Origin of the sequence: Terriglobus sp. ADX1, from assembly GCF_036877645.1 — a bacterium.
Classification (GTDB): domain Bacteria; phylum Acidobacteriota; class Terriglobia; order Terriglobales; family Acidobacteriaceae; genus Terriglobus.
Window position 1 is genome coordinate 115,344 of sequence record NZ_JAEDXV010000008.1, and the last position, 42,676, is coordinate 158,019.

Annotated in this window: 30 protein-coding genes and 2 tRNA genes (1 of these 32 running past the window's edge); 17 read left to right on the top strand and 15 right to left on the bottom strand. The window is 56.2% G+C overall.

Annotated elements, in window-relative coordinates:
* Both def and aroC read right to left on the bottom strand, forming a co-directional pair.
* Window positions 1–124, bottom strand: the 5' end (the start) of a protein-coding gene (gene def, locus JAO32_RS07495; RefSeq protein WP_334239052.1) for a peptide deformylase. 386 nt of this gene lie to the left of the window's left edge; 124 of the gene's 510 nt are visible here — the first part of the coding sequence; it begins with the start codon at window positions 122–124; its stop codon lies off the left edge, out of view.
* Window positions 125–128: 4 nt separating this feature from the next.
* Window positions 129–1,313 (bottom strand): chorismate synthase, encoded by a 1,185-nt coding sequence (gene aroC, locus JAO32_RS07500; RefSeq protein ID WP_334239054.1) that lies wholly within the window; start codon window positions 1,311–1,313, stop codon window positions 129–131.
* A gap of 206 nt (window positions 1,314–1,519) precedes the next feature.
* On the opposite strand from aroC, the gene JAO32_RS07505 reads away from it, so the two are divergent.
* The 4 genes from JAO32_RS07505 (at window position 1,520) to JAO32_RS07520 (ending at window position 5,312) form a co-directional block, all read left to right on the top strand.
* Entirely contained in the window at window positions 1,520–2,797 is a 1,278-nt protein-coding gene (locus JAO32_RS07505; RefSeq protein ID WP_334239056.1) for a GGDEF domain-containing protein, read from the top strand.
* 69 nt (window positions 2,798–2,866) lie between these two features.
* Window positions 2,867–3,835: a class 1 fructose-bisphosphatase gene (gene fbp, locus JAO32_RS07510; RefSeq protein ID WP_334239058.1), complete on the top strand. Its 969-nt coding sequence runs from the start codon at window positions 2,867–2,869 to the stop codon at window positions 3,833–3,835.
* 1 nt (window position 3,836) lies between these two features.
* Entirely contained in the window at window positions 3,837–5,084 is a 1,248-nt protein-coding gene (locus JAO32_RS07515; protein WP_334239060.1) for an alanyl-tRNA editing protein, read from the top strand.
* A gap of 152 nt (window positions 5,085–5,236) precedes the next feature.
* Window positions 5,237–5,312: transfer RNA gene (locus JAO32_RS07520), tRNA-Ala, on the top strand.
* A gap of 212 nt (window positions 5,313–5,524) precedes the next feature.
* On the opposite strand, the gene JAO32_RS07525 is transcribed toward JAO32_RS07520, so the two are convergent.
* The 3 genes from JAO32_RS07525 to JAO32_RS07535 form a co-directional block, all read right to left on the bottom strand.
* Window positions 5,525–7,570, bottom strand: a complete 2,046-nt coding sequence (locus JAO32_RS07525; RefSeq protein ID WP_334239061.1) for a B12-binding domain-containing radical SAM protein — start codon at window positions 7,568–7,570, stop codon at window positions 5,525–5,527.
* 463 nt (window positions 7,571–8,033) lie between these two features.
* A complete protein-coding gene (locus tag JAO32_RS07530; protein ID WP_334239063.1) occupies window positions 8,034–10,895 on the bottom strand; it encodes a protein kinase domain-containing protein in 2,862 nt (953 codons plus the stop codon).
* Entirely contained in the window at window positions 10,885–11,487 is a 603-nt protein-coding gene (locus JAO32_RS07535; protein WP_334239065.1) for a sigma-70 family RNA polymerase sigma factor, read from the bottom strand. The genes JAO32_RS07530 and JAO32_RS07535 overlap by 11 nt, the downstream gene beginning before the upstream one ends.
* A 240-nt stretch (window positions 11,488–11,727) precedes the next feature.
* On the opposite strand from JAO32_RS07535, the gene JAO32_RS07540 reads away from it, so the two are divergent.
* The 6 genes from JAO32_RS07540 (at window position 11,728) to JAO32_RS07565 (ending at window position 17,080) form a co-directional block, all read left to right on the top strand.
* Window positions 11,728–11,892, top strand: coding sequence for a hypothetical protein (locus tag JAO32_RS07540; RefSeq protein WP_334239067.1), 165 nt, complete (start codon window positions 11,728–11,730; stop codon window positions 11,890–11,892).
* A 129-nt stretch (window positions 11,893–12,021) separates the two neighbouring features.
* Entirely contained in the window at window positions 12,022–13,497 is a 1,476-nt protein-coding gene (locus JAO32_RS07545) for a sigma-54 interaction domain-containing protein (RefSeq protein WP_334239069.1), read from the top strand.
* Window positions 13,498–13,817: 320 nt separating this feature from the next.
* Entirely contained in the window at window positions 13,818–14,402 is a 585-nt protein-coding gene (locus JAO32_RS07550) for an RNA polymerase sigma factor (protein ID WP_334239071.1), read from the top strand.
* Entirely contained in the window at window positions 14,399–15,133 is a 735-nt protein-coding gene (locus JAO32_RS07555; protein WP_334239073.1) for a hypothetical protein, read from the top strand. Before JAO32_RS07550 ends, JAO32_RS07555 begins: the two co-directional genes overlap by 4 nt.
* Window positions 15,130–15,996 carry a HEAT repeat domain-containing protein gene (locus tag JAO32_RS07560; RefSeq protein WP_334239075.1) on the top strand — a complete coding sequence of 289 codons (867 nt, stop codon included), beginning with the start codon at window positions 15,130–15,132 and terminating at the stop codon, window positions 15,994–15,996. The genes JAO32_RS07555 and JAO32_RS07560 overlap by 4 nt, the downstream gene beginning before the upstream one ends.
* A 73-nt stretch (window positions 15,997–16,069) precedes the next feature.
* Window positions 16,070–17,080: a HEAT repeat domain-containing protein gene (locus JAO32_RS07565; RefSeq protein WP_334239077.1), complete on the top strand. Its 1,011-nt coding sequence runs from the start codon at window positions 16,070–16,072 to the stop codon at window positions 17,078–17,080.
* A 163-nt stretch (window positions 17,081–17,243) separates the two neighbouring features.
* On the opposite strand, the gene JAO32_RS07570 is transcribed toward JAO32_RS07565, so the two are convergent.
* Entirely contained in the window at window positions 17,244–20,702 is a 3,459-nt protein-coding gene (locus JAO32_RS07570) for a TonB-dependent receptor (RefSeq protein ID WP_334239078.1), read from the bottom strand.
* Window positions 20,703–20,991: 289 nt separating this feature from the next.
* Here JAO32_RS07570 and JAO32_RS07575 point away from each other — a divergent pair, with 289 nt between their 5' ends.
* Window positions 20,992–22,290: a hypothetical protein gene (locus JAO32_RS07575; RefSeq protein ID WP_334239080.1), complete on the top strand. Its 1,299-nt coding sequence runs from the start codon at window positions 20,992–20,994 to the stop codon at window positions 22,288–22,290.
* A 90-nt stretch (window positions 22,291–22,380) separates the two neighbouring features.
* Here the strand turns inward: JAO32_RS07575 and JAO32_RS07580 are convergent, their stop codons facing one another.
* Window positions 22,381–24,258 (bottom strand): peptidylprolyl isomerase, encoded by a 1,878-nt coding sequence (locus JAO32_RS07580; protein ID WP_334239082.1) that lies wholly within the window; start codon window positions 24,256–24,258, stop codon window positions 22,381–22,383.
* A gap of 270 nt (window positions 24,259–24,528) precedes the next feature.
* Between JAO32_RS07580 and JAO32_RS07585 the strand changes: the two genes are divergently transcribed.
* The gene (locus JAO32_RS07585) at window positions 24,529–26,148 is read left to right on the top strand and encodes a S41 family peptidase (protein ID WP_334239084.1); all 1,620 of its coding nucleotides are present in this window, start codon (window positions 24,529–24,531) and stop codon (window positions 26,146–26,148) included.
* Between the two features lie 57 nt (window positions 26,149–26,205).
* Here JAO32_RS07585 and JAO32_RS07590 read toward each other — a convergent pair whose 3' ends face one another.
* Together JAO32_RS07590 and JAO32_RS07595 are read right to left on the bottom strand one after the other, a co-directional pair.
* Entirely contained in the window at window positions 26,206–27,351 is a 1,146-nt protein-coding gene (locus JAO32_RS07590) for a peptidylprolyl isomerase (protein ID WP_334239086.1), read from the bottom strand.
* Window positions 27,352–27,401: 50 nt separating this feature from the next.
* Window positions 27,402–27,476: transfer RNA gene (locus JAO32_RS07595), tRNA-Gly, on the bottom strand.
* Between the two features lie 93 nt (window positions 27,477–27,569).
* On the opposite strand from JAO32_RS07595, the gene JAO32_RS07600 reads away from it, so the two are divergent.
* Window positions 27,570–28,556, top strand: coding sequence for a 3'-5' exoribonuclease YhaM family protein (locus JAO32_RS07600; RefSeq protein ID WP_334239088.1), 987 nt, complete (start codon window positions 27,570–27,572; stop codon window positions 28,554–28,556).
* On the opposite strand, the gene JAO32_RS07605 is transcribed toward JAO32_RS07600, so the two are convergent.
* The 3 genes from JAO32_RS07605 to JAO32_RS07615 are packed head-to-tail and all read right to left on the bottom strand — an operon-like array spanning window position 28,553 to window position 34,327.
* Window positions 28,553–29,857, bottom strand: coding sequence for an MgtC/SapB family protein (locus JAO32_RS07605; protein WP_334239090.1), 1,305 nt, complete (start codon window positions 29,855–29,857; stop codon window positions 28,553–28,555). The genes JAO32_RS07600 and JAO32_RS07605 overlap by 4 nt on opposite strands.
* 13 nt (window positions 29,858–29,870) lie before the next feature.
* Window positions 29,871–32,480: a transglycosylase domain-containing protein gene (locus JAO32_RS07610; protein WP_334239092.1), complete on the bottom strand. Its 2,610-nt coding sequence runs from the start codon at window positions 32,478–32,480 to the stop codon at window positions 29,871–29,873.
* 47 nt (window positions 32,481–32,527) lie between these two features.
* A complete protein-coding gene (locus tag JAO32_RS07615) occupies window positions 32,528–34,327 on the bottom strand; it encodes a proline--tRNA ligase (protein WP_334239094.1) in 1,800 nt (599 codons plus the stop codon).
* Window positions 34,328–34,478: 151 nt separating this feature from the next.
* On the opposite strand from JAO32_RS07615, the gene JAO32_RS07620 reads away from it, so the two are divergent.
* The gene (locus JAO32_RS07620) at window positions 34,479–35,096 is read left to right on the top strand and encodes a TlpA family protein disulfide reductase (protein ID WP_334239096.1); all 618 of its coding nucleotides are present in this window, start codon (window positions 34,479–34,481) and stop codon (window positions 35,094–35,096) included.
* A 2-nt stretch (window positions 35,097–35,098) separates the two neighbouring features.
* Window positions 35,099–35,626, top strand: coding sequence for a protein-disulfide reductase DsbD N-terminal domain-containing protein (locus JAO32_RS07625; RefSeq protein WP_334239099.1), 528 nt, complete (start codon window positions 35,099–35,101; stop codon window positions 35,624–35,626).
* 1 nt (window position 35,627) lies between these two features.
* Here JAO32_RS07625 and JAO32_RS07630 read toward each other — a convergent pair whose 3' ends face one another.
* Window positions 35,628–36,515, bottom strand: coding sequence for an alpha/beta hydrolase family protein (locus JAO32_RS07630; RefSeq protein WP_334239101.1), 888 nt, complete (start codon window positions 36,513–36,515; stop codon window positions 35,628–35,630).
* Between the two features lie 131 nt (window positions 36,516–36,646).
* Between JAO32_RS07630 and JAO32_RS07635 the strand changes: the two genes are divergently transcribed.
* Complete coding sequence (locus tag JAO32_RS07635; RefSeq protein ID WP_334239103.1) at window positions 36,647–37,939, top strand: MFS transporter; 1,293 nt, start codon at window positions 36,647–36,649, stop codon at window positions 37,937–37,939.
* A gap of 26 nt (window positions 37,940–37,965) precedes the next feature.
* The gene (locus JAO32_RS07640) at window positions 37,966–39,198 is read left to right on the top strand and encodes an acyltransferase family protein (protein ID WP_334239105.1); all 1,233 of its coding nucleotides are present in this window, start codon (window positions 37,966–37,968) and stop codon (window positions 39,196–39,198) included.
* 67 nt (window positions 39,199–39,265) lie between these two features.
* Here JAO32_RS07640 and ftsH read toward each other — a convergent pair whose 3' ends face one another.
* On the bottom strand, window positions 39,266–41,185 hold the full coding sequence (gene ftsH / locus JAO32_RS07645) for an ATP-dependent zinc metalloprotease FtsH (RefSeq protein ID WP_334239107.1): 1,920 nt from the start codon (window positions 41,183–41,185) through the stop codon (window positions 39,266–39,268).
* Between the two features lie 222 nt (window positions 41,186–41,407).
* On the bottom strand, window positions 41,408–42,490 hold the full coding sequence (tilS, locus tag JAO32_RS07650; protein WP_334239109.1) for a tRNA lysidine(34) synthetase TilS: 1,083 nt from the start codon (window positions 42,488–42,490) through the stop codon (window positions 41,408–41,410).
* Between the last annotated feature and the right edge of the window lie 186 nt (window positions 42,491–42,676).

Below are 42,676 nucleotides of genomic sequence, written 5' to 3' on the forward strand. Positions count from 1 at the left end.
CGGCGGCATACATGCTCTCAAACATGTCATCCGCCAACTTCTTCAGGTCGGCATTGAACTCGGTAACAGGCTCTGCCTTCTTCTGCAGCACCGGTTCCGGATACTTCACGATGGGATAAATCATTGCCTTAGAACTTCCGGATCTGCTCAAGATAACCATTGAGGTTGCGCTGTGTTTCTACGAGGCTGTCGCCGCCGAACTTCTCCAGCACCAGACGTGCCAACGTGATGGCAACCATCGCCTCCGCCGCCACACCAGCAGCGGGAACCACGCAGACGTCGCTGCGTTCATATGCCGCCTTCACCGGTTCGCGGGTATCGAAGTTCACCGACGCCAACGGACGGCGCAGTGTGCTGATCGGCTTCAGATAGCCGCGCACAGTCACGTCCTGCCCGTTAGAGATGCCACCTTCAATACCGCCAGCGTTATTGCTCTCGCGGGTGAAGCGCGTATGCGCAGCTACAGCTTCCTCTTCGGTGGCGTAGTGAATGGCGTCGTGCACGGTGGATCCCATGGATTCCGCAGCAGTGACGCCGCGGCCAATCTCAACCGCCTTCACGGCCTGCAGACTCATCACAGCCTGCGCCAACAAACCGTCCAGACGACCTTCCCAGGTCACGTGGCTGCCAATGCCAGCAGGCATACCATGCGCCACCACCTCAAAGACCCCACCCACGGTATCGCCCGTGCGCAAAGCCTTATCCACCTCACCCTTCATCTGCTGTTCCACTTCAGGGTCGATGCAGTTCAGCAGGACTGTCTCGCGGGCAGTGCTGGCAACAATCTCATCCCACTGGTAAGGCCGCTGCAGTTCCACAGCGCCTACACGGACGACGTGCGAAAGCACTTCAATACAAAGCGAACGGAGAAACATCTTCGCAATAGCGCCAGCGGCAACACGTGCCGTGGATTCACGAGCAGAAGCACGCTCCAGAATGTAACGAGCATCGGCGAAATTGTACTTCAGCGCGCCTGCCAAGTCAGCGTGACCGGGACGTGGCGATGCAACAGCCTTATGCCGCGAGGGGTCGCCTTCTTCTACCGGGAGAATCTCCTCCCAGTTCTTCCAGTCGCGGTTGGCAATGGTCATCGCAATGGGCGAACCAATCGTCTTACCGTGACGAACACCAGAGAGGATATGCGCTGTATCCGTCTCAATGCGCATGCGACCACCGCGGCCGAAGCCCTGTTGGCGGCGCCACAGTTCACGTGCAAGGAATGCGCTGTCCACCGGAACCCCGGCGGGGAGGCCGCTGAGCATGGCCACAAGAGCCTCTCCGTGGCTTTCACCGGCTGTAGAGAATTGAAGCATCTTCCACCCTGATCAAAACTAGATTGTAACAAGTAGCAGGTAGGTGCTACGTGGTGGGTCGTGAAGTCGATCGCAGGAAACGACCACCTCAATTTGTGCAGAGACACTACACCGCCTCCCCCGAAAAGGTGAGGCTGGTTTGGCTCCGCTGGGGCATAGCTAACACTGCGGACGAGGACTAGGCTGTTTTTCGTAAGCCTATGGAAATGCAGAATCAAAGTGATATCACGCCACTGCTGAATGAGGAGATCCGTCGCTTCGAGACGGGCCGCGTGGCGTGGCTGCATTTCACTCCAGAGGTGGAGGAACGCTACCTTCGCGACACGGCCGCATCCCGGACAAGCACGCTACTAACCCACGGTCTGTTCGCGGGCATTGTGTATGACTTCTTCCTTCTCAGTGATTACTTCATGGCGCCAGACCATATACTCCGCGCCGTACTCGTACGCCTTTTGATCTTCACGCCCATCATGCTGCTGGCAGCAGCGATTGTTCGCTACCAGCAAAATGTAGCCTTGCGTGAGATGAGCGTTGCGTTCGCCTGCCTGACGGGGGCCCTGGGCATCCTTTACCTGCACAACGGCATAAACACCACTGTCTCCATTGAGTCTCAGTTGGGCCTGATTCTGATGCTGTTGGGCATGAATTGCCTGATCCGTCTTGAGCTTGTATATGCGACTGCGACGACGTTCCTGATTGCAGTGGCAGATGTGTTGTGGCTGAAGAACGACACTTTCCTTCCCGTAACACATAAGTTGGTGCTGGGCGGCATGATGATTTGGTCTGTGCTCCTGACCCTCGCTGCCAACTATGCCATCGCGCGTGATCGCCGTTTCTCATACCTGCTGCAACTACACGGAAGGCTGCAGCGAGGGATGCTGGCTGATGCGAACGCAGAACTTGTGGCGCTTTCATCTACAGATCGCCTGACCGGATTGCCCAACCGGCTGGCGTATGACTCGCGACTTACACACATATGGAAGATGACTCGGGAGAGCCGCACCCCGCTAAGCGTGGTGATGGTGGATGTCGACCATTTCAAGCTTGTGAACGATACATACGGCCATCCCTATGGTGATCGCGTTCTGCAACGTGTCGCGTCGCTGCTGCAGCAGGCACTCCGCGAGGAAGACGATTTTGTGGCACGCATTGGAGGCGAGGAATTTGTGGTGCTGCTGCCCCACACTGACTCCACTTTTGCAATCAAGGTAGCGGAACGTATCCGTACGCTGGTGCAGGTGGCTGGTTCACCCGCATTACAACGCGATACGACATTGCACCATGAGGTGTGGACCACAGTAAGTTGTGGCGTAGCCACCATGTGGCCTGCTCACCCCGGCAGCGATCCGGTCCAACTGATCGCGGACGCCGATGCGGCCATGTACCGAGCAAAACAGGAAGGCAGAAACCGTGTGTGCTGCGCACCTGTCCCACCGTCGTCTGCACGACTGACCATCTTCCCTGGCGGCGCACAACGCGCATAGCACTGCACCTTACTGCGTATAAACGGTTACATCACACGAAAATCTTTCGCGAGTGCTACGCTTAATGCCATGGCGATGACCCTTTTTCAACACGTGCGCCAGCGCCACACGCCTGAATTGGCGGCGCTGATTACCGCAATTGCTGATGGCGCGGCAACCATTGAACGCAGAATTCGCACCGCTGGCCTAGAGGACATTCTGGGCGCGGCCGGCAGCGAAAACGTGCAGGGCGAAGCACAGCAGAAGCTGGACGTTCTGGCTGACAATACGCTCATCGAAGTGATGAAGGCTCTTCCCTCTGTGGCCGCTGTGGTCAGCGAGGAAGACGAAGAACCGCTGATCTTTGAAGACCGCCCGAATGCAAAGTTCATCGCCATCTTTGACCCTCTCGATGGCTCGTCCAATATCGATGTCAACGTCAATGTGGGAACGATTGTTTCCATTCAGGCAATGAAGCCGGGTACCTCCGTCAAAGAAGCCATTCTGCAGCCCGGCACAGAGCAGATCGCCGCACTTTATGTGAACTATGGCCCTTCCACCATTCTGGTTTACACCGCTGGTGATGGCGTACATGCTTTCACGCTTGCAGAAGGCGAGTTCCTTCTCAGCAGCGAAGACATGAAGATGCCCGAGCAGGGACCGTACTACTCCATGAATGAAGGCAACATCGCCGAATCGCAAAAGGTGTACGGCAAGGCCATTTCGCGATTCCGCGACGGCACCCTCGTCGGTGGTAAGAAATACAGCTCGCGCTATGTGGGATCGTTCATTGCGGACTTTCACCGCACACTTCTGAAGGGCGGCGTATTCCTGTATCCGTCGACCCAGAAAGCTCCCAACGGCAAGCTGCGTCTGCTCTATGAGGCAAATCCTTTGAGCTTCATTGCAGAGCAAGCCGGAGGTGCTGCCAGCAATGGACGCTATCGCATTCTGGAGATCGTGCCGACGGAACCGCACATGCGCACGCCCCTGATCATTGGCAGCCAGTCGGAAGTGGCCGCGATCGGCGGACTGATTTCCATCTCACCAAGGGAGTAGTGTGACGGAAGTTCAGTCAGCCAATCGCATCTACTACGACGAGCCCGCAACGCTGGAGTTTACAGCCGAAGTCACAGCCATCCGCGAACTGGCAAAAGTGGATGGCCAGCAGGTATGGCAAATCGCGTTGGATCGCACCGCTTTTTATCCCACCAGTGGTGGTCAGCCTTACGACACAGGAGTGCTTGTAGCAACGGCGCGCTCCGGCGCTTCGCTGGAAGTGCCCATCACAAACGTCGAAGAAGATGAAGCCGGTGAGGTGTGGCATACCACCTCCAAACCGTTGCAGGAAGGTACAGCGGTCTCCGGTCGCATAGAAGCGGCGCGCAGACGCGATCACATGCAGCAACACAGCGGCCAGCATCTGCTTTCCGCTATTCTCGACCGTAACTTCGCTGCGCGTACTGTTTCCTTCCATCTCGGCGACGATGTTTCTACCATTGATCTGGAAGGTCCTGCGCTCACCGACGCGCAACTGCAATTTGCAGCACAAGAAGCGAATCGCATCATTGCTGCAGCGCTGCCACTCGGCATCCGCTATGCCACCAGCGAAGAAGCCGTTGCGATGAAGGAACAAGGGCTACTGCGCAAGCTGCCACCTCGCTCCGGCAATATCCGCATCATCGACATTCCAGGCATCGACACCAACGCATGTGGCGGAACACACGTAGCCACCACCGCCGAAATCGGTCCGCTTCTGCTGCGCGGAACAGAAAAGGTGCGTGGCAATCTGCGGCTCTCTTTCATTTGCGGAAGCCGTGCGCTCACAGCAATCAATGCGGACTTCCTTACGTTGCAGGAAGCCGCAGCCAGGCTCACGACAGCGCCGTCCGAGATCACCGCAAGCATCGAGCGCATCCGCACAGAGAATCGCGTTCTGCAAAAGGAACGCGCCAACCTGCTGGACGAAATCGCATCCTTGGAAGCAGCCAAGCTGGCCTCCGCTATGCATGGAAGTGTCATCCACTCGCTGCCCCCGGATCGCGACGCCGCGTATGCAAAATTGCTGGCATCCAAACTGATCCGCGAAACAACGACAGCAGTGGCATACATCGTCGCCACCGATAGAGAACGGTCCAACGTGGTCCTGGCCGCGAAACCTGGCATGCTCGACTGCGGAACCACACTGCGAACCGCGTTGAATACACTCGGGGCACGTGGCGGTGGCAGTGCTGAGATGGCACAGGGAGCAGTCCCACCAGAACAAGCGGAATTACTGCTGAACGCGCTGCGTCCTTTGATCCCCTAAACCCGTTTCACCGTTCCAACTCTCCCAGGAAGCGTCTTCCACGCTACTTTGAGCGCGGAGACGCTTCCTGATACACTCAGGTTGTTGCTCGCGCCGCGAAGCGCATCGCTGGAGCGGCAAATAGGCATGGCAGATGCCTGCCAACCCCTCAAGGGCCTGTAGCTCAGCTGGGAGAGCGCCTCGTTCGCAACGAGGAGGTCAGCGGTTCGATCCCGCTCAGGTCCACCAAACTTTCAGCAAATCTATGCACACCGGCGAGATTGGTATCTCTGTGTCGGCACTTGTGTTGTCTCCGCCAGTCTCCGTCTCGGGATTTCATTAAACGGAGTAAGAAGAACCGTGCCTTGCCTCACGATGAGCTGCCTATCGTTCTCTCTGCACCGATTTTTGGGAGGCTGCAAACTCATAGTCCTATCTCAGAATGCAACATGCAAACCGTATCAACCAGTGGCCGTGCTGGCCACGATCCACCGATCCTCCAGCAAAGAGCTCTTCAGCGCCAGCGTTGCGCCTTCAATGGCTTCTTCATCTGAAATTTCGAAGGCTCTTGCAACATAGCGTTGCAAATCGACATGACTGCCCGCTATTCCCACACGGAGAGCATCGGAAAGAAACGGAGATATCTGCACTAAGGTGGCTCGCCCCCCTGAGTTCGTGCGGGTCGCGTAATAAGAGCGATTGGACTCAAGATGCGATGAAGAGCCTTCCATGAGGCTCTGGATGAGCGCGGCAAGATCGAAACCCAAGTCAACCAACGTGACTCCCGGCGCGAGATAAGCAACTTCCGGATCTTCGCCAGCTGATGGTGAGGCGAACGGCGTGGCTGCATCTGGGCCAATCTCGGTGGCGCTTGAGAGGTTGAGCGCTTGCTGAACTTGTACGAGTGTCATGACCACATCATTGCGGTCTGCAATGGATGTGCGGACGAATTCAAGAAAGTCCGAACGGCAGATCTCGCTGGCGTAGTAGCGACGCAGGTCAGATTTCGTCATGGGACCACGATGTAATACGCTCCACGCTTGCCATGACTCACGGAACTTCAAGACATCTTCCACCTGTGCAATCGCACATAACAACCAACGAAAATGCTCCACGGCCATTCCCAGGAACTCACGCAATTCAAACAGTGTTTCCCTATCAAGAGAGGGAGTGGGAATCATATAAAAATTCGGGAAGATATGAGGATAATTTCGAATCAGTTCGAGGTCCTGTTCAGAACTTCCAAGCCCCTGATGAGACATATCTGAACAGTGATCTTCGAGTACGAGTTCCTCTGCATGGTTTGTGTAGAGGGGCGTGCCCGCTAATGGTGCGAGCAAGTTGATTTGTGGATGCGACAGGGAACAACGTGCGGACTGCATGTAGATCTTCAACGTGTCCTGAACATCGCTCCATTCTTCTTCTGGAAAACCAGTGATGAGCGACGCCGTTGTACGAATCCCCAGGTGCTCGCAGACCCTAAGCATCTCCTCTGCTCGGGCCGGGTCAAGATCTTTGTCGATGATGCGCTGCATGCGCACTGATCCTGATTCAATTCCGAAAAAGAGACCGCGACATCCGCTTGCACTCATTTGCTCCAGCAATTCCTTATCAATGCAGTCGGTGCGAGCACTACAATCCCATGTGAAATCTTCTCCTGAAGCCTGCATCGCTTCGCAGAATGCGACGACACGCTTTCGATCCACAGTGAACATGTCGTGGACGAGTTCGAAGTGACGAATGCCGTAGGTCGTAGCGATGGAACGCATCTCTGTCAGGACGCGGTCTGGGGATCGAAGCCGAAACCGTCTCCGAAAGAAATCATTCGTGGAACAAAATGTGCAGGAGAAAGGGCATCCCCGGCCGAGTTCAATCGACGCGGATTTCGCACCATGAAGATAACTGCTGAGGTGATAGGACGGAGATGGCAGAGAATCCAGGTCCTCAATGACAGGTGCGTTGGGAGTACGCCGCACTCCTTGTCGGTCGCGGAATGTCAGCCCAGGAACTTGTGAGAATTCATAGTCACCCTGTAATTCACGCAGCAGGATAGGAAGAGATTTTTCCGCCTCGCCACGAAGAATGAAATCGACGAACGGAAAGCTGGCGACGACCTTCTCATCCACAACAGATGCTTGCGGACCACCGAACAGGATGGTCGCGTAGGGCCGAATCTCTTTTACCGCGCGCGCGACTCTTAGACTCAGCGGAAACGTGCTGCAGATGGAACTAAAACCGTATACATCTGCGTTGGCGCGCACGACCGTAGACGCAAGATGATGAGCGAAGTCATCGATGCGATCAGCCCCAACGTCAGCGGCAAAGCGAAGGTACTCTGCGTTGACGTCAAAGACGTGGGGACAATCTCCCTCTGCTTCAAGAACCGCAGCGACACTTAGAATGCCAAGCTGCGGCTGCAGAGCAGCCTGTTGCACTGCCCTGCTCGCAATCTCTTCTCGTGTTCGAAACTCAGTGACCGTCGGTGCCGTGACGAGCGCGAAGTGCATCGGTGTGTCTCCACTTTCCGAATGGGAATCGCGCTAAAACGGAGGGTATCCCTCTTGCTCAATACGCAGCTCGAGTGCGTAAGTGGTACCGCCAGATCCTGAACTTTTCGGGTCAACTGCTGTCTGACCTGGGGAACATACCTGCTTAAACGGAAGTTCTTTCGTTCGCAGCAATTCCTGAAGCTTCGCAAGAAAGATCCGTCCCTCTTCTGTATAAGGAACTTTCACCTCGAGAGATTCCCGTTTCACTACTGTGGGCGACAGCCCAAGCGATCCGCCAGGTTGAGGCCTCGCGGTTTTCGCTGACTTCGAAGCATTCTTGGGTGAAGAAGTTGATGGAGCCTTTGTTACCTTGGAAGTTTTTTTCGGAGAGGGGGACGAACCAGGAACACGTGCCATGTTACCTCGTTATCTTCTCAATCTTGCCCGGCGTTGCTATTGGAAATAGCCCAAGCGAGATCGATTATGGGTGATTTGTTAGCTTTCCGAGTTGGATTGTAGAACTCTGTTCCCCAAGGTTCAAATAAATTGTGTCGCCTGCAACCGATAAATTGAAGATGCGAGGTAAGACGTTGTCGATGGATGCTCTTTGCTTATGAAAGTGCGCAACGTCGAAGCGAGTTCCAAACGTTTTGGTCTTTACGTCGAATGGCAAACCATAGATACAGGAAAAGCCGTCGGCGTTGGAAACATAAAAGATCGTCTTACCATCTCCGGACCAGCGAGGATGCCACGGTGTACCGGCACCGGTAGGGATCGGAATCCAGGTGCGATCAGCCTCTCCTGTTTGTGGATTAAGGCGGACCGCATACATCCGTTTGCGATCACTTCGCGACTCCATGAACAGAAGAAGGCCGTTCTCTGAAGACCAATTTATATCTCCAAGGGATCGATCAGCCCCTTGCAAGATGACCTTTACCGTACCGCTGGAAGCATCCATCATGTTGACAGTACCGTGTGCCTCATCACGAAAAAAGAACGTTCGATTGTGTTGAAACCATCCCATCGGCTCCATGCAATTCATGCAGGCTCTCTTCATGGTTTCACCAAGCTGTCCTGTATAGATTGCGCTCCTACCATCACTTTCGACTTGCTGATAGGCGATCCACTTCAGGGCGCCATCGATGATCGGGGACAGTACGGATGTTCCGGAATCAATCAATGTAGTCTCTTTGCCAGTAGTCGTATCTCGTAGAAGAATTTGTCGCTCTCTCTGTCGTCCTCTTTCGTAGACGATAGCTCTACCTCCTTCAGCAACGTAGGGAGAACCGTCCACGCCGGCATCCTGCGTTATTTTCTCCAGCTCATGCTTCTGTCCTTTCGCTGCGCGCGTGATGCGCCAGACATGCAGTGCACCTGATGTCCGCGTGAACGCAATATCTCCATGGGATGAAAGGGACGGATCCAAATCTGCCGCATTCTCATTGAGAAGCCATCGCATCTGGTCGGTTGCTTCGAGTGAATGCGTATCCAACCTGAGGGAGAGAAGGCCTGAGCGGCGTGAGTCAGCAACGGAGCTGAAGACGAGGCTGTCTGAAATCCAGTTGACGGAGTTCAACCTACTGGGAAGTAGTTTGACCGATCGTAATTTTGCAAAAGCATTCGTGGCGTGCGGCACACCATTGTCGATCTTCAAGGTCCACCAGTCGTAGCAGCCGTGCGGCTCCTGATCGTTTCCTGCACAGCCGCCGAATAAGACAGCGGTACCGTCAGAACTCCACACCGGGAAGCGCGCATCTAGAAATGTCGGCGCAAGCTGCTGCGGTGTACCCCCTGCGAGCGGCATTACGTAGAGCTTTCCGGAAAGATTGCTCTGATCCGGGTCTCCGGTCCAATACAACAACCGTTGACCATCCGGAGAGATGGCTGGATTTCTGCCCCGCGGTACGAGCAATTTGGTGCCCTCTGGATTCTGCACGCTTGCGATATAGATGCCTCCCCCGTTCCGTTCTGAACGATAGGCGACAATGCTGCCGTCGGACGAAAGGCTTGGATCTCCATCCCGTGAGGAGTCGCGCGTGATGCGCCTCAGCGCCCCCGACGGCAGTGGCTGAACGAAAATGTCGAGATTTCCGCTCTCCGCCTGATCAGATGAATAAGCAAGATACTTCCCATCCCGAGAGAGTGAGGGACTTTCGGATTCGTCGGTGTCGGGGGTGAGCTGTCTCACATCACAGATTTGGCAGGGCTCCGTCTTTGGCGTGTGTACCGCCCTCAGAAGGAACGCCCCTCCGGCGATCACCAGCACGGTCGCGGCAATTGCAAGTAAGCCGGAGTGCTTTCTCCAACTGGGTAACAGGAGTGCCTTCCGTACCGCAGCCATATCGGCGAACCGATCCGCCGGATTGTGCTGCATACAACGTCGAATCACTCCGTCCCAGCGGGCAGGATAGCCTCGCTTCGCAGCTTTACTCCTAGCCGCTACTCCGATCGTCGTCGGTTGCGGACGCGAACCGGTCATCATCTCGTACAGGACAACACCAAAGGCATATTGATCTGCCAGAGGGCTCACTTGTCCGTGCTCGTCTTGTTCCGGCGCCATGTAGCCGGGCGTGCCCATACCGCTCACCCCGTCCACCGCGGCTTCTCCCGGCCGAATACGTATTGAGAGTCCAAAGTCCGTGATTACCGCACGGGTAAGCCCGTTTCCTGCATCGGCCAGAATCACGTTGGCGCTTTTGAAATCTCTATGGGTGACTCCTTGTGCGTGCGCAGCTTCAATTCCCGAGAGAAGCTGGGATGCAACAAGCACACCCAACTCAGGAGCAAGCCGTCCGTCCTGACGGATTTGCTCAAGCAGCGTGGGTCCCCGTAGCAGTTCCATAGTCAGGAACCAGGTTGGCCCCTCGCCAGGTTCATCATGCAGAAAGAGCTCGTGAACACGACAGATGTTCGGGTGGGAAATTTCGCGTGTGTGCCGTACTTCCTGCTTGAATCGCTCGATAACCTCAGCATGGATCGCGATATGGGGCAGGATGGTTTTAACCGCAACCTCCTGATTCAACTCTTTGTCCCAAGCCTCATACACCTCCCCCATACCGCCGGAGTTGATGAATCGCCTGATCTCAAATCGTCGCGCCAGGATATCTCCCTCACAGAAGCGTGGAGGGCGATTCTCAGGTTGAAGGTAGTCATGGAGATCACCCGCGGCGTCCTCAAGAAAATCACCGGCGGAAGCATCCGATTCCAATAGACGCAGGACTTCAGCTATAAGGTCCGGGTCTCCTGAGCATGAGGTTTCAACGATGGAGCGCTGCTGTGCTTCAGGAGCGTCCACCGCGAGATCAAAAACCTGCTTAACGCGCTCCCACCGTTCAACATCCATAGGGCGCGCTGCGTCTTGGCACGAGTTCTGCGTGCAGCCACGCTCTTGCCATGGACCAATCGCGTTTCGCGGTCCGGACAGAAATATCAAGCGCCTCTGCAATCTCTTCAAAGGAGAGGCCGGCAAAAAAACGCATCTCTACGACCTGTGCCTGCCGCTTATCGAAGGTCGCAAGCGCCTCTAAGGCACTGTTCAGCGCCAAAATATCGATTGGCGGCGCTGACACCAGCGCTTGTGATGAGAGTGTGACCTGTTGATGGGCGCCTGGCCGTTTCGCCGCTTTGGCGGATCGTGCATGATCGACCAGCACACGACGCATGATATTCGATGCGAGGGCGAAGAAATGGGCCTTGTTCTGGCAATCGAGATTGTCCAGATTGAGTAGCTGTAAATAGGCTTCGTTGACCAGAACGGTGGGCTGGAGCGTGTGGTTTGGACGCTCAAACCGCATCTTGCGCTCTGCAAGCGCATGGAGCTCACGGTAAACAAGCGGCATCAGAGCGGAAGCAGCTTCTGAGTCGCCTGCCTGAGCGCGCCGCAGTAACTGCGTGACGCGTTGTGGCTCAGCATTCGGATTGAGTGAATCCAACATGGGAAGTCCTCGAAAAAGCCACTTCAGTGTCGAATGGCCCGAGTATACCCGGAATTACTCCGGGCTCTCCAGTGATATGCCAGATTGTCGAAAAAACATTGGCACGATCGCCACACTTTTCACGCATTAGGGAGTGAGGACGGAAAAAAGTCCCTCAAGTGCTTGGAGGCAGTCGTGATCTTGCAGCCTGTTACCCGTCACATTCACACAAAAACTGTCCTTCGAGTAGGTCTTTTCCTATTGAAGGTCTTGGTATTTCTGCCGTTCTCTCTGCTTGCCCAGCCGCGGTCAACCGTATTCACCACGATCCCCATGGTTTCTGCCACCGATTCTGCGATGCACATGTCCGGCCAATACTATGCCGAAGCTGTGGCTGTTGCCAATGATCGCCCTGATCACGAGTAACCGCTTCAACCTGTTTTACTGCGCTTTCTGTGTCATTGAATTCCCGATTCCCTTTTCCCTCCAGGAACGGGGTTCCGCTTTGCTCTAAATCGTTGATTTCCTGCATCAGGATTAAGCCAAGGATTCAGTATGCCGAAGACACGTACCGTCGCTGTTATTAGTACCTCTACTCCCTTTCTCCATGCTGTGGTGGCCGCACTAACCTTTGAAGGACATGAAGCCATTACCTTCGAAACCTTACCAGAAGGCCTGTCTTTTGCCGAAGGTAAGCCACTAGACGCAGTCGTCGTTGACGTTTCTTCACGACCACCACGCGACGAGGCCTCTCTCTCGAAACTAGTGCGGATTGTCGGACAAGACAGGATATGGATGGTTTTGCCCATGGGCGTGAGCCACTGGAAGGAAGATGCCGGGAGATTCGGCATCGACCATACTCTGAATGCTCCGGTTCAACCCTCTGAACTCGAGGAGATCCTGGCCCATCTTCAGGATTTGCCAGACGTATTCACTTCGTCTCAAGGAGAAACGCCGCACGGTACCAAGCCGCGATACTTCCATATCGAAGACATCCCAAACAATCGGTACTTCCTGACGGCCAGTCCGGAGATGTGGCGTATCTATGAAAACATCTGTCTTCTGGCTGCAGTGAATGTGCCCGTCCTCATTCTGGGTGAAAGCGGTGTCGGTAAGGATGTGATCGCGAACCTGCTGCATAAGCGGTCACGGCGAGCAGCCCATCCATTCTGCTCGGTCAACTGCGCGGCGTTGCCGCCGGACTTGCTTGAAAGCGAACTCTTTGGCTATGAAGCTGGCGCGTTTACGGGTGCAGTAAAGGCCAAGCCCGGAAAGTTCGAACAGGCAGACAAGGGGACGATCCTGCTGGACGAGATTGGTGAGATGAGCGCAGCGATGCAGGCAAAACTGTTGCATGTACTGCAGGACGGTCGGTATTCCCGTCTTGGCGCCAGAAGCATCTCCACAGCCGATGTCCGCGTGATTGCAGCGACAAACATCGATATCGAGAGCGCGATCGCAGACAGGCTTTTCCGTGAAGATTTGTACTACCGCATCAACGCTTTCACCATCAAGGTGCCACCGCTTCGGGAGCGCCGGGAAGAGATCCCGTACCTGGTGGAAGAGATGATCAAGCGGCAGTCGGCTGCACTGTATCAAGAACCCGTTTACGTCTCGCCTCGCATGATGTCTGTGTTGATGGAATATCAATGGCCGGGCAATCTGCGCGAACTTGGGAACGCCGTAACTCGCATGCAGGTCTTAAAGGGACATGAATCATCGCTCGCAGACATTGAAAGCAAGATACTCGGCAGAGCTTCCAAGGCCCCTGTATGTTCCGTCGAAACCCCAGTTCGAAGCAACGTAAATGAGATGCGATCCATTGTCCGGAATTTCAGGGATCAGACCGAAAGTCGCCTGATTCAAAAGGCTCTGGAGGAAGCACGATGGAATCGGCGTCAGGCGGCACTAGCATTGCGCATTAGTTACCGCACACTGCTCTACAAGATTGACCAATACCAACTGAAAGGCACACGCATTCCCCTGCGCATTAGCACGACGCAGGATCGAGAATCGACGGCACACGCGTAAGCTCTCCTTCATCTTTCGACACACACTTGATTCACCCTCGCGAGAACCTTACACAGAGCCTGACCCGATCGATGTGGGCCAGCCGAACCGGCTCTGCTTGAGCAAGGCAAGTCGGATTCGGTGGCCATGAATCGCCGTCCCCGTAAACCACACGGGGCAGGCGAAACAGGTACTGCTCCGATCCACCATCCCTCACTCCCCGATTTTTGGCATCATGAACCACAGCCAATTTGGCTGACGGCAGTGCATCTCCAGCACTCACACTCTTCACAGAAAAATTCTTCCTAACCGCTTTCAAAACTCGTTGTCTAATCGAGCGAATGGAACGGGACGAGTCAGCAGCCATCCAGCGTGTGCTTCGCGGTGATCGCGACAGTTATCGCCTGCTCATGGAGCGGCATTATCCCGTTGCGTACCGCATGGCCTTTCGCATTACTGGCAACGCCGAGGATGCAGAAGAAGCCACGCAGGACGCATTCCTTCGCGCCTACCGCAAGCTGGAGAGCTTTCGGCACGACAGCAACTTCTCAACCTGGGTGAATCGCATTGCAATGAATTCTGCACTCAATCTCGTGGAACGCCGGATGCGTGACATCAGCCATGGGGCGCAGAAGCTGGACGAGCCAGCAGCACCCGGAACGACGCCACTGCAGGTTGCCGACGGCCACGCGGGCCCGGAGAGGCAGCTTCTGGATGCGGAATCGGCTCGGTTGCGGCACAAGGCGATGGAAGAGCTCACACCGATGGAACGCACGGCTTTCACTCTGCGGCACATGGAAGACCTCTCCATTGCCGAGATTGCAGAAGCGTTGCGTGTTCCACCCAATTCCGCGAAGCAGGCAGTCTTCCGCGCCGTTAGCAAACTACGCGTTTCATTAGCTTCACTTGCAGGAGGAATGCGATGAGCAATCAACATTGGCATGACAACAATCTGCAAAGTGATGAACAGGAACTGATCGCCTTCCACCTGGGTGAGCCGTGCAACGAAAAGGTAATTCGCGCGCGCCTGCAGACGGACGATACATATGCTGCGCTTTCAGAGTCCATTCAGCGTACACTTCGCGTTTTTTCCGCAGAGCCTGTTCCCGCTCCAGATATGCAAGCTGCATGGCAGCATCTGCGAAACAGTCTCCCTGTCCTTGAACCTGCAAAGAAAACATCCTTCTGGCAAAGGTTCGCATTTGTTCCGGCAGGTGCTATCGCTGTGCTGCTGCTCGTTGCAATGTTTTTCGTGCCACGTCTTCTGCGCAAACATGCGGAGCCAGATGAAGCAGGAGTGATCCAGCTTCGACCACCTGTAGAGAACGTTGGAACGCAAAGCATCTCAGAGCATCTTGATCGCGCCGAGCGCTGGCTCACGGTCGTGAATCACGCCACTGCGCCGCTGGACGAACAGACACAGACAGAAGGCGCGCGATTGCTCACAACCAATGCAGTCTATCTGCGTGAGGCGCGCAACCGTGGTGATCTACCGGATGCGGTTGCACTGGAACGCCTGGGGCGCGTGCTGACATCAGCGCACAATCCCGAGGAAGGCGGAATGCAGCTCCGCGTGGAGATGAACACTGACGGACTTTTGTTCGACCTGCGCATTCTGCGCCAGAACCACAGCCATCTGACTGGAGAACCTCAATGAAACTCAACCTTCACACAGCATGCCTTCTGATCGCCTGCTGCACTTCCCCGCTGATGCATGCAGCCGTTATCGAAGCCCCTACTGCAGTCTCTGCTGAAGACGACTACACCCGCGGCACACAAGCGTTGGACCAACAGCGGTGGCAGGACGCGATTGCCAGCTTTGACCGCGTAGTAGAAACCAAGGGTAAAAAGGCGGATGCCGCGCTGTACTGGAAGGCATATGCGTTAAACAAACTTGGTCGCGATGAGTTAGCGAGTAATACCTGCTCACAGTTGCATACAAGCTTCGCCAACAGCACATGGAACAAGGACTGCGCTGCGTTGACGGCCTCAGGAGCGGCTTCCACCACCGAGGCTGTAGGTGACCGAGCTTCACGGCACAGCAGCGCGGGGTCTGACGCCGACCTAAAGGCTCTCGCTTTGAATTCATTGCTGAACCGCGATCCTGCACAGGCGCTACCACTCGTTCGCAACATCCTTACCGGCAACAACACGCCCGAATTGAAACAGCGAGCGCTTACGATGCTTGCGCAAAACCCTTCTCCTGAGGCCCAGGCTCTGGTGCGCGATGTAGCGACAGGAAAGGTCGCCCCGGAAGAGCAGAAACATGCCATCCGCATGATGGGTGTCTTTCAAGGCAAGCGAGCGAATGACACACTCGTGGAAATTTATCGCACTTCAAGCGACCGCACCATCAAGCGAACAGTCATCTCTTCCCTCTTCATCTCCGGTGACGCAACACAAATGGTAGAACTCGCACGCAACGAGAAAGACCTTAGCCTGAAGCACGACATCGTTTCCCAGCTTGCCCTGATGAAGGACAAAGCGGCAACCGATTACATGATGGAACTTCTGAAGTAAGCCACTCACAGCGATAACACTCCAGACATGCGCACAGCATGTCCCGGACATTCCATGCCTTGAAGGAGGCACCATGCGCAAAATGATCCTGTTATCTCTGCTCGCTCTTCCGCTCGCAGCACAGCAGCCGAAGGTTCAGAACGGGCAGTTCAGCGTTGCATCCACATCAAATTTGACGAGCGAAATCAATGCATTGAAGGCCGCGAATACGGTGTCGTGGCTCGCCTATACCATTCCCACTTCGCGCAGAATTCAGAACGGCTGGAACTCTGACAGCATCGCCTATCTTGAAGGTGATCACAATCACGACAGGGACGATCAGAATGATAGCCCCCACGAGTCGTATCGAGCCCTGCTCTTGCTTCGCATCGCAGATCATGCAGTGCAGACCGTTCGTGTGGAAGATCCAGAACGCAAACTTGACGCGGGTGGAACGAAGGTCGAGTTTCTGCCAACAGTTGATCCTACTCAAAGTATCGCGACACTTCAGTCACTAGCAGAGGGCGCCACATCAAACAAGCTGCGCGACAGTTCAATCTTTGCAATCAGCATTCACAGTTCGGCCGCAACGGTCCCGGCGCTGGTAGCGCTCGCTTCTGCAAACCACGATCTTGCAGTGCGTGAGAAGGCTGCCTTTTGGCTCAGCACGCAGCATGGCAAAGAGGCGTTAGCCCCGCTTGATAGTTGGCTGCGCGACGATAAGGATGACCGCTTTCGTGAGAAGCTGACCTTCGACCTGACCTTAACCCGTGAACCATCCGCCGCGGACATTCTGATCCGCACCGCGCATCAAGACGCATCGCCAAAAGTGCGCAAACAAGCCCAATTCTGGATGGCCAATGTTGCGGGCAAGCGCGTTGCTGGAAGCCTGAGCGATGCGGCGGAAAACGACCCCGATGAAGGCGTGCGTAAATCTGCGGTGTTTGCACTCTCACGGTTGCCGAATGATGAAGGTACTCCGCGTCTCATTGAACTGGCGCAGAACAATAAGGATGTTGTTGTTCGCAAACAGGCAGTCTTCTGGCTCGGGCAGTCAAACGATCCGCGTGCTCTGGAGTATCTAACGCAACTCGTCAAACGGTAAGCCACACAACACTCATAGAGAAAACGGACTGAGTGGATAAAACCACTCAGTCCGTTTTTCATAACCCGTCTATTCCCTTCTACACACCTCACACCAAAGGTTTCGCGAGTCCTCGGCCAACATAGAAGTTTCCATCTTGGAGTCGGCTACGTATAGGTTTGTGTTAGAAGACAAGCTTGGCGCCGAGCTGAATGACACGTGGCAGATTTGACTGATCTGACACGCCCGCAATGTGCCCGAAGTTGCTGCTTGTGGAATCTACTGTCGGGCCATTAAACCACTGCGGCGTATTCGTTAGATTCAGGAAGTCTGCGCGCAGTGTAAAGGTCAGACGATCATGGATGGGCGTTTCCTGCATCACGCTTGCATCCAGATTGCGGATGGGAGGATTACGCACGTAGCTGAGTCGTGTGCTCCATATCTGCAGCGTGTCCGAACCACGTGTGACCCACACTGGTGTTTCGCCTGTCTGGCAGTTCTGCGTATTTCCATTGCTGAGCTGCGTGCAGGTGTTAAACCAGCGGTTCAAGGTGGGGTGAGCAAGCTTGGCGCTGACGCCCGTCGGAACGACACCAGTCGGCGTGGTCAACGGCAAACCCGATTGCAGGCGGGCTATCGCACTGATGCGCCATCCGCTAATGATGCCGCGTACCAACGCCGGTGTGGATGCGCCAAATGCCTGGTTGCGACCGAACGGAAGGTTATACACACCATTGATCTGGATGCTGTTCGTCACATCCCATGCAGCTACCACTTTCTCTGGCTTCGCATCCTGAGCATTAGCAAACGATGTTTGTCCCAATGTCTTGGAATACGTGTAAGAGAGGCTGACACTTGCGCCCTTGCCCATACGCTTTTGCAGTAACGCCTGCATGCCGTTGTACATGGATGCACCCACTGAGCTGTACATATCGGAGATAGACAGGAACTGCGGATAAGGACGCAATAACTGGCGACGCTGCACTGTAGACGAATTCAACGTTGTGCCAGGCAGGAGACCGGCAAAAGGATTAGCAACACTTGCGGAAAGATACGTTGTTCCCTTAGCAAGATCGCTCGCGGAGATCTCGTTTATGGAACGAGTAACGCCAATGCTGCTTGTGTGGCTGCCCACATAGCCGACACTGAACAGGACACGAAGCGGAAGTTCACGTTGCAATTCCAACGAATATTGCTGCGTCCAAGGAACGCGACGCGTCGGTTCGGCAAAGGTCAATGCCTGACCGAGATTCGCGGACAATCCAAGTGCAGAACCAGTAGGCTGCTGAATCCCGCTGGGGAACGGGTTATCCAGCGTGTTCGACGGAATGCCGGTAACGACCGAAGTCACCATCGCTGTCTGCTGGCTGAAACCCGGAGGGTTGCCCGGATCATCAAAGGTCTGCGAATACACCAGGCCATAACCGCCGCGCATCACTGTCTTATCGTTCACGCGATACGCTGCGCCCACACGCGGTCCGAAGTTGTTCCAGTCCGTGTTGTAGATGCCTCGCGGCTGACCATTCACACCGGCATACAGCAGGCCACCTTTAAGCGTAAGGCCCGGAACACTGAGCGGGCTGGCTGCGTTGTAATCAAAGCCGCGTGCCAGCGCGTTGTAACGATCCGTGATGGGCGTCATCACGTCCCAGCGCAATCCAGCATTTACTGTCAGGCGATTGGAGAAGCGGATGTCATCCTGCAAAAATAGCGAGTTCAACAATTGCTGCCGAGCAGAGGAGCGGTTCACATCCACATAACCGGAAGCCGCGGAGCCAAGCAGGAATGATGCGATAGAACTGCCCGAGAAAGAGTTCGCGGCACTCGGATCACTGCCCGTAAAGATCGTGTTGAAGGTGAAGTTACCAGAGCTGAATCCCGGCGAGATGTTGTAAACGCGGTTGAGATAGACCTCGCCGCCCATGCGCAACGTGTGACGTCCCGCCTGCAGATAAAGAAGACCTGCAAACGTGTTGCCCTGCGAAATGGGGCTGATACCTTGCGGCTGTGCACCTGCGCCACCATATCCAGACATGTTGAACACAGGAACGTTGTCAGGGATGGCGCTGGCATACGCACTGCTAAAGCCCAGCTTCTGCATGCCATAATTCAGACCCTGATACGCGCCGTTGCGAAGCAGGAATCGTTCAAATGCCGCGCGAACATCCACTGTCATACGCGCATTGAACTCATGCGTGAACTGCACAATAGCGTTATGGTTCTCGCGGTTATAGCGCGAGTTCTTCGTCGTGTCGAAGGGGTTGATTGTGTCATTCGTGGAATAAATAAAGCCACGCGACTCGGTTAGCTTGTTGCGCGAGTAGCGCGTAAAGAAACGAGTGGACGGTGAAATCACATAGTCGCCACGAAGCAACCAGTTATCGAACAAGTCCGTAAACTTACGCGAGTTCGGCCCATTCACCAGGTTGTTCAGATTCGTGACGGCAGTACCTGCAACATTGCCTGCGGGCAAACCGGCGAGCACATTCATCGCCACCTGGCTCATCATGCTCTTCGGAATCACATTTCCAGGAAAGGCATCACGAACATACTTGTTCGTCGTGGGGTCCAAGCGTGTGGAATAAGGGTTGTAGATTGTGCGCAGCAGTTTCTTACCGCTGCCGTCGGTGCCGTAATAGCTGTGCGAAAAGTCGCCGGTGCGCTCAAGTGCCGTGGGTACAGAAGTCGTGAACGGGTCCGGGATGAACTGGCGTAATTCTTCATACGCAAAGAAGCCGAAGACACGATTACGGATGATGGGTCCACCAAACGATCCGCCAAAAGTATTGATGTGCGACGATCCGCGCGGCTGTTTGTTGTAGTTCGAATTGAAGGTGTTCGCATTCAACAGCGTGTTCTGAAGAAGTTCATACGCCGAGCCGTGAAACTGATTAGTGCCGGACTTGGTAACAACGTTCACCACACCGCCGCTCGTCCATCCATACTGCGCGTCGTACACAGAGGTCTGAACGCGAAACTCGTCAGTAGCAGAGACCGGTGGAACATACGCGACGCTGCTGGACTGATACAGCGCTGAAGCACCGTCCACCAGCACTTCATTTCCTCCAGGCTGTCCACCGTTGATGGACATGCCCGTGGAACCGCCCACGTCAAACGGACGAAGGCGCTGTGCGGCCGAGGTTACAGCAACACCTGGAGCCGACCACGCCTGCGCGAAGATGTTCTGCCCCTGCAGCGGCGTGTTCTGCACGCGATTGGTTTCGATCGTCATGCCACGGTCAGCGGATTCCGTATCGACCAGCGACTGGGTCGATGTGACCACAACTTCCTGCGCGACCGTTGCCGCCGCCAACGAGACATTCGTTTCGCTGTTCTGCGCCAGAGACACCACGACGTTCACCATCTTCGTCGTGTTGAAACCACCCTTGCTTACGGTGAGGTCGTAAGTTCCAGGATTGAGAAACGGAATCTTGTAAAAGCCCTCGGCATTTGTGGTGGCTTTCACCAAACCACCATCCTGATGCGAACGTACAGAGACTTCAGCATCTGTAATGGCATAGCCGGAACCGTCCAGCACTCTGCCTGAAATGGAACCGCGATATTCCTGACTTACAAGCGACGTGGAGAAGAGAGTACACGCAGATAGAACAATCGCACTGGTGCGAACGTGGCGAGGCAGCATCGTCATTCCTTAGGGTTCGGTGTTGACCGCCACCAAATTACGTAGACATACAGGCGCACTTCGGGAACGCCATGGTCCATCTACTCGTTCTATTGAGGCGATTGGAATGACAGTAGCTTTCCCCTTTCGGGCCATCCAGACAATTCACCGAAACACGTATCAACCCGCGCGTTATCAATCAGATCGCATCTGTTGCATGCGGAGGATAATCATCGTCTATTCATAATTCGCACCATATTCACGGTGGGTTTGTAGCATGGCAGCAAGCTGACAAGACCAAAGGGAGCCGATGCGCGCAGAGGAGCAAGTCTCATCGCAGGAGAAGCAAGAGGTTGTCGATCGCATTCTCTCCTCGCGACACTTCCAGCGTTCGGAGCGACTCTCCAGCTTCCTGCAACACATCTGCGAATTAGAACGAACAGGACGATGCGATGAGATCAACGAACGCAACATTGGCTCCTCCGTCTTCCAGCTTCCAGAGGACTTTGATCCCACCGTCGACGGCATTGTTCGCTCGCACGCCAGTCGGCTTCGTCGCAAGCTGGAACTGTATTACCTGCGTGAAGGCGCGCAGGAGACAGTCCGCATCTTCATTCCCCGCGGTGGTTATCTTCCTCGCTTTGTAAATGAACGCAAAGGAAACGATGCGGTCGCATCGGAACTCGGTTCCGAAACAAACATCGCCACCCAAGAGATTGATGAAGCAGCGTCAGAGTCGGAAGCCATTTCGGTTTCTCCATCACGAACACGATGGCGATGGGCGTTTGCCGTCGCCGCAATCATCGTTGCTTGTGCAGCAACCATCTTTACCGTGGCGTCGTGGAAGCGTGCTCACGCCGTTGCCAGTGTTTGGGAGACGATGTTCACGGGTGATCGCCAGACATTGATCGTTCCCGGCGACAGCAGTCTGGTGATGTGGCAACAGATGCAACGCCGCAATGTCAGCCTGCAGGAGTACATCACTGGGAGCTTCACACACGAGGCACGCGGCTCTGCCTCTGAACAAACGGCCGCCGACATGCTGGTTTCCAGGCGCTATACCTCTATTCTGGACCTCGATATCGTGCACGGCATTTCAGAAATCGCATGGGGAATGCATCAGTCTCCTTTGCTGCGGTTTGCGAGAGACATACGGCCAAACGATCTGAAGGATCGCAACATTGTTCTCATCGGCAGCGCGGAGACGAATCCGTGGAGCCACATGTTTGAAGGCTCGATGAACTTTGTGCTGGTGAAAGATCAGAATGACACCACCTACACCGTAAAGAACAAACATCCAATGCCCGGCGAACCTTCATCGTGGCGCTCTGATCCCACAGACCAGTTGCATACTGCTTTCTGCAAGGTCATCTTCACCACTGGCAGCGGATCAGCGGATAGTAATGTTCTGATCCTTGAAGGAACTTCCACGGCAGGAACCGAGTGTGCCTGGGAGTTTCTCTCTGATACGAAGCAGATGGCACACTTGCGCAGCCAATCCCACATAAAAGGTAATCGGATGCCTCATTTTGAGGTGCTGCTGCGCACCAGCAATCTGGCAGGCGACGCGACAGCAAACACCATCGTGGCATCGCGCATCCTGCCTTAAACCACCGAAGAGAGCAGAGTCGCAAGGCGAACTGCAAAGCAAAAGGGACAGACGATTTCGTCTGTCCCTTTCCTTCTTCTTTGAACGTAACTACTGTTGAGGCTTGTCTGCGGGAGCAGGCTGCGTTGTATCGCCAGCGGGCTTCGTCGAAGTCCCTGCAGCACTGCTGTCAGTCGCAGGCTTGCTCGGACCATTTACCTGATGCAGACGATCAGGAAGACCGTTGTCATCCAGCGGCGCTGGCTTCTCAACCGTTTTTTCCTGTAGGCGTTCCTTCGGCTCGCCCTTCTGGCGTTTCGGCTTTTTCTTCTTATCTGCAGTACTGCCGTTCAAGCCCAGCGCATTAGACTGCACAGACTTATCCTGCTTCTCTACAGATGTCGCAGCGACTGGCGTCGCCTTGACCTTTTCAAGAACCTTAGCCTTCTGGACGTTTGCCTTCTTCTGCTTTACTTCCACTTCGCGGCTGGCGTAGCGAGTCTTCTTCTGCTTGTCAGCCTTGGGAGCCATCGGATCCGTCTCGTCAGGAGCATTCGCCGCTACGGTGTTCGTGGATTCCTGCAGCGGGCTGATAGCTTGTCCCGGCGCAGCCGCGCTGGTAGCTGCGTTTGCAGCATCGCCATCGGCAGTACCTTCCGGCAACGCCGTGCGCGGAGCCTGTCCGTAGCGAATCTTTTCGCGCTTAATCTTCTTTGGCTTGCCGTTCTTATCCAGCTCCTGCGTAGCAGGTGTAGCGGTAGCAAGGACCTGAGCTCGCTTGCGCTCGTCCATGCGCTGCTTCTCAACCTGCTTCTTCTTCGGAGCAGGTGGCACATACGCGGAGAACACAGGCTTCGTCTGCTTTGCGCTGGCTCCGCTGTCCACAAATCCCTGACGCACATCCAGATAAGCTTCTTCACGCAGCTTGGTCAGATACGCACGCAGAGCAGGCTGAATGGCCTCCTGATACATGGCGTTCTGGACATCGCCTTCAATCTGATCCAGCGGCGGAGAACCTGCCTGCTGATGCTCCGTCACCTTCAGAATGACGTAACCCTGACGGGTGCGGATGGGTTCTGTAAAGCCGCCCACAGGTAGCGGAAACGTCTTTTCTTCCAGCACCTGCGCCAATGCGCCATGCTTGAACTGGCCTAGATCGCCCCCCTGCGCCGCCGTCGGGCCACCCGACGAAGACTTGGCCGTGGCAGCGAAATCCGCGCCGCCCTTGAGCTTGTCGTAAATGCCCTGCGCCGACTTCTGTGCTGCTTCAATCTGCGTATCGTCTGCGTTTGCTGCAGTGGGAACCAGGATTTCCGACAGCCGCACCTGCTCCGGCTGAACAAAATCGGCCTTGTGCTGCTCGTAATATTCGCGCAGAGCCGGACCAGAGATCTTGCCGCTCAGGCTGCGACCCACTTCGTCGCGGATCACTTCGCTGGTAATGATGTTGTTGCGGATGTTTGCCTTGAAGTCTTCAACCGACAGGCCCTGCTGGCGAATGGCAGCTTCCAGCGCTTCCATGGAGGGGAAGTTGTTCTGCTTACGGATATCGTCCATGCGGCGGACAACTTCGGCATCCGGATTCAGGCCGAGTTCCTTGCCCTTCGACAGCAGCAACTGCTGATCGATGAGGTCGCGCAGGAGGTTCTTCTGGCGTTCCGCAGGATCGCCCGCGTTGCCACGGCTGGATGCCAGTTCCTGTTGCAACTGCTGCTCGGCACGTTCCACATCAGACCGCGAAATGATCTGGTCATTGACGCGAACCACAATGTCTTCCACCACAGTTGCATTCGGCGTAATGGAGGGCGTAACCGGCAAGGAGAACTGCGGCGTGGGCTCGGCAATCTGCTGTGCCTGCGGCACGCCTGGCGACTGGTAACGCGGACGCGGCATGTTCTGCGGCGCAGTCTGCGCTACAGCCACGGCAGCGGTGGAGAGAAGAACTCCGGCATAGATGCCGGCGCGGAACAGCCTGTTCAATTCGGTCATGCGTACCTGCGGAGAGACTTGGAAACGGGCACACTGACCCGCACGGTGTTAGACGAGCGAAGGCAAACCATCGTCATCGTCCAAACCATCCTCTCATTCTACAAGTCTCGGGGCAGATAAAGGAGACGCTGGAGCGTTTCGCGAGATAGAAATCGGCGGACGATCGGCCCGCGCCGGGTGACGTACCGGTGCTATACTCCGTCATACTCTGGAGCGCTCTTTGCGGTCTGGAGGAGTGGTCGAAGCAGCAAGCTGAGGTACCGATACCGCATGTCCACACGCACCCGCCGCGCCGTAGTTTCTCTTTCGCTGTTCTTCGCCACGTGCGCGGTCGGCGGCTCGCTGGTGAATAACAGCGTGAACGCCCAGTCCACCACGGACGAGAGTGCCGTACGCGACAGCCTGCATCAGTTCACTGACGTGTACTCCCTGGTGGAGCAAAATTACGCGGACAAGCTGGACCAGGACCACGTCGACAAGATCATCTATGACGGCGCGATCCCGAGCATGCTCCACGTGCTGGACCCGCACTCCAACTTCTACGATCCAAAGGCTTACGCGCAAATGCGCGAGGATCAGCACGGCCGTTACTACGGCGTGGGCATGCACATCCAGCCCCAGCTTAATAAGGATGGCGTGCAGCGCGTGGTCGTGATTGACACCTTTGACGGTTCCCCCGCCTTCAAGTCCGGCATTCGCCCCGGCGACGCCATTCTGACCATCGACGGCAAGAATGCCGACGGCATGGATTCCCTTGCGGTGAGCAACCTGCTAAAGGGTGCCAAGGGAACGCACGTCACCGTCCAGATGCTGCGCGAAGGTCAGGACAAGCCGATCAGCTTTGACCTGGTGCGTGACGAAATTCCGCGTCCCTCGGTCGATCTGGCCGACTTCATCCGCCCCGGAATTGGCTATATTCATGTCACGCAATTCATGGAAACCACGTCACATGAAGTAGGTGACGCTCTTGCCAAGTTCGGTCCCGACCTTCAGGGTCTGATCATTGACCTGCGTGGCAATCCCGGCGGTCTGTTGAATGAAGCCGTGGCCATGAGCGACAAGTTCCTGAACAAAGGCGACATCGTCGTCAGCCAGAAGGGACGCAGCTTCCAGGACGTCGTCTACCGCGCCAACCACGGCGAACAGGGCAAGCGTTATCCCATCATCGTTCTGGTGAACCGCAACACGGCATCCGCTGCGGAGATCGTCTCCGGTGCCCTACAGGATCATGATCGCGCTCTGATCGTGGGTGAAACCACCTTCGGTAAGGGCCTGGTACAGACAGTGTTCCAGATTGCTGAAAACACCGGCCTGGCCCTGACGACCTATCACTACTACACGCCAAGCGGCCGCCTCATCCAGCGTGATTACAACGGCGTTTCGCTCTATGACTACTACTACGTCCGCAACGACGCCAAGCCAGCCGACAAGTCGAACCTTGAAGTGAAGCAAACGGATAGCGGCCGTACCGTCTACGGTGGTGGCGGCATCACACCGGACGAGAAGATCGAATCACCTCGTGCAAACTCCTTCCAGGGCACGATGTTGTCGCACGGCGTCTTCTTCGAATACATGAAGCGCTACCTGGCACATCACACCGTATCGAAGGACTTCGTAGTGGATGACGCGGTTCTCGCCGACTTCAAGAGCTACCTGAAGTCCGAGAAGATTGACTACACCGACGCCGACTTCAACACGAATCAGGCGTGGCTGAAGACCAACATTCGCAGCCAGCTTTTCATCTCGCAGTTTGGTGCGAATGCCGGGTTCAAAGTCGCTCGCGATGAGGATCCTGCTATCGCCAAGGCGCTCACCTTCATGCCGGAAGCTCTGGCACTGGAAGAGCGCAGCGACAAGTCGCGTGAAACAAAGACAGCAAGCATTCAGTAGTTTTTCTTTAACGATCAAGAGAAAGGCCGCCAACTCTGGCGGCCTTTCTTATTTCGTCTACTTATGAATCGTCACGCTGCGGATGATCACTGGCGTCAGAGGGCGATTGTGCTCATCGCGCGGCACACGGGCAATTGCCTCAATGCGCTTCACCGACGCCTCATCACATTGCCCAATGATGGTGAATCCGCTATCCAGACGATGCATGAGATGTTCTGAGAAAAAGAGCTCGCTGTTGTTGGTGTCTTTGCCATTGTTGCCGAAAGCCAAGCGGCCCGGACGATCATAGGTGAGCCCCGGCGTGTCCTCATTCTTAAAGCGAAATCCGATGTCAGTGGCGCCACTGGGATCGTTGGTAATGTCGCCTGTCTGGATCACGAAATCCGGCAGAACACGGTCAAAGATCATGCCATCGTAAAAGCGCACACCATGTTCAACTGCATGTGTCTTGGGATTCGTCCAATCCTTCGTTCCCTCTACCAAACCAACAAACGTCTGCACAGCAATAGGCGATTCCTTTTCAAACAGACGGCAGGTCAGGTTTCCCATGGAGGTATGAAAGACTGCCATGCGTCCTGTGGGTTCTGGCCCTTGCAACTTCGCTTCCACAACCTGCGGCAAAGGCGGCAAACTCAACGGCGGTGGAGCAGTGGAAGCATCGTCCACAATCGATACTCGCAGCAACTTCACCTCTGCGGAAGGATGGTTATCAGCGGACGTCAGCCGATGCGAGATATCCTCCACTACCTTGGTGGATGCCGCATCACACAGGCCGAAGATGGAACGATTCGGCGAATCGGATTCCGCATTGGCATGATCCAGAATCGTGAATCGGGGAGTCATCTTTCCCTTCTCACCAATCATCGCCAGTAGTCCCGGTGCGTCAAAATTCCGATCGCTCGGATCTTCGAGCGGAGTATCTCCAAGCGCCTTCACCGTAACACCCGTTCGCAATCCACCAGATATGGCGCCGGAACTGCCACGCAGCACTGTGTCGTCATAAAACGGCTTCCCAACGCTACCATCCCATGCAATGGTGCCCTTCGCCAATCCGACAAACATGGCGGTAGTTGCAGGCTTACCATCTGCGAACAGATGGCAAGTCACGCGTCCCATTGAGGTATCCATCACAGCCATTTGCGCAGATGCACACGGCGATACAGCAATAGCCGCAGCAGCAAGCAGAGAAAGAGGAATACGCATGAAGAAGGTATATCGCAAGCAGTCCGAAGCGGCCCGAACAAAAAGAAAACTGGAGCGGGAGACCGGGATCGAACCGGCGACATTCAGCTTGGGAAGCTGACGTTCTGCCACTGAACTACTCCCGCTCAGTGTGCCGATTATAGCTTCACCACCCACGCTCTCTGCAAGAACCATTCCTGGCAATGCTGGCATTGTCGTCGCACTATTATGCTGGATGCATGAAGGACTTCTATATTGCCGATGCGGCGACGTATGAAAACGCCGTTGTCACCTCTTACTTTTTGCTGTCGCAGATGTCGGCGCGAGACAAAAAGGGTGGTGGGCAATATCTTGCTCTGACACTAAGCGATCGAACCGGAAGCTTTGACGCACGCATGTGGGACGAAATCGCAGAAGCGCTCGCGACCTGCACCGCAGGCTGCTATGTGAAGGCGATGGGCCGAATTGAACGCTACAACGGCCGATTCCAGATCAACCTTCAGAAGATGCGCCCAGCCACAGAAGAAGAGATTGACGTCACCGACTTCCAGCCCGCAACGCAGTATGACGTGGACGCTTTGTGGACTGAGTTAAACGGCTATGTGGCGGGCTTTCGCAATCCGTGGCTGCAGCAACTGGTGCGCAGCTTTCTGGATGATCCTGAACTTGGACCAGCCTTTCGCTCTGCACCGGCAGCAAAAGTACTGCACCACGCATGGATTGGCGGATTGCTGGAGCATGTGGTTTTTCTGTTACGTCTCTGCGCACGCGTTGCACCGCAATATGCAGATGAAGTCGACCCCGATCTGCTGATGACGGGCGCTATTTTGCATGACTTTGGCAAGGTGCGTGAACTCGCATGGAAGTCCAGCTTCTCGTACACCACGGAAGGCCAACTGCTGGGTCACATCACCATCGCCATCCGTATGTTGCAGGAAAAGATCGCTGCCATCCCTGGCTTCCCGGATCGCCTGCGCATTTTGGTGGAACACATGATCCTGTCGCATCACGGCAAGTTTGAGTTCGGTTCGCCGAAGCTTCCCATGACACCGGAAGCGCTTGTCTTCAGCGCTATCGATGATCTGGAAGCGAAGATGCAGAACATGCGTGCGGAATTTGCGAAGGCAGTAGAAAGCGGAAAGCAACCCGATGAAGTCACAGACTTCTCGCGTTCCATGGAACGTCCTCTGCTGAATTCAAAGGCCTATCTGGCTGGTCAGTCCTAAAACTTTCCCATCTGCAGCACACCCGCATGTTGCAGGTGAACTTGCAGCAGCAGCAATGCGATGCCAACTCCGATCTCGATCGCTGTCCAAATCGCAACGCTGCGCACAATGGGGCGTGCCTGGGTTTGGCGGTAAAGCAACGGTAGATTCGCTGCTGCACTCACCATAGAGGTAACAATCGCAGCCATCGCGCCCTGCGTGGCACTTGCGTCTCCATGCGCTACAAGATTCGCAGCAGCGGCAGTACTGCTGGCGCTGGAAACAGCGCCGCCGATAAAGCTGACCACCAGCAAACCTTCGCTGCCAAGCCAGCGCGTAGCTAGTGTTCCAAAGATCTGAATCAGTAGGAACAGGGCGCCAAAGCGGCTTACCTTTGAAACCGAAATCGGCGAATCCAGATTCAGTGAAACGCCCGTCTGATCATCCGCGGCGCGCCGTTGCAGCCAGATATAGGCACCTGCCACTGCGAGCATTCCAGCCATCGGCAAGAAAGCCTGCTGAGCCGCAGCATTACCGCCAAAGATCGCCAGCAGTGCCAGGTTGCGCACAAGCATGGCCACCGTGGTGTACGTTACGGCAACTCCCGTCTCGCGCAGCATGCCAGCAGCAGGCAGCGTCGTAGCAAGTTCCACAACAGCAGCCGTGGAGTTCACCAGTCCGCCCAGCACAGCAGATAGGGTCACACCCTTCGATCCATACAGGCGTAGCAAAATGTAATTCAGGAAGCCAATGCTGGCGACCACAAGAACCGTCAGCCACGCCTGCCTCGGCTGCAACAGATGCCACGGATCCACAAAGTGATTCGGCAGCAAAGGCCAGATGATGAAACCAAACAATCCAAGAAGCAGCGCACTACGCATCTCCTCGGTCGTAACGCCGCCGGTCAATGCACGAAACTGTGGCTTCAGCGAGAGCAGCCATGTCGTCAGAATGGCTCCGGCAATCGCGGTAAAAACGTGTCCCTGCCCTGAGAGCACTCCCAGAACAAACGTGACCATCAAAGCTGCGGAGGTTGTGCCCTCAACAGACTTCGACTCCATGATGTCGCGCACGTTCAGCATGATGGCCAGCATAATGACACCCACCATGCCCATCACCTGCATCGCGGGTGAAAGGAACGAAGTCAGCACGCCCAGCATGGCGCTGAGGCTGAAAGTGCGAACACCAAACTCCTTGTTTGACCACTGACGTTCGAATCCAATCAGCAGACCAATCGCCAGCGCCACGCCCAGCTTCAGCGCGGTGAGATCGGGAGGAAACTGCGTGCCATCAGGATGAAGTAACTCAGCGTAATGCTGCATTCCGTTCGTGGTCTCAGTGTGGAGTATTGGGCGCTGGCGGTGTCGCAGGCGGCTGCTGCTGCGTATTGTCGTCGTTGTGTTTGCCGAGACCAAACATCTTCTGGAAGAAGTTGCGGTGCTGCTGCGGCTGTCCATCCGGTCCCACAGCAGGCTGCGAACCATTGGCGGGTTGCGAGCCGTTATTGATTCCGCCACCATTCACGCTGGTTCCAGCCGTATCGCTGTTTGTGCCAAACAGGCTATTCATCAAGCCAGAACCGTCCCCCATGTGACTGCAACTGTTGTGCGGTTGCGAGCCATCCAGGAATGCCATCGTCGCGGTCTTACCGGAGCAGCTTCCATCCGCAATCAGATTGGTGCTGAGATCGATGGGATAATTCGTCACGCCTGCGGGTGGTGCAGCGAAGGCCTTCATATCGCTATACTGGGGCAGCTTGATCGCGCGCTTCATAAAGTCTGCCCAAATAGGCGCAGCCGTATCCGCGCCCTGGACCTTCTTGGTCAGGTTGTCGGAGATGTCGGTGTAGTCGTCGTTACCAATCCACACAATGCAGAGCAGGTTTGAAGAATAACCAGCAAACCACACGTCGTGCGATGTACCCGTCTTGCCGGCAGCCGGCGCGGTGAAGCCCATCCCACGGACACCCGCTGCAGTACCGCGCGTCATTACGCCTTCCATGAGTGATTGCGTAAGGTAGGCAGCTTTAGGATCCATCACCTGCCGCGCTTCAGGTGTGAAGTCTGCGACGATATCACCCTTGTCATTGCGCACACTTGCCAGCAGCCATGGATTCAGATGTACGCCTCCATTGGCAAACACGGTATACACACCCGCCATATCCATCGGCGTCGCGCTATAAGTTCCAATCGCCACTGAAGGCGTAGGTTTCGCAGAAGCGATGCCAGCAGAGCGAGCCATTGCTGCCACATTCTCATAGCCCACACGCTGCGCCAGGGAGATAGTTGCTATGTTGAGCGAATGCTCCAGCGCAGTGGCGGCTGTCACCATACCGGGATACTCACCGCGCTCAAAGTTGCCCGGTGTATAGGAACGACCACCCGTGCCAAAGTCTTGCGGATCGTCGTTCAGCGGTGTGAGTGCAGTGAAGGTTCCGCTATCACCCAACTGCATCCCATTCACGCTCTGCGAAAACGCAGTTGCGTAGACCAGAGGTTTAAAGATCGATCCGGTGGGTCGGCTCGACAGTGCGTGGTTCAACTGCGAAAAGCCGTAGTTGCGTCCGCCAACCAACGCCAGCACCTGCCCTGTGTGCGGATCCAGTGCGATGAGGGACACCTGCGGATACTTGATCGGCGTATCGCCCTTGTGGCGCTTGCGAATGATCTCATCAATGCGCGGCATCATCTCTGCTACAGACTCCGCTGCAGCCTTCTGCAAGTCCGGATCAAGGGATGTATAGATGCGAAGCGTGCCGCTGGTGGCCTGATCGCCAAGACGCTGTTGCAACTGGTCATGCACCAGATCGACAAAATATGGCGCTTCGCTCGCATCCACATTCTGCGTTGCAAGGCGAATCGGCTCCGCTTCTGCGCGTTCTTCTTCCTGAGGCGTCAAGGCACCTGTTTCAATCATCGAGCGCAACACGATGTTGCGGCGCTCCAGAGCACGCTCCGGGTGACGAAACGGATTGAAGTAGTTGGGCCGCTGAATAATACCCGCCAGCAGCGCACACTCCGCCACATCTAACTGGCGAAGATCCTTGCCAAAGTACGCCTGCGATGCCTCACCAAAACCATTGATGGCAAACGAACCACGCTGCCCCAGGTTGATCTGGTTGGCATACATCTCAAAGATCTGCTGCTTGTTGAAGCGCGATTCCAACTGCAGGGTGATCATGATTTCGATCAGCTTGCGCTTGAGGTGCTTTTCCGGTGAAAGGAAAAAGCCACGCGCCAACTGCTGCGTTAATGTAGAGCCACCGCAGGAAAAGTGCTGGGTTAGAGCATCCTGCACACCGCATTTCACCAACCGGCCAAAGTTCAGTCCGTTGTGTTCGAAGAACCTGCGGTCTTCAATGGCAGTAACAGCCTGCACCAACTGCTTCGGAATCTGGTCGTATGTCACCAGTCTGCGCTTGATGCGGTTCTTGTCTTCGCTTAGACCTGTGATGAGTTGCGGCTCCAACTCATACGCACGCAGCGCAACACCATTCTCAGCGGTAATGCTCTGCACCGTGCCACCGCTGGTGTTGATCGTTGCGCCGTCCGTGTTGTGGAACGATGCCGGTCCCGGCTTGATGGAGATGCTGTCGCCCGAAACCCTGAAGGTACCAAGCTGTGTATTGGTGTTGTAACCAGCACGATGCAGGTCCTGCGCAATGGATGCCGCAGTCATTCCCTGCCCCGGACGGATCTCGCGCGGCGCAGCATAAATCTGCGCTGTGGAGGCGAAGAGCGGCCCATTGTTGAGCCGGTCATCCACCACTTTCTGATAGTGGTTGTAGTAATAACCGAAGATGATGGCGCCAAGCAGAAGACACGCCAGCGCCACGATCAGAAGCGCCATGACAGCGCGCTTCCATAACGGACGATCCGTGCCGTGATGCACCGGAATGCCCTCGTGATCGTAACGCTTGCTACCGAGCTTAAGCTTGACTGCCAATCGTCCTCCCCTGCTTCTTCCTTGCTCTTGGACGTATTTCGTCCCGCTTAGGCTTGCTGCTTGCGCGCTGCTTTCAATGCCGTAACGACCTCGGCAACAGCGACATCTTCTGTCCGTCCCTGAAGGCGATCCACCAACTCCACAAAGCCCTCAGCAAGACGCTTGCCGATGGTCACGCGATACGGCACACCGATCAGATCTGCATCCTTGAACTTCACGCCAGCAGAACCGTCACGGTCATCCAGCAGAACATCAAAACCAGCAGCTTCCAGTTCGGCAGCAATCTTCTCGCCTGCCTCTGCCAGCGCTGCATCCGTCTGCTTCGTTACCGTCACCACCACTTCAAACGGCGCAATCGACGCAGGCAGAACATAGCTCCATTCGCCCTTGTCGTTCTTGCCGTTCTTCGCGGCTGACTGTTCAATCGCAGCGGTCAGAATGCGCTCAATGCCAATGCCATACGAGCCCATGATCGGCGTGGTTTCCTTGCCATTCTTATCCAGAACACGCGCGCCCATACTCTCGCTGTACTTGTAACCCAGCTTGAAGATGTGGCCAATCTCCACAGCCTTGCCCAAACGCAACGCAATGCCTGCAACCGGATCAGCCTCGCCCTCGTTGATGTTGCGCACATCAGCGATGACGGTCGCCGTAAAGTCACGGCCCGGGGTCACGTTGCGAAGGTGGTATTCCTCCTTGTTCGCACCTGCAATCAGGTTCGCGCGGCCTTCCAGTGCGGCATCCAGAATTACCATGATGCCCTTGTCATCGCCAGCCTCAGCTGCAACCACGCCAATCGGTCCAAGATAGCCCGCAGGAGCATTGAAAGTCGCCTCAATCTCCTCCGGCACCATGGGACGCAACTCAGCACCAGCCACCAGCGCGCCTAGCTTGGCCTCGTTCAGCTGGTGGTCGCCACGCAGGAAAACAACCAGCGAGCGAGTCTTCACCACACCCTTTGCATCCGCAGGCCACGTGGCCATGTAGGCCATGGTCTTGATCTGGTGAACTTTTTCCACCTTCAGGAACTCGCCCACTTCGTCAATCGTGCGCTGTCCGGGCGTATGCACTAACTCCGGAGCACCCGCCGTTGCTTCCAGATCAGCGACAGCTTCCAGCTTTGACGTAGCTTTCTCAATGTTCGCAGCGTAAACAACTTCGCCAGCATCATTGCGCGCTGAGGCAATCCAGTCCTCACCGGCTTCGGTGTAGACCATGAATTCCTGCGACTGCGATCCGCCCATTGCCCCTGAATCGGCCTCAACTCCGACAAACTCCAGACCGCAACGCGTGAAGATACGGCGGTAAGCGGCATCATGCAGGTCGTAGCTATGGTCCAGACCGGCCTGGTCAATATCGAACGAATACGCGTCCTTCATGGTGAACTGGCGCACGCGCAGAAGGCCCGATTTCGGGCGGGGTTCGTCGCGGAACTTCGTCTGAATCTGGTACCAGATTTGCGGTAACTGCTTATAGCTGCGGATTTCGTTACGCGCGATGGAGGTCATAATCTCCTCGTGCGTCATGCCCAGGCACAGGTCTGCGCCCTTACGGTCCTTCAGGCGGAACATGTTGTCGCCCATGCCCGTCCAGCGGCCACTCTCTTCCCAGATTTCACGCGGGTTCAGCGCCGGCAGGAAAAACTCCTGCCCGATCTTGTCCATCTCTTCGCGCACAATGGCGTTGATCTTGTTGATGGAGCGCGTGGCCAGCGGCAGGTAGCTGTAGATGCCAGCACCAAGCTGGCGAACGTAACCTGCGCGAAGCAGAATCTGGTGGCTTGCCACCTCGGCGTCCGCAGGAGCTTCGCGGAGCGTGGGAATAAACAGTTTGGACCAGCGTTGCATTGCTTTTGTGTGCTTTCTGCGCCGCAAAAAGTGCGCGGCAAAGTGTCCCTCCATTCTACCGGCTCGCTTCGCCCGATTCGTGCCACCCCAAGAATCCTCTGCATCGGTACACTGGTACAGATCATCTGTATCTGTTGAGGTCTCTGTCGAAATGCGTAATGCCCTGGTCGGTGGAATCATTGTCGTGGTCGTCGCTGTGCTGGTCTGGGCCGGCATTCACAATGTGAAGGCGCGCCGCGCCGCGGAAGCTGACGCGAAAAATCACCAAATGACCATCACCGTGGACAAGCCCGGTGCAACGGCATCCATGGATTCTCCCGTGGCGGACCTCCGCGGTAAACCCGCTGCCATCTTCACGCTCACCAGCAACACCGGCAAGCGCATCTCTCTGAACGACTACAAGGGAAAGCCCGTTCTATTGAACTTCTGGGCCACCTGGTGCACCCCGTGCAAGGTAGAGATGCCCTGGTTTGAGGAGTTCCAGAAGAAGTACGCCGCGCAGGGCTTGCAGGTCGTCGGCATCAACGAAGATGAAGACGCCAAGAGCCCCGAGATTCAAGCACAGATCAAGAAGGTGCTGGAAAACACCGGCGTGGATTACACCATCCTGATGAGCGATCAGAAGGTGGGCGATGCCTATGGCGGCCTGGATGTTCTGCCTGCCACCTTCTACATTGACCGCAACGGCAAGATCGTCGCGCAAGCCATCGGCCTAGCACCCAAGGAAGAGGCTGAGGCCAACATCCAGAAGATTGTGGCAGGAAGCTGAGGATGAAGATGCGCTCCATCGCAACCGGATTGAATGCGTTACGCCTCGCCGCGGCGGTGATCGGGCTTTTGCTCGTTGGCCTGAAACCAGCGCATACGCAGAGCATGAATGTCGGCCAGCCCACTGCCGCCAAGAAGGGCCATGTTGATTTCATCGCGGACGGGCAGTCCATCGCCGCCAATCAGCCTGCGACTGTAAAGCTGCACTTCCGCGTAGATCCCGGTTTTCACATCAACTCACACTCCCCGAAGAGCGACGTGCTCATCCCCACGCGACTCACGGTAGCGATGCTTCCAGGTGATCCGGAAGTGACGAACGTCGACTTCCCCGCTGGCGAGCCATTCTCGTTTGCCTTTGAACCCAAGCAGAAGCTGGATGTGTATCAGGGCGACGTCGTACTGACTGCCCACCTGAAGGCAAAGCCTGGCCAGCACTCGCTCAAAGCCGAGCTGTACTACCAGGCCTGCGATCACGCCGCCTGCTACCCGCCAAAGAAGCTGCCCATCGAACAGCCCTACACCGCGAAGTAATCTACTTCAGCGGCAGGCTCTTCAACCATTGCAGAACGGTTGCGGATAGCTCCAAACGCTTGTCGGAATAAGAGTGATCCGTTGCAAAATGCACGGATGTCACTGCAGCATCTCCATCCTTGCGCACGGCTTCGGCCAGTGCATTATCCACTCCAGCAAGGCCATCATCCGATGTGACATTCAGGAGTGGCCGCGTGGAGAGCGCCTTGGCATTAGCAAGAAAGCGCCACTGCGCAGCATGGTCCAGCGTTTCCTGTGCCAGCGCATCCGGCGACGTGCCACTCAGCGGAGCCATTCCCTCTATTGCCAGCCCCTCGCTGATTCGTTTGAGTGCCACCGGTTCGGCCTGCTTCGGCAGATGCTCCGGGATTCTCCCTGCCATATCGGCCGCTGAGATCAACCCGATTGCGGTGATCGTCGGATCCGCTGCGCCAGCCTGCACTGCGGCAAATCCGCCTGCGCTGTGTCCCAGTAGAACGATGTGTTTGCTATCTGCACGCAACTTCTGCGCATTCGCGGGATCACGCACATAAGCCACAGCGGAAGCGACATCTTCCACCACATGCGTAAACGAATAATCTCCCGGCGAACCCCACGCACCGCGATAGTGGAAGAACAACACATCCCATCCGGCGCGACGCATGTCCTGTGCCAGATCAAGGTTCTGTTCGTTCCCAGGAAAGCCGTGCAGTAGCACGACCACTGGGTGCGGACCAGCGCCCTCCGCCACATACACGAGCCCGTTCATTAGAGAGCCGTGGCTCGGGATCTGCATGGTTTCCATAGCAGCACGATTCTGCTGAGGTGCAGTTGATTGGGACACAGCCGCAAGGGTGACACCGCAAAACATCGTGGCGACAGCAGCGCTACGCAAACGCGACATGCTCATGATCCGTTTCCTATGTGAAAGATGTATTCCCACCAGCCTCTCGCCCCGCGCTCGTCGGGTCAAGAAAATCCTGTAAGCACGGGCTCATTTGCCATGTGCTTTTCTCGTGTTTCTTCCTGTAGGCTTGCGCCGTGGCCTATTCCACCGAACAACTTGCGCTCTATCGCCGCATCTCTCTGCGCGTGGCGCCGCTGGCGCTACTGCTGTACCTGGTTGCGTTTCTTGACCGCGTGAACGTCAGCTTTGCCGCGCTCACCATGAACCACGACCTCGGCATCTCCGAGTCCACCTACGGTCTTGCTGCAGGCATTTTCTTTCTCGGCTACATGGTGCTGGCGATCCCCAGCAACTACATGATCGTAAAAGTCGGCGCACCACGCTGGGTCGCAGTGTTGATGATCACGTGGGGCATTGTTGGTTGTGCGACCGCGTTCGTTCACGGTGCCCCCGCGTACATCACGCTGCGTTTCCTGCTCGGTGCAGCCGAATCCGGCTTCCTGCCCGGCATTGTGTATTACCTGACACGATGGCTCCCCGGAAAAGCGCGTGCAGGAATACTTGCCCTGCTGTATCTCGCGATTCCGCTCTCCAGTGTGATCGGTTCCCCTATCTCTGCGGCACTGCTGCGCATGAACGGCGTGGGCGGCCTGCATGGCTGGCAGTGGCTCTTTCTGATGGAAGCGATACCTGCCATCGCTCTTGGATGTGCGGTGCCTTGGCTACTCGATGCCGGCCCTGAAACAGCCACTTGGCTTAGTCACGAAGACAAACAGATGCTGCAGCAGAGCATGGAAGACGAGGCTAATGCCACCATCCATGCAACAAGCTCAGACCGAGCGCCGATGGGGCTGCTGGCCATGCTAGCGGCAACCTATTTCATGCTGATGATCGGCCTCTACGAACTCGGCTTCTGGACGCCAAGATTAATTGCCAGCTACGGCATAAGCCTGCGCTGGCTGGGCTGGTTGAACGCACTGCCTTATGCCGTGGGAGCAATTACCCTGCTGCCTTGGTGCCGATGGTCTGATCGCATCGCCTCGCGCGGTGGCAACCGCCGCTGGATACTCGCAGCATCGTTCCTCTCCGGCTGCGCGGGCTTTTTGTTGACCGCGTTTGCGCCATCGCTGCCGATGCTGCTGGTGGCCATCTCCATCGCAGCCTTTGGCGTATACGTCTCCATGCCGATCTTCTGGGCCGGAGTGAGCCAGAGCGTATCGCCTGCTGCAGTAGCCTTTGCCATTGCACTGATCAATTCCATTGGCAACATTGGCGGCTTCCTTGGCCCGTATGCCACCGGATGGCTGTTAGATCGCACACACAGCTACGCCGTGGGACTTTCCTGCACAGCAGCGGCATTGCTCATTGGCACCGCGCTGGTTTTGCTGGCGTTTCGCAAAGACACAAACGCACCGACGCTTTCATAGATCGCAAACCAAAACGAAGGAACCGAATGGCTTCTCTCACATTGGAAACCGCACCGCAACAACCCACAGGCGCGGAACCTGCAAAGAGCAACGCGCCACGGCGAAACATTGCAGTGGACGCCTATCGCGGTCTGGTGATGCTGCTGATGATGGGAGAAGTGTTGCGCTTTGGCGCTGTCTCCCGCGCCTATCCCGACAGTCGCTTCTGGCAAATCCTCGCCTTCAACCAGAGTCACGTGGAGTGGGCAGGCATGTCGCTGCACGACACCATCCAGCCTGGCTTTACCTTCCTCGTCGGTGTCGCACTTCCTTACTCCATTGCCAGCCGCTTACGTCGAGGCGAGAGCTTCCCACGCATGATGCTGCATACGCTGTGGCGCGCGATTCTGCTCATAGCCCTCGGCATTTTTCTACGTTCCACACATAGCGTGATGACGAACTTCACCTTTGAAGACACGCTCACGCAGATCGGTCTCGGATATCCAATCGCCTTCCTGCTGGCCTTCGCGCGCCCCCGTTGGCAATGGACAGCACTGGGCGTGATTCTTGTTGGATATTGGGCGGCATGGGCGCTGTATCCGCTTCCCGGAGCAGACTTCAACTACGCCGCCGTCGGCGTACCCGCGGATTGGTATCACAACTTCACAGGCTTCCTGGCTCATTGGAATAAGAACAGCAATCTGGGCCAGGCCTTCGATGTCTGGTTCCTCAACCTGTTCCCGCGTGAGCATCCGTTTCTCTACAACAGTGGCGGTTACCTCACTCTCAGCTTCATCCCGACCCTCGGAACCATGTTGCTGGGTCTTGCCTGCGGGCGTTGGATTAAGGCGGCTGAACCCGGTGTTCCCCTACGCCGTATGTTGCAGGCCGCTGGCATACTGATCGCGGCAGGATTGCTGTTGCACTTCAGCCACATCTGTCCCATCGTGAAACGCATCTGGACACCTGCATGGACGCTGTTCAGCGGAGGCGTCTGCTTCCTCTTCCTCGCTGCATTCACGTGGCTCATTGAGGTGAAGCAGATTCGTCGCTGGGCCTTCCCGCTTACGGTGGTTGGCATGAACTCCATCGCCGCCTACCTGATGGCACACCTGTGGGAGAAGTTCATCATCAGCAGCTTTCAGATCAATCTTGGCCTTCGGCCGTTCTTGATCTTCGGAGCTGGGCTTGAGCCACTGATGATGGGCATTGCCGTGATGATCACGTACTGGCTGATTCTCTACTGGATGTTCCAGCGCAAGATCTTCCTGCGTATCTGATCCGAGCAATCCACTCAAAACAGAAAGCCCACTCCGAAGAGTGGGCTTTCTTATGTTCGTCCTGAGATTACGCCGGGGAAGGACGACCTTCACCGAAGCCAGGCGCGCGGCCCGCATCCGGCTTGATCACCTTCTGCGTATCGCCGCCGCCGGGTTCAGCGTAGGCCAGCGCAGACTTCATAGGCGGCAGATCCTTGCCTGCGATGATCAGCTTGATCTCCTCGGCATCCAGCGTCTCACGCTCCAGCAGAAGCTGGCTCATACGATGCATGATGTCGTGGTTGCTATCCAGCACGTTATAGGCGTGACGGTAAGCCTCATCCATGAACCGCTTCACCTCAGCATCAATGGCCTGCGCCGTCGAGTCTGAGAAGTCACGGTGCTGCTGAATCTCGCGACCCAGGAAGATTTCGCCACCTTCCTTCTTGCCGTAGGTCATGGGTCCCAGGTTGGACATGCCGTATTCGCAGACCATCTTGCGCGCCAGATCGGTAGCACGCTCAATGTCGTTACCTGCGCCCGTGGTCATCTCCTTCAGGAAGATTTCCTCGGCGCAACGTCCGCCCATCATCATGGCCAGACGAGCCTGCAGGTAGCCCTTGGTGACGGTGTGCTGATCCTCTTCCGGCAGGTACACCGTCACACCCAGCGCCATACCGCGCGGAATGATGGTGACCTTGTGCAGCGGATCGCTGTTCTCCGTCAGAGCAGAGACGAGGGTATGGCCGGCTTCGTGGTACGCCGTCACCTTCTTCTCCTGATCAGAAAGCAGCATGCTCTTACGCTCTGCACCCATCAGGACCTTGTCCTTGGCGACTTCGAAGTCGAACATGTGGACGGCCTTGCGATTGTGACGAGCGGCCGTGAGAGCAGCTTCGTTCACCATGTTCGCCAGGTCAGCGCCGCTGAAGCCCGGTGTGCCACGAGCGAGAATGTTCAGGTTCACGTCGTCCGCCATGGGGACCTTCTTCGCGTGGACCTTGAGAACTTCCTCACGGCCACGGATATCGGGACGATCCACGATGACGCGGCGATCAAAACGGCCGGGACGCAGCAGCGCCGGATCCAGAACATCAGGACGGTTCGTGGCTGCGATCAGGATGACGCCTTCGTTCGATTCGAAGCCGTCCATCTCAACCAGCAACTGGTTCAGCGTCTGTTCACGCTCATCGTGTCCGCCGCCGAGGCCAGCGCCACGGTGGCGGCCCACTGCATCGATTTCATCGATGAAGATGATGCACGGAGCATTCTTCTTGCCCTGCTCAAACAGGTCGCGCACACGCGATGCGCCCACGCCGACGAACATCTCCACAAAGTCCGAACCGGAGATGGAGAAGAACGGCACGTTTGCTTCGCCTGCAACGGCGCGAGCCAGCAGGGTCTTACCCGTTCCCGGAGGTCCGACGAGCAGCACGCCCTTGGGGATGCGGCCGCCCAGCTTCTGGAACTTCTGCGCCTCGCGCAAGAACTCAATGATTTCCTTCAGCTCTTCCTTGGCTTCGTCTACGCCCGCCACGTCCTTGAACGTGACCTTCTTCTGCTGCAGCGAAAGCAGGCGTGCGCGGCTCTTACCAAAGCTGAGAGCCTTGTTGCCGCCCGACTGCATCTGGCGCAGGAAGAACAGGAAGACGCCCAGAATGAGCATCATAGGCAGGAACTGCACCAGCGCCGCAAACCAGAACGAGTTCGACTGGTCCTTGATGGTGACGTTGACGCCCTTGTCGTGCAGGTTGGTGTACAGGTCGGGGTAGTTGGCCGGGATCGTCGTATGGAAGGACTCTTTCGAATCCTTGAACTTGCCGGTGACGTCAGTTCCGTTGACCGTAACTTCAGCGACGCGACCCTTGTCGGCGTAGTCCTGCAACTGCGTAAGGCTGATGGCCGAATCATGACCGCCTGTGGCGCTGTGCATTACGAACTGCCAGACGGAGAGGACGCAAGCGATCATCAACACCCAGATCAGAACGGTCTTTACAGTGGAATTCAACGTTAGGTTCCCTTCTCTTTCGGCCACGGCGCGATCGGTTTAAATCTCCGTCACGACCGGCTCCCTTGCCTTGAAACATGGCCCATGGATTAGACGCATGGAGTGACGGTAAGGTTCGGAGAGCTTCGGCGACGATTACACCGTAATGGCTACGATTCTACTCCCGCACCGTAACGTACGTTGAAGGAAAGCATAGTTTTTGTGACAACTCAGGACAGACCTTTACCGGTTTGGGCCGCCGTCGCTCACCCGGACCAGTCGCAACTCCCGGACCGACCTCTCGGCACGCACCCCGTGAGCCAGTTGCAGACGACTGTTCGGCTTCGTCGGAACCGTCGGATCTGGCGGCGTCTCCGGAGGAGCCAGCCCCGCCAGCATAAGGATGCGCAAAGTCTCGGAAGCCCCTAAACGCACGCCCATTCGCTCTACTGCAGCGCGAATCAGGCGTCGCCGGGTTGGCAAATCCAGTCCCCGCAACCGCTCCAACTCGAACGCCACCCCCTGCTCCTCGGGCGAGGTCGCCACGGCACGACCACCTCCGCGGACTGGTTTCCCGGGCATGACAAGCTGTTGGAGCAACCGGGCAATCTCCGGTTGCCAGCGCGCATGTTCCTCCCGTGCCAGTTCGGCCGTGGCAGAAAGTGTCGCACCGATGGAAGGGTTGAACTCCCGCAGCAAAGGCATCAAGGCCCCGCGAACGCGGTTCCGGGTGTACACCGTGGAGGCGTTCGTGGAATCCTCACACCACGTCTGGTTCCGGCTTTTTAAAAACGCCAGCACATCCTGACGCGACGCAGGCAACAAAGGCCGAATAAGTCTCCCCGAAGCGCGCTCCATCACCGGCGAGATACCGCCTAGCCCCTCCGTCCATGCGCCGCGGATCAGCTTCATCATCACCGTCTCAGCCTGATCGTCCTGCGTATGCGCCGTGGCAATGGAATGAACTATCCCCTGCTGCATCAACCGGTCGAAAAATTCCAGACGCGCATTGCGGGCAGCCTCTTCAATCGTCTCTCCATTCCCAGCAGCCTGCGCCGGAACATCTACACGGTCAACATGAAACGGCACATCAAGGCGCGAGCAGAGTTCGCGCAGAAACTCCAGGTCTCCGTCCGCTTCCTCGCCACGGATGCCGTGTTGCAGATGCGCCGCGGAAATCCCGATACCCAACACCGCTGCCTCTTCTCGCAACGCCAGCAGGAGCGCGGTGGAATCAGCCCCACCGCTCACAGCAACAGCGATGCGCTCGCCCATCTTCATCAGGGAACGGTTGAACGGAAGGGAGACACGAGAGGGAGCAGGCATCTTCTTCATCCTACGGGTAAGCTGCTGAGAGGAGACACACCATGCAGGCCATGCGCGACATTCTGCGAACTTCCCTGGCCAAGTCACTGGATACCTTGACGCCGCTGGATCGTCTGGGCGCAGCATGGGCCGTCGCCGCAGGGCACGCCACAGCCAGCCGAACCGCAGTCTCCGCCTTTCAAGACG

Coding starts and splice junctions, on each gene's coding strand:
- JAO32_RS07545 (WP_334239069.1), top strand. CDS start 12,022: ATGCCGAAGACACGTACCGTCGCTGTTATTAGTACCTCTACTCCCTTT.
- JAO32_RS07590 (WP_334239086.1), bottom strand. CDS start 27,351: ATGCGTATTCCTCTTTCTCTGCTTGCTGCTGCGGCTATTGCTGTATCG.
- JAO32_RS07535 (WP_334239065.1), bottom strand. CDS start 11,487: ATGTTGGATTCACTCAATCCGAATGCTGAGCCACAACGCGTCACGCAG.
- JAO32_RS07585 (WP_334239084.1), top strand. CDS start 24,529: ATGTCCACACGCACCCGCCGCGCCGTAGTTTCTCTTTCGCTGTTCTTC.
- JAO32_RS07600 (WP_334239088.1), top strand. CDS start 27,570: ATGAAGGACTTCTATATTGCCGATGCGGCGACGTATGAAAACGCCGTT.
- JAO32_RS07525 (WP_334239061.1), bottom strand. CDS start 7,570: ATGCACTTCGCGCTCGTCACGGCACCGACGGTCACTGAGTTTCGAACA.
- tilS (WP_334239109.1), bottom strand. CDS start 42,490: ATGCCTGCTCCCTCTCGTGTCTCCCTTCCGTTCAACCGTTCCCTGATG.
- JAO32_RS07620 (WP_334239096.1), top strand. CDS start 34,479: ATGCGTAATGCCCTGGTCGGTGGAATCATTGTCGTGGTCGTCGCTGTG.
- JAO32_RS07580 (WP_334239082.1), bottom strand. CDS start 24,258: ATGACCGAATTGAACAGGCTGTTCCGCGCCGGCATCTATGCCGGAGTT.
- JAO32_RS07625 (WP_334239099.1), top strand. CDS start 35,099: ATGAAGATGCGCTCCATCGCAACCGGATTGAATGCGTTACGCCTCGCC.
- JAO32_RS07565 (WP_334239077.1), top strand. CDS start 16,070: ATGCGCAAAATGATCCTGTTATCTCTGCTCGCTCTTCCGCTCGCAGCA.
- JAO32_RS07570 (WP_334239078.1), bottom strand. CDS start 20,702: ATGCTGCCTCGCCACGTTCGCACCAGTGCGATTGTTCTATCTGCGTGT.
- JAO32_RS07605 (WP_334239090.1), bottom strand. CDS start 29,857: ATGCAGCATTACGCTGAGTTACTTCATCCTGATGGCACGCAGTTTCCT.
- JAO32_RS07630 (WP_334239101.1), bottom strand. CDS start 36,515: ATGAGCATGTCGCGTTTGCGTAGCGCTGCTGTCGCCACGATGTTTTGC.
- JAO32_RS07575 (WP_334239080.1), top strand. CDS start 20,992: ATGCGCGCAGAGGAGCAAGTCTCATCGCAGGAGAAGCAAGAGGTTGTC.
- JAO32_RS07555 (WP_334239073.1), top strand. CDS start 14,399: ATGAGCAATCAACATTGGCATGACAACAATCTGCAAAGTGATGAACAG.
- JAO32_RS07560 (WP_334239075.1), top strand. CDS start 15,130: ATGAAACTCAACCTTCACACAGCATGCCTTCTGATCGCCTGCTGCACT.
- JAO32_RS07640 (WP_334239105.1), top strand. CDS start 37,966: ATGGCTTCTCTCACATTGGAAACCGCACCGCAACAACCCACAGGCGCG.
- JAO32_RS07550 (WP_334239071.1), top strand. CDS start 13,818: ATGGAACGGGACGAGTCAGCAGCCATCCAGCGTGTGCTTCGCGGTGAT.
- fbp (WP_334239058.1), top strand. CDS start 2,867: ATGGCGATGACCCTTTTTCAACACGTGCGCCAGCGCCACACGCCTGAA.
- JAO32_RS07615 (WP_334239094.1), bottom strand. CDS start 34,327: ATGCAACGCTGGTCCAAACTGTTTATTCCCACGCTCCGCGAAGCTCCT.
- JAO32_RS07505 (WP_334239056.1), top strand. CDS start 1,520: ATGCAGAATCAAAGTGATATCACGCCACTGCTGAATGAGGAGATCCGT.
- aroC (WP_334239054.1), bottom strand. CDS start 1,313: ATGCTTCAATTCTCTACAGCCGGTGAAAGCCACGGAGAGGCTCTTGTG.
- JAO32_RS07530 (WP_334239063.1), bottom strand. CDS start 10,895: ATGGATGTTGAACGGTGGGAGCGCGTTAAGCAGGTTTTTGATCTCGCG.